The organism is Nitrosovibrio tenuis (genome assembly GCF_900109785.1).
Taxonomy (GTDB): Bacteria; Pseudomonadota; Gammaproteobacteria; order Burkholderiales; family Nitrosomonadaceae; genus Nitrosospira; species Nitrosospira tenuis_A.
In genome coordinates this window covers 1-50966 of the sequence record NZ_FOBH01000014.1, presented here as the reverse complement: position 1 = coordinate 50966, position 50966 = coordinate 1, and the positions used below count along the sequence as shown (strand labels likewise).

The following is a 50966-nucleotide window of genomic DNA, read 5'->3' as shown; positions in this document are numbered from 1 at the left end:
GGGATCTCTTCATCGCTTCAAACTCCTTCAATAGGGGAGCCAGATGCGACTTTACTCTAATTTAGAATTGCCCAGGTTTTTGGGGATGACGTCAGGTTTTCGCTTGCTGACCTGATCCATCTTTTCATAAAAAACCCCCGCCTGGTGGACCAGAAATGAAAAGCCGCTGGATTAGCGGATTCCGATAATTCGAACGGACCACAATTATTAAAATATCTGAGCTCTACTTTGTGTAACAAGCGAATGGTATAAAAAAAGAAGATTTATAACTAAATGAAAAAAGCCGATGACTACATATGTTCTTTACACCCGAACAGAAGCAGGGATAATCGAGCGCAACGACTACGCAGTATTTCATTACTACGGTCCTTTAGGCCCAGATGCGCATGAGCAACCCCTCGTGGGTTGGCCTGAATTGAAAGTGTTCTGGGCAAAGAAAATAGGTGCGAGCATTGGTATGGCACCCTATGAGGCTCAAACTTCACCTAAAATCGCACGGCGGACCCGACAAAGAAAAAACAAAAAACCCGCCTTGCAGCGGCCTCAAAGTGAGCATTTCTGACTCGAAAAAAGCCAGCAATTTACGGTGTTTGTTCTTGCCAGCACACCTGAAGTCCAAGTTTACAGATTTACAGGTTTAAGGTTTGCTTATGCCATCAGTCCCGAGCGGGTATCGAGATGCTCCACGTCGCGCAATTCGTCGCTGTTTTTTGTGGTACCGTTTTTGCGGGCGCCGCGCTCTACATCAATCTTGTTGAGCATCCTGCACGGATGGGCTGCGATATGAAGACCGCTGCTACGATTTGGGCTCCCAGCTACAAACGCGCGACTATGATGCAAGCTCCATTGGCTATTCTGAGTTTCGCCGGGGGGATGTCCGCCTGGTTGCTTGATGGAGGCCTCACGTGGCTTATTGGGCAATACTTATTGGTTTGGTCGTTGCCATTCACGTTCATCGTAATCATGCCCACGAACCATCAGCTTCTAGCTCCAGGACGTGACCTGGCGTCGAGTGAAACCCGAGCACTGCTGAAAAAGTGGGGGAAGCTCCACGCTGTGCGCACCATACTAAGTTTGTTGGCGTCTGGGATCTATATTGTTGAGCTACTCAGAGTCTAACCAGCGCATGAACTCGAACTAAACATAGTGCTTTGTATCTACCAGCTCAGCATATGAAAGCAGCCAGACGGGACGATTCTCCCCCCTCGGGCTCGGGATAGAATCGGCCTAGATCGCTTTATAGTCCAGGAACGAGGCTCAATCACTAGGTTAATTTTGTTTCGCCACGGCCGAGAAAGGTGCCGTTATATCCGACGCTTTTTCAAGGCGTGGCGAAAATATAACTTCACTTTCAGCATCCAAATTCATCTATTCGTTTTGGAGAACTGATCGATTGTACTGGCGCGATGACAACCAGAATAACGGCTAGAAGAGATTGAAGGTGGTTGGCTTATTAAAGTCCTGCCAAACAACTTTAGGAGTCACTAACGTCTTAGTGGGAATCATAAAGGTTACTGCATCGAAAATGCCCACCCCTGTACGAAAAATCGTGTTCCACATACCCTTGACGAGCCCGAATGTCATCCCATAAGCGGGACCCTGACTTTGACTATCCACTATCACGGTCTTAGGGAATTCCAGAACACCAGTAACGGCATTAGCGACCCCATCTGTCAATTTCTCGCCCGCTTTTTCGGCGTAGCCTTCAGCCATTGCCGCCTGCGGTGAAAAAAAGAATAGCGCGGAGAGTACCAGCAGTGCTTTGAACATGTTTTTCATTAATATCTCCAAAAAAGGATTAAACAAAAATTTGCGCCTGTGTTCAGATTGTCATTAGAAATGCTGGCTGCCGTAAACTTAATGTATTGCCGTTTTATTGACGGCAGCAAAGTATTTTAGCTCACCAGAATCAGGATCGTTGGTGCTTTTGTGGAGAATTGAGTCTCAACCCCTATAATATGAGGGAGATTGCGCTCCGCATGATTTGTGTTCAATGGAAGGTATGGCGCGGGGCGGGTTCCAGTATATTAGCTGCCAAGCCTATGCTCGCGCTCGGCGCCCGAGCAAGCAATAATAAGATTGGCTAGATCACATTCCCGACACAACGTCTACCGGCTTCTCCCGTGGCAGCAAGGACAGATATCTTCGATTACATGTGCGATTCCACAACCAATAAAACGTCGACAGAATGCTTCAACAATGCAATTTAGACTTAACCAAACCGTCCGTTGAAATGGGGTAAAACCCGACCTAGTATATTTAATAGGGATGGTCTGGACCTTGACCTATCCGACCGCCTTGCGGCGGCTGAGCACCTTTATAATTCCCTGCGTCTTTACGCGGCTTTTGCTTCGATTGCTCTTTTCCCGTTGTTCTAGCGTCATTTGTTGCATCGCGCTTATTCGCAGGTTTCTCGTCCGTTATTTGGGATTTTTGCGTGTTTTCACCCTTAAGATTTTGCGACTGAGCATAAACGCCACCTGTAAAACAACCCAAAAGCAGCATGTTGACAAAAACTATCGCTCTAACTTCCTTACTTCTTGAGGAAAGGTCTTTCATGGCGGCTCCGCTATATAACACAGCTAAAGCAAAAGTCTACGTGACATATGAAATAGAAACCGTACGCTATCGCACGTCCGGTTCCCGCACAATCATAGATGGTTCGACCTCTGCGACAGATCCTCAGCTATTGTGCCACCGACACCTCCCGCTATAGGCATACAACCCCACAAGGGTTCTTATCTTTTTGCTGGGGCAATGACCACATACATAGTCCTTCACGGTTATGACGAAATAAATCCTTACGTCCATGAAGAAACGCTCGATGGATGGCCTGAGTCTCGAGTGTATTGGGAGCAGCCGGAGGGCTTCAGCACCGGCTTAGCTCCTCTTAGATCTCTAATACAGCCGAGTGAACCGCAAAAAAAGCCCGCTTAGTGGCGGGCCCTACAGAGAATATCTCACAATAAACTTACGATTGTTTCACAAAGCGCAGGCTACAATTCTCGACCGATTCGTCAGTCATTTCAGTCATACAACCTTGCACGTACTTTTGGAGGTTCGTTGTCATGGGTCTACTTGTACCCTATATCCGTAATGCGGACGGATCAATCGTGCGCGTTAGCGATGGGATCTATGAATCTTCAACAAAAGACATGGCACCTTATCTTTTTGAAGAAAAGCTGCACGGCTGGCCCGAACCCAAGGTTTATTGGGCGAAGAAATCAGGGCCTTGCCTTGGCGTGGCACCTTCCACAAGCGATCTTAAAGTCATAAACACGGATACCGCTGCACCCGATCCTGAATAAAAAACCCCACCGGCTTATGGGTGGGTTAGAAAACCCGCCTTTCAGCGAGTTTTTGGTGCGTTTGCACTTGGCGTTCAAAGCAAGATACAGACGATGCATATGCTCATACAGTCGCCGGGAGGGTTTGTGACTGATGGCGTCGCGCCGTCACGAACCGGACATATTTTTATGAGATTCTGTTCGCGCCATCCCTAAGGTGCTATGGAGTGCCTATTCTCATGAGGCACAGCCCGGCAGACCCCCTTCTGCCGGGCTTTTTTATTTTTCACAAGCGGCGGTTTTTATGCTTTATTGCAATCAGGTCACTACCACGAGCCCTAATCCCACTGCAAGAACGAGAAAATATACAACCCAAAGTATAAGTGGGTTATCCATTTCTATACTTCTATATTGACTCTCCCTGTTTTATGGCCTGCCAGCAGCCACTGATTACTCAAGCCGGCCTCGAAACATCGGAGAGCGTTTCGACAACCGGGCCCAAGTCGGAGCTCTCTACAGCAAAATCCCCAAGCGATACGATTCCCACAAGCTTGTTCTCAGCATCAACAACTGCCAAACGGCGTATCTGATGGTCACTCATTACCTGGGCAGCCTCTTCTACAGAGGCATCCTCATGTACACTTACAACCTCGTCCGACATAGCCTCTTCAACCGGTGTGTCCGGACCTTTGCCTTCTGCAACCGCTCTGACGACGATGTCTCGATCGGTGATAATTCCGATCAGGTTGTCACCATCTACCACCGGCAAAACCCCGAAATCACCGTTTCGCATCTGTTGCGCTGCTTCTTCTATGGTCTCTTCCGGGCCAATGGTTTCTACATTGGTATGCATGACATCGCTGACTTTTTCCATGTCAAACTCCTAAAAGATTTTTTATCCTAAGATGAACGGCGGTGTCTCAGTTACTGATCAGTAACCACCTGATCCGGATGGCGTCCCTGAAGTGCTTGACCCTGGTACGGAACTAGAGCCCGTCCCAGATGACTGCCCTCCAGTCGAACCGGACCCTTGTGTTCTGGTTGAATCTCTTGGTGTGCCTTTCTTTCCAGACATGCCTTGGCCGGATGTCGGGCCACCTGGTTGTCCGGCGACGCCTCCTTGCCCAGTAGAGGATTGTCCCGACATGGATGACCCTTGGCCGGATCCTGACATTGATCCGCTCTGGCCAGACATTCCTCCACCAGCCTGACCGGCACCGCTACCAGCAGTTCCTCCACCGGCACTACCGCCCGCTGCGCCACCTGCACTGCTTTGCGCATGTCCCATGCCGGCTATTCCGAACATCATGCCGGCCAGTAGGATCGATCGCGATGTTTTCATTAAAAACGAAGTATTTTTCATGATGTGCCTCGTAGTAATCAGCGAAATTGCTGTCGGGAAATACTACGCTGGCCTTTGAATTGTTCAGTGCGATAAGTCTCATACGAGAGGCGGTTTTTTGAACACCATGCTCTCCCAATACCCACACTGAATCTCTGGTGTACGTCAGTACAATAGCGCGCTTACGCCTGTTTGTAACATCACAGTTGGCCGTGCTTAGCCGACGAGCCATCTCGGCAAGAACCTCTTCAGCCGCGATAAGCCGGTCAGATTCCTTGCTCATATCCAAACCGTACTGGCGCGCTTTCTTTTCAACGTCGGCGCGGCGCAGGGCTGCAATCTGCTTCAGAATGGGCTTGAGCTCTTCATGGCTGCAGCCAACCCGGTTACCGGCACGACCCGGCAAATGAAGATAAAGGAAGGTCGGGATCTTTACGTCACGGATGAAATGCTGGCGTTGATCTATGAGTGCGCGTCACCGGTGATTCAGGACGCAATTGATCTCGCCTACCTTACTGGACAGCGGCCGGCAGACGTGCTTAAGATGCGGTGGGATCAGGTGAAGGATGGCTCGCTATCGGTCGAGCAAGGGAAGACTAAGGCGCGGCTTCAAATCGATATAGTTGGGGAACTGGCCACAGTGATCGAGCGTATCAGGTCGCGAGGTGTTGTCGGCATGACTTTGCTTTGTGATACCAAAGGCCAACAGCTAAAGCACTCGAGATATTTCCGCAGCCAATTCAAGTTGGCGAGAGACCGGGGAGAGAAACATGCCGCAGAAATTGGGTGTCGCATTCACGAACTTCCAGTTCAGAGACCTTCGCGCCAAAAGTGCATCAGACATGGAGAGCACGTCGAGCGCCAGGAAGTTGTTGGGACATACCACCGAGTCGATGACTGCCGAATATGTGCGCACCCGCGTCGGAGAGAAAGTGTCTCCAGTTTTGTTGTCTGGTTATGCCAAACGGGAAAAACCGAAATTATGGCGAAAGAGGTTTAAAATATGGCGAAACACATTTACGTAAGTTATTGATTTTATGGAGGCGGGGGTCGGAATCGAACCGGCGTAGACGGCTTTGCAGTGCGTTGAATATATCCATGAATTCAATATATTCAATCACTTATAAGTGACAGAATTGGCCAAAAGAGGCTGTTTTGACACTTGATTGCTATATATCTGCTATGCACCATTTGCATGGGCAACTAGGGTAAATTTTACCTTAGTTCGAAACCGCCGAATTCGACGGAATTAACATATCTCAAAACCCCCTTGACTCCTTATTATGTGTGTGGATAATTAACACAGCGATAACGTAATGATAAGGGGCAAGAATAATGAGCATTAACCCGAGCACGGGAGAAGAACATACTCAAGAGGAATTGGACATAATAGCTGCAAAAGTGGCATATAGAAATGCCATAGATAGCGATGCTCCTGACGCGAAAGAAATAGAGCGACTAATGCAAATTCATACAGATATGGTGGCGTCCCACATTGGAAGTAAGTATAAATCAGAAGAGACAAAATGAAAAAAGAGGTCTTGCAAACAATCCATGCAGCATTGTATGCTGAGCTCAGGCTGGGTGATGCGCACTGGCTGCCCGCCGGGTCAAAGCGGGCTGATGGACGTAGTGTTTAATATTGCAATGGTGAGCCGGCAGCGCTGTCGAGCGGTTCCCGGCTCTAAAATAAGAGGATAAAATGATACGAGAAAAAACATCAGAGCTTTTGCAATGACGGAAAAACGAAAACACATCCCTAACCCCGAGGGCCGCCCGAAGCTAATGCAGGACGGTAAGCGCCGGAACATCTACATCGATGAAGCGAGCTGGCAGAAGGCTAAAGAGTTGGGCAACGGAAAGCCCAGCGAAGGGATACGGAAGGCACTTAACTCCGCATGTTGTGACCCGAACCCCCTACTAACCCCCGCATAAATCGCCTACCCTTTTCACGCCCGGTAAAGTAGAGTGACGCGAGCAGATCACTAGACCATGCTCCCCCACCAAGTCTTCCTCTTCATCTGCTGGTCGCCGATCTCCTAATGTTTGCCGCAGCAGCAATATTTTTATTCATTGCCTTTCTCGCATTCTTGGCGATAGCGCCGCACCAGCTCATACAGATATTCCTTACCCTCGTCTGATGCTTTCCGTCGTGTGGACGCTAGTAAAAGCCCTTCTGTTTTAATGTAACCAAACGCTGCACAGATGAGTGACCTCTTCATTCAGTGGATCCTTCCTCGGAGAATGCGACTCCAAATTCGCAGTGATTGCAGAGGTAGAAGTTCGTTTGATGGAGCGATGCCTCGACTTTTAGCTCAGTCACACGGTTGAAATCTACCCAACAGGTTGGGCAGTTATGTCCATCGAATTTCATTGCCCGTTCGTACGCGCTCTTTGCTTTCTCAGGGTTGTCAGGGTTATGTCTCCTAACTTGATGCGCGCACATTAGAGCGTGCTGCCTGAGCACCTTCGTAAATTGCGGCACACTGCTCTCCTTTTTTAAGTATCAAAAAGAAAAATCACCGCAGAGATTACAGTTAAACAGGACCGTAATCAAAATATCACAGTTATAGTTCCGAGCAAAGATACAATTGAGCGGAAGCTACCCGCAAACTTCAAACTCACGCCGGCCATGCTACCCATAGGCATAAGCTACCGCATGATGTCAGTTTACTTCCGTAGGGCTCTGGCAGAGATAGGTAGGGATGATCTGCGCTTCCATGATCTGAGACATGCCTATGGTTCATGGCTGGTACAGAATGGAGTGGATTTGTATTTGACAGGAAAGCTGCTTAGGCATAAATCGCTGGCAAGCACGAAGCGGTATGCGCACTTTGCCGACCAGCAAAAGCAGGATGCAATCAAAAAAGCATTTGGCTGATTGCTATATATTTGCTATACGATATAGCAGGAAAAACCGCTGAACCATGAAGAACCGCATGGATATTGGAGGCGGGGGTCGGAATCGAACCGGCGTAGACGGCTTTGCAGGCCGCTGCATGACCACTCTGCCACCCCGCCATTACTGCGCGACCAAACTGGTCACGTTGCACCGTTGTAGTGCGAGCGTAAAAAACTAAAAAGGGAAAACGGATTTCAGCATAAGGCGCGTGATGCGATCGACTGCCTGATGCGAACGGATCCATTTTCCCAGTAACTGGAGCGGGAAACGAGGCTCGAACTCGCGACCCCAACCTTGGCAAGGTTGTGCTCTACCACTGAGCTATTCCCGCAAAAAAACAATCTGGCATTATAAGGATGCCGCCGTCTTTGTCAAGAAAGGGCAGGCGAGCGCACAGGTTAAACTGGCTTTATCCGTGCTTCAATGCCTGAGGAATTGCCGCCTTCAAATAATACGCCATTGACCACAGCGTCAGTACGGCAGCTAAATAGATGAGCCACGTTCCCACTTCCTGCGGGTTAAAATGTTCACCGACCTTTTCATGATATAACAACAATGGAATAGCCGCCATTTGCGATGTAGTTTTCAATTTCCCAAGAAAAGAAACGGCCATATTTTTGCCTTTGCCGATCTGCGCCATCCATTCGCGCAGGGCCGAAATCGTAATCTCCCGTCCGATTATGATAAACGCAATAAGGGCATCGAGCCTGCTCAAGTAGACAAGCACGATTAATGCCGCCGCGACCATCAATTTATCCGCCACCGGGTCGAGAAAGGCGCCAAAAGCTGAAGTTTGATGGAGAACCCTCGCAAGATAACCGTCCAACCAATCGGTGATTGCCGCGACCGTGAATATAATTGTAGCGATCAGATTCTGGTCGGATTGAGCTAACCAGGTGGGCGGGAAATAGAAGATGCCCACAAATAGCGGGATGGCCAGTATGCGCATCCAGGTGAGTACGTTAGGCAGGTTAAAAGGCATGGAGGCTCACAAATATGCCGTTAGAAATGGTGATTCCAAAAAACCTGGAGCCGACGGATCCCCGTTTCGCGATTTGACCCCTTAAGCCTGGCTTTATCCTGCCTACTGCGATACTTTGTTGCTCTCAAACAAATATTCTCTTATATGCCATTTCTTATAATGTCAACATTTTGGTTCTCGCCCTGCCCCCTTGCCTGTCAGATGGCGATGAGTTTGCCGGGCAAGTCTTCGAAGTCATCCACAGTGCAAATCGAGGAATAAATCAGCAACGGTATTCAATGCAATTCCCGGTAAATCTTTTCCGCCATTGCGCGGCTGATACCGTCCACTTGCTGCAATTCTTCAATACTCGCCTTCTGTACGCCTTTCAGTCCCCCGAACCTCGCCAGGAGGCTCTGACGACGCTTGGCGCCGATACCCTCAATTTGCTCCAGACTTGAAGTGATTCGAGATTTGCCTAGTTTGGCGCGATGGCCATAAATCGCAAAACGGTGAGCTTCATCGCGAATTTGCTGGATGAGATGCAATCCAGGATGGTCCTTTGGCAATTGTAACGGGTTTTCCACCCCTGGGAAAATCAATTGTTCCAGACCGGGCTTGCGCTCCTCGCCTTTGGCCACCCCTAACAGGTTCGCATCATTCAACCCAAGCTCGACCAATACCTCCTGAGCAGCACTCACCTGACCTTTGCCGCCATCGATCAGAATCAGATCGGGGAGCCTGCTCTCGCCTTCAGCAATTTTGCGATAACGCCGCGAAAGAACATCACGCATGGCCGCGTAGTCATCTCCCGGCACGATACCGTTAATATTGTAGCGGCGGTATTCGCTGCTGCGCATTGAAAAGTTGTCATACACCACGCAGGATGCAATAGTTGCTTCGCCAAGCGTATGACTGATGTCGAAGCACTCGACGCGACTGAGCCCAGGGATATCCAGAGCCTGCTGTAATGCTTGCAGCCGCTCCTCCTGGCTTGCCTGCCTGCTCAGCATTTGTTCAAGTGCCAGCCGCGCGTTTTCTGTTGCCATATTCAGCCAGACCCGACGGTTGCCGATGGGGTTGGCGTTGATAATGATCTTCTGGCCGGATTGTTCGGCGAGCAAAGTCTGCAGTGCCTCGCGGCGGATTTTTTCACCCACAATGATAAGGCTGGGCACACTTCGGTTGAGGTAATGCTGGGCCAGAAAAGCCTCTACCGCCTCCGGCGGGTCGTACCCCCCCGCATTTTGCGGGAAAAAACTTTTATCCCCCAGGTGGCGCCCTCCCCTAACCATGGCCAGATTTACACAAATTCTCCCGCTACCGTTAGGCTCGGCCACACAGGCGATCACATCCGCATCCAGGGCGTTGCCGCTGTCCACGAACTGTTTTTCACGGATTTTACGCAGCGACTGTATCTGGTCGCGGAACAACGCGGCTCGCTCATAATCCTGGGCATCGGCGGCTTCCTTCATCTTTCTGGCGATTCTTTGCAATACTTCGGTCTGCTTGCCCTGCAGGAAAAGCTCGGCATCTTTGGCATCTTCCCGATAGGTCTGCTCACTGATCAGATCGACGCAGGGCCCGCTGCACCGGTGGATCTGATAGAGCAGACAAGGCCGGGTACGATTGCTGAATACAGTGTCTTCGCATGTGCGCAGCCTGAAAACTTTTTGCAGAAGCTGTATGCTCTCCCTCACCATCCCTGCATTGGGGAACGGACCAAAATAATGATGCTTCTTATCCAATGCGCCGCGGTAGAAGCCAAGCCGGGGAAACCGGTGACCGCTCAGGATTACGTATGGATAAGATTTATCGTCTCTAAACAGTATGTTGTATCGGGGAGTTAAAGACTTTATTAAGTTGTTTTCCAGCAGCAGCGCCTCGGCTTCAGAGCGGGTGACGGTTGTTTCAATCGCCGTAACCTGGGATACCATCAACTGGGTGCGCGGGCCCAGCCCGTTCTTTTGAAAATAAGAGGAAACCCGTTTTCGGAGATCAATGGCTTTACCGACATAGATCACCTGGGCCATGGCGTTCAACATGCGATAAACGCCGGGCTGGGATGGAAGACTGGAGCAAAAGGCTTTCGCGTCGAAACTAGACTCTGCCGGCAAGGCGCTTAATCCTCCTCTTTTAACCTAAATCCGGCAGTTGGACGGGGTGGAGTGTGCAGTTTTTGGGATGCAGGGCAAGGCGCAACGATGCGGAATGGCGCGACCGCGCAGGACGGAGCAGTGCCTTCCGCGGGAAGATGCGACCCCCCAGTGGGATGTGGGCGCCTAACCATAATCCATAAGCACGACCGCAGCATCCCCGCCGCTGCCCGATCTCCCCTTCGTGGGGCTCCTTGTGCAACGCTGTGGGGCTCCCATTCCAAGGAGTTGCAACGCAGCCATGGGTCACAAAAAATGTGCAATCCGCCCCGTAGCGAACTTACCATAAGGTAAAGATCAGGTATCGCAAGAGGTCTTTGTGAATCATAGCGCTAAACTGAAAAATGAGCGGTTAACTGCCGGATTAGATTTAATCTTCATCTCCCAGCAGGGTTCCGGCTATGGCCCAGCTTTCGTGCGGCAATTCATCGAAAGCAATGTATGTATAGGATTTCGGTTTGTGTGCGACGCGCTCGAGCGTATCGGTAATTTCCTGGGCAATCTGTTTCTTCTGCTCGCGGCTGAGAGTGCCGGCAATGCGAATATTTACATAAGGCATGGATTAATCTCCGGTTTATTATCAAGCAGTCATATCAGCACGAATTTTTTCAAATATCTGCTCGAACATGCTGGGCGTGAGACGTCGCGTCTGGGTATTGTAGCGGCTGCAATGATAGCTGTCATATAGCGTCAGGCTACAGTTATTCAAGGCCTTGGCCGTTGAATTACCGGGTAATGCATGAACCGCGCCATGACTGAAAGGATAGATGCCAGGCTTGAGCTGCAGTGCCATGAGGACCGCCTGATGAGCAATAGCACCCAGAGCAAGCAGCGCAGCGCCTCCTCCAGCCTTAAAATCAGCGATTTCCGCCGCGAGATAATGATTGCATTGACGTATCTCGCTTGAATCCGGTTTATTTTCCGGCGGCAGGCATTTCACGGCGTTGGTAATACGGCATTGCATGAGCTGCAAATTATCTTTTACTGAAGCAGAACCCTCATGATTGGCAAAACCAAATTTATATAGCGTTCGATATAACAATATACCTGCGAAATCACCTGTAAAAGGTCTACCGGTGCGATTTGCGCCATGCATGCCGGGTGCCAGACCGATGATGAGCAGCCTCGGCGCCTCGTCTCCAAAGGCGGGTACCGGGCGAGCGTAATAATCCGGATAGCGGGATTTTACCTCATCCAGAAATCCGGCCAACCGGCCGCACTTGCGGCAATCCACTGAAAATCTGGATTGCATAAGACTATCGTCGACTTTTTGTAGTAAGATGCGCGTTTTTTGATTCACTGGAAAAACAATGGCTAAAGTTCTCGCAACTGAAATTCGTGTCGGCAACCTGATCGAGTGGGACAAGCGGATCTGGCGCGTGCTGAAATCTTATCACGTCCATGTAGGGGGTCGAGGCGGAGCATTCATGCAAGTCGAGATGAAGGATATCGAAGCGGGAACCAAAACCAATCAGCGCATACGTACCGAAGACAAAGTGGAACGTGCCTTTGTTGAACCGCGCGAGATGACCTTCCTCTACCAGGACGGCGACAATTATATTTTCATGGATAAGGAAAATTATGAGCAGCTAAACCTGTCGCAGGAATTCCTTGAGGGTCAGTACGAATACCTGCTTCCCAACACGGATGTGCAAGTCAATTTTCACAATGACCGCGCCATTGGCGTCCAGCTCCCTGCCAGCGTGGTGCTGACCATCACCGACACTGAGCCCAACCTTAAGGGAGCGACGGCCACCAGCTCTTACAAGCCCGCCACAATGGAAACCGGCTTGGTCGTCATGGTTCCGCCATTCGTTTTGCAAGGCGAGAAAATAAAGATCAATACTGACAGCGGTGAATATATCGAGCGAGCATAGCTTAATTCACCCTTCCGGTCAGCTCTCCCCTCCCTGACCTAGTTCCATTCGACCCACGGCGACCAGCCGGGCTGAAAGGCACATTTCGCGACGCTGCCCGGAAAAGCCCCGGCGGCGAAGTCGTTCACGTATTTGAAGTTCAAGCCGTAGATTATACCTGTTTGTGTGGCATAAGTTCCCCGCCAATTAAAGTTCCTGCAGTCCTGATCACCGGCCAGCTGGCTACCGAAGGGGAGAAAAGCCACATCCGCACTGTCCTGGCTGAACGACGCACCTCTAGATGAGCGGCCGTTAATGCCAATCTCAATTACCATCGTCAATTTTGATTCAAGGGCCCGCTTTTGGTCTATGACACAACATGGACAGTGACGATGCTCACACCCATGAATACATTCCGGGTCAATATGATATTGATGAATCCGGAATAGCGCAGTCTGCCGGGCTGTTTCGCTTAGGTGCCTCCGTGTGATAACGCACTGAACAATTACCATCCCGCCGATAGGATTGAGTTACAGCAATTTTGCTGCATCCGACTAGGGAAATAGCCGTGAAAAACTCGATATTAAAATCAACCGTACTGGCTACCGCGCTCGTCTTTGTTGTCGCTGGCACAGCATATGCGCAGGGGTATTCCGCAGATCAGATTGAGTCGCCTGCGCCATACGGCGGCTCCGCGCCAGGTTCCGACGCCGCAGGCAAAAAATCCGACTATGGCACGAGCGGCTCCGGCGAGCGGGGCCAGTATGGCAGCACCCAGCGGCCGAGCGGTGACAAATATGGCGGCTCATATCAAGGCTCGGCCAGAGATGGGGATAATGACTTATATGATCACTCTCCAACAAATGGCACGGGTCCCAGGCTCAAAGGCAGATATTAAGGCAATCTGTAAGAATAACTCTGCATAGAGACGCTTGCTCGCAGTTGCTTCAACGCTTGCGGATGGGTGCTCAAAGGCGGCCAGGCAAAAGGCGCAAGGCACCAGGCAAAGAGCAGCTGCCTTTTGCTGCCAAGCCTGACGCAGGCCCGGAAAAGCAAGCCGACGCAGCCGCCATTGCTCTTCAATGAAATTTTTCATCATCCCGTTTTAACTGAAGAGCATCAGAAATAATTTTTGGTGTGTTACCGCACTGAAGAGTTAGGAAATGCCGAGTAACCTTTATGACACAGCAATATTGCTGGATGAAAAAAGGAATAGCCATGAAATTCTTCTCTACATCAAACGTACGATCACTGGCATCTGTGCTGGGTCTGGCCGGCACCATATTTTTTGGCGTGTCGGGCATTGCTCATGCCCAAGGTGGTGGTTATACCAAGGAGAACCCAGGCGACTATAGTGATAAGGAGGATACCATCAAAGGTCCTGCTGGTCAGGGTCCAGCCGGAAAGAACAAGAATGGTGCAAAAAATTCCGGGGAAAAAGACAAATACGGTATGCCCAAAGCATCGGAAAAAATGGATACCGGGTATGTAGATCAAAAGAAAAGGGTGGAACGGGCCAAGGACCCGGCCTCACCGAGCAGCGACCCTCATGTGCCTGAATTCGCCAGGGACAAAGAGGGACGACCAATGAAAGACCCGAAGGAGGAGCAAGGCGGACCTATCGGCCCCAATTAGACCTGCGATTGCGGCAAACAGCCGGGGAATCTCTGAATAATTTTCCCAGTAAAAATAATATAGAACTTATTCGGAGATTCCAATAGCCTGACAGGGTTATCCGTGCACAAGGAAAAATGAAGAAACTCATTTATATTTTTCTGTTCGGATCGGCCCTTCTTCTCAGCGCAACCTCCTTTGCACAAGGCGATATTCAAAACGATGAGTACGGTCGTGCCGTCAATATTACCGTGGGCAGTACCCAGGGAAGCGTGGATAACACGACCCTGCGTTTGGTTCGGGAGATTATCGGGGATGCCATCGCTGCCGGTACCGTAGATATATTCTATGTTTATTACCCCAGAGCAGGAGGCGCTACCTCAACCGAATTTGGCTTGTCCGCGTGCGCGGAAGCACGATTCAGCGCAGGATCAGAGAATTTCAAGCGTTTTGTCGCCCAGCTATCTTCCATCCGCCATAAAGCACAGACCTTCCTCGCCATAGAATGGGCGCAGCGTTGCAAGGATATCGAGCCCATCGAACCATTGGACTGTGGGGGTATTCTCGGGACGTTATGCCCTGGTTCACAATACTGTAGGGTCGGCGCCGGGCAATGCAAAATAGCCGACGCACAGGGATCGTGCAAAGCAGTGCCGGAAGTATGCAACGCCCAATACAATCCGGTTTGCGGTTGTGATGGCAAAACCTATGAAAACGCATGTGAGGCAGCGCGTGCCCGCGTTTCACTTGATCACTCTGGAAAATGCAAGCCGCCGGAAGAACTCGTGTGTGACGAAAGCAAACCGGAAAAATGTGTTAAACCGTGAAGTCTTGCGACAAGAGGGATAGGGCCACGAGGAAGGGACTTACCGCGGACTCATGATTCGGGCGACGTACTGATATCGCCAGCCTTCCTGGAGGACTGGCGAAGTCTCGTGGCGGCGATGCCCGCCACCACAATCAAAAACATTCCCGATAGCGCAATAGCGGTGACAGTATCGCCAAAAAACAGGACGCCATACAGGTAAGACCAGGCAATACCGAGATACTGAAGACTGCCATTGACGAGCATGCGGCCAATATTATAAGCACGAGTCAGCAAAAGCTGCGCCAGTGTCGCCAATACGCCCACCGCAAGCAGCATCCCCAGACCCTGGAAGGTATGCCAATGCCATTCATCGAGGAATGTCGTCACTAAAGCGCCCGCCGCAATGCTACCTACAGAAAAATAAAATACCACACGGTCCTCCGGTTCACCGGCCCGGCCAAGCGCAGCCACATGCAAATATGCCAAGGCGGTAAGCAGGCCCGACAGCAGGCCCATCAGTCCGCCCCATAACTGATCACGCTCCATGGTCGGCTGAAGAACGCAAATCACACCAGCGAAACCGAATAACACCGTGTATATCAGGCGAGCATCCACCCTCTCCACGTTACGCAAAGCCGAGCCGCCAATGAGGACGACAACCATCCAGATGGGAGACATGTAGTTCAACGTCACCGCGGTTGAAAGCGGCAGTTTTTCGATGGCATAAAACCATAGCCCCAACGCGCTTACGCCTGTCAGGCTCCTCCAGAAATGCATGACTGGCAGCCTGGTACGAAGTGTCTCACCCCGTATCCGGGTGAGCAATATCATAATCGCCGCTCCCACAATGCCGCGGTAAAACACGATTTCACCCGTGCTGTAGTCCGCCGAAGCGAACTTGACACACATGCTCATGGTTGCGAAAAGCAAAGTTGCCGCAATCATGAGTACTGGCGCGGATATCTTTATCTTCCTCTTACTGTTCGGAAACTTATTAATCGACAATTTCGATGACCTGCTTGAAGTGGGAGCAGCGATCCGGATCTTATCCTCAACAGCAAATTTCGGACCAATACTTGCTTTTCTATAGCTTAACTTCTGATAAAGACAGAATATTTTAATCTTTCTAATTTATTTTCCGCCTCAGTAATATCCCTATCCATCAATATGACCTGTCATGACAGGATATGCAGAGGTTATTTAATGACTAGCTCTCTTGTTAAAGCGTTTTCCCTGTCCTTAATTTCTGGTCGGTTGCCGGCTATCTGGATGCGCCGGTGGATAAGGTAAAGGGAACGGCAATCCCGTATTAACTGGTTACTGAAAGGCCACAATAGCAAAGCTCACTTTTGACTATCAGAACCGGCCCATATTCAACACCAACGCTTCAGGTGAAATCGTTAAACTTCCAGCAGAGGTCAATTCGTACTGCAATATCAGGCCGCTTTCTAAAAAAGTTTTCTCTATTGCCCGGGAGACGGTTTCAGCAATCAGGTCTTCTGTATAAAATTGCTGCATGAGTGTACCCTCCTCGGCATCTATTGATTTTTTCGCCTCCTCGGTTGATGTGGCCCGGTCTCTGATAGGCTCAACCTTGCTGGTCAATGGGGTCGGGGGAACGATTGTGGAAACGGAAGCCTACGATCATGATGATCCGGCTTCACATAGCTTCTCCGGTCCAACCCAGCGGAATAAAGTAATGTTCGGCCCTCCCGGCCGGGCATATATATATCGTTCGTATGGGATTCATTGGTGCCTGAATTTCGTCTGCCAGGCGGAAGGGCATGGCGCGGGCGTTTTGATTCGCGCACTCGAACCAGTCGCCGGGCTGGAGATCATACGAGTCAGACGCGGACTGAATGAGAAACGGCTCCTTTGTGCCGGTCCCGGACGAGTTTGTCAGGCACTCGGTATTACGGATACGCATAATGGACTGTTGATCGACCAGCCACCGTTTCAGCTGCTGGCTCCTGAGGAACAAATTCATGTTTTGACGGGTCCGCGCATCGGTATATCCAAGGCAACGGATACACCCTGGCGTTTCGGACTCTCCGGGTCCCCTTTTCTGAGCCGTCCGTTTCGCTGAACCTCTGGTGGCAAAATGCGCCGTTATCGCGGAACATGACTTTTTGCCGCTCTGTTCCGATGTTCCTGGACGGATTTGCGATCGTCCGTAGAGACGACGGCCAGACTCGACCGCGGCTACTCCTCTATTTAACCGCTTCCTCTATTTAAGCGCGTGGCAAGTTTCAGAACGAAAAATATTTCACATTGGAGAACAGATGAGCAGTGTAATTGCTAAACTCGGCTGGCTGGCATTTGCGATGCTTGGCGCCTTCGCCTTCGCGTTTATTGCGTTGAACCGTGGTGAATCCATTGGCGCCATCTGGATCGTTGTCGCCACTGTTTGCGTCTTTGCCATCGCCTATCGCTTCTACAGCCAGTTTATCGCTAGCCGGGTGTTGCGGCTGGACCCGACGCGCATGACCCCGGCCTACAAGTTCAACGACGGGCTGGACTACGTGCCCACCCATAAATACGTATTGTTCGGGCATCATTTTGCCGCGATTGCCGGAGCAGGTCCCCTCGTCGGCCCGATTCTTGCGGCGCAGATGGGTTATATGCCCGGCATGTTGTGGCTTTTGACCGGTGTCGTGTTCGCCGGCGCAGTGCAAGATTTTACTGTGCTCTTCATTTCCACGCGACGCGATGGGCGCTCACTAGGTGATCTGATCAAATCTGAACTGGGGCGCATCCCCGGCACGATCGCCTTGTTCGGCACCTTCTTTATCATGCTGGTGCTGCTGGCAGTGCTGGCGCTGATTGTAGTCAAGGCCCTGGCTGAATCCCCGTGGGGAACATTTACCGTCGCCGCCACGATCCCCATCGCCCTGCTCATGGGAGTATATGCCCGTTATGTCCGTCCTGGCGCCATTGGTGAAGTCTCGCTGATTGGTTTTATACTGCTGATGATGTCCATAGTCGGTGGACAGTATGTACAGGAAATCCCCTCGCTGGCCGCCCTGTTCACCTTGACGGGGGAACAGCTCACCTGGCTGCTCATTGCATATGGATTCGTCGCTTCCGTACTACCGATATGGTTGTTGCTGGCGCCGCGGGACTACCTGTCCACCTTCCTGAAGATCGGCACCATCGTTGGTTTGGCGATCGGCGTCATTTTTGTGTCGCCCCAGCTCAAGATGCCGGCATTCACACAGTTTGTGGATGGTTCCGGCCCGGTCTGGTCGGGGAGTCTGTTCCCCTTCCTGTTCATTACCATTGCCTGCGGGGCTGTATCCGGTTTCCATTCGCTCATATCGTCCGGCACCACCCCTAAAATGATCAGAAACGAGACCGATGCCCGTTTCATCGGCTACGGGGCCATGCTCATGGAATCGTTCGTCGCCATAATGGCTCTGGTGGCCGCTTCCACTCTTGAGCCCGGGGTGTACTTCGCCATGAACAGTCCGGCCGCAATAATCGGCACCACCGCGGAATCCGCCGCGCAAACCATATCTCAATGGGGCTTTTATATTACGCCGGAAATGATTACGCAGACGGCGAAAGATGTGGGCGAACACACGATCATCTCCCGTACCGGCGGCGCGCCGACGTTGGCAGTCGGCATGGCGCACATCCTGTCGGAGTTCGCGGGGGGCAAAGCCATGATGGCGTTCTGGTATCACTTCGCCATCCTGTTCGAGGCACTGTTCATCCTGACCGCGGTAGATGCGGGGACTCGCGCCGGACGCTTCATGCTGCAGGATCTGCTGGGAGCTTTCATTCCATCGATGAAGCGGACCGACTCGCTGGTTGCCAATCTGATCGCCACGGCACTGTGCGTGGCGGGCTGGGGCTATTTTTTGTATCAGGGCGTGGTGGATCCACTCGGCGGCATCAATACCTTGTGGCCGCTGTTCGGGATCTCCAATCAGATGCTGGCGGGCGTTGCCTTGATTCTCTGTACCAGCGTCCTGTTCAAAATGAAGCGCGACCGTTTTGCCTGGGTCACTATCATTCCGACGTCATGGGTGCTGGTTTGTACGCTGACTGCGGCCTGGCAGAAGATCTTCGATGCCAATCCACGTATCGGCTTTCTGGCACACGCGAATAAATATAAGGAAGCGGTTGCGAACGGGCAGGTTCTGGCTCCAGCAAAATCGATCGAGCAGATGCAGCAGGTGATTTTTAACGATTATGTAAATGCTTCGCTTGCCGCGCTGTTCATGCTGGTACTGATCAGCATGCTGGGTTTCGGTATCAGGACGGTCCTGCAGGCACGTGCCTTGGGCAGACCCAGCGCCAGGGAAGCGCCGTTTGAATTATTGCCCGCTGAAGCCATCATATCCAAGACATGAAATTAGAATAAAGGTGAATCATGCTAAACAGGATTATCCGAGCGGGACGCTATGTCAACCAAAGCCTGCGGCTGATGGTAGGTGTGCCCGAATACAGCGCCTACGTTACACATATGGCAAACGTTCATCCAGACCAGCCGGTCATGTCTTATGAAAAATTCTTCCGCGAGCGTCAGGAGGCACGCTACGGCGGGAATGGAAAGATCAGCCGGTGCTGCTAGGCAGCTTACAAGCCTAAGTATAAAAAATGTCACCCAGTTCAATTTCATTGGGATGATATCCACCTGCTGGAAGACACCCTGCTGGAGACCACCTATTAAAGGAGCGTAACAAAAGCCGCGAATAAACCCGGTTTACTTTTTTTGTCTGTACATCGACCCACCGAAAATCGAACGCATTCAACTTATATTCGAAATTCAGCGATTCCGCTGAAATGAAGATGAGTCTCTTCGATATACGGAGGTTTATATGAACAACTTAATTAAAAGCGGGCTTCCGGTTGTAGCATGCGCTATTGCTATTGGAAGCGGATTTAGCCAGTCTCTTTTTGCAGCCGATATTGTAAATCCGGTTACAGCTACAGCTACCATCGACTGGAGCAAGCTCCAGCTATCGGTTACCGGGATTAGCGGGGTAACGCCTACGGTAACTTTTTCCGGTCAGAATACGTCGCTAAGCTCGTATGCTGCGTCTCCCGGTTTATATGAGAATAATTCAAAGTCGGTCAATAATTGGACAGCCACCGCGGAAGCTAATGCGGATGCAGGAACTACATATGCCAACGCGTTGGCATCCCCGCTGAGCTTTTCGGGAACCGCAAATGCGATGGAAGATGGCACTACGTATTCTTCGGGCAGTCGAGACGAGAATTTCTCCTTCAGCGGCCCCGGTGTGCTGACCGTAACCGTTCCTTATACGATCAGCCTGACTGGGGCTACAACTGGCTGCTATTATTGCTACAGCTACGACCACGCTTCAGTCAATGGGACCGCCAGCTTTCAAAACTTTGCGAACAACGGGAGCTCGTACTCCAATTCCGGCGTTTCCTATACATTAGATAACAACTACGGGCGCACTTCCCCGCAAATGCAATCTGGAACTCTTGTATTTGGCGTTTTCGCGAACGGCGCTGGCAGTGGATCTCTCCACATCAACTTCGATCTCTCTGCAAACTCTCCAGTCAGCGCCGTGCCTGAACCGGAATCCTATGCAATGCTGCTGGCAGGCTTGGGCCTGATGGGCGCGATAGCCCGGCGCCCGCGTGGAGAACGACGTGGATGACTCCACGGATTGACGTAGCGCCCACACCTGGGGTACCGTGAGAAACTCTTCCGTTCAATGGCGATCAATGAGTTTTATGCCGTCACCTCTTGCTTCGCCTCAGGAGTTTCTCACGCGTTGCCGCATAATCCAGCCGAGAACGGTGAGCCCTGCGGCGAACATCACCCACGTTTCAGGTTCAGGAACCGGTGCGGCCTCCAGACGGCCAAAAAGACCTTCAGTTTCACCGTGCGGTCCTGCTGCGAAATACAGGGCATCCGCCCGGCCGAGGCTCGCGCCATTGCCGAATTGCAGGCCCCATAACCCGTCGATGGAAATGACGTTCCCCTGCTCATCGCGCAGGTAATCGATTGCCTTATGGGTGTCGGCATCGAATGCCACGATTGTGCCATCGCCAAAATTGCCTACAAGCAGCTTGCCGCTATAGACGCCGAAACCGTCAGGAGCGAAGGCAACTCCCCAAGGTGCGTTTAACAGGCCCCGATCATCCCAGGTATGCAGCAAGGCGCCGGATGCATCGAACTCTGCGAGCCGTCCGAAGCCTGCACCGCTGACTTCTTCACCGCCAAGGATCTGCCCCGGCCTTTCAGGGTCTTCCTGTGTTTTGGCATATGGCACAAACAGGTTCGTTCCGTCCGGACCTGTCAATGCCTGGATATTGAATGGGGCATAGCCGCCGGGCTGTGCGCTTGCCGAAGTGGAAAAAGGGTTTACGAATGCAGCCGGAGTGCTCGTTTCGGTGAAGTTGCCGTCGAAGCTCTGAATACCTGCGTTGGCTCCGAAATTTGCAACATGGATACGATCATTGCCCGGACCCAGGGCAATGCCGAAATAGTGTGCCCCCGCTGACGAACGATCAATGACGAGCTTGGCGAACGCCGGACGATCGAAGCTGCCATCAGCGTTTTTACGTTCAGTCCATGCCGAAATGGTGCCTGTATCGGTCGCGAAAATAAACTTGGCCGGTTCCGTGAGAGATCCCTGCGTTATCGGGAATCGTGCGCCCGGGTTGAATACCACGCCGGTTGGCGTTCCGATGGAAACCGCCTGGCCGGTCGCCGGACCAGGGACAGTTACCAGCCGAAGGTCGTCTGAAAACAGCGGGGTACCACCCACATCCCCGATGAACTGGTTCGTTGTTCCCGCAACGTTGCTCTCCACCCAGAAGTGGCCGCCAAAGCCGGCGGGGCGGATAGCAATGCCCCAGGCATTGATGAGGGTTGGATCGACAATGCTTGCACCGTAGGCGTCGGTGCTTGCAACCAGGTTCGTCTGCATGTACCCAGCCGCATGGACTTGCACCGAAGCTGCCAGAAGTGCCAGGAAGGCGCTGCCCGACAACCATGCTTTGCCTTTGTTTCCGATTTTATATGCATTTTTCATTTTTCCTCCTGTGGCATGAATGTTGTATAGATATGGGGCTCGACTTAACGAAAAAGCATGCAGCCCCTTCCGTTTAAAGGTAGCTATCAAATAGCTTTAGGGAGACCCTTTAAAAACTGCTGGATTCCTGGTTTGCAGAAATGACAATGCACTAAAAATCCAATATCACCATTCCGCGTATGGCGACCGGCGAGCCCGGCGTAATGTTGTTGTTATTGCTGGCGGAGAGAAAGTAGTGCTTGTTAAGCATGTTTTCGACGTTCACCTGCAGACGCAAGCGCTTGTCGAGTCTCGCGTACATTGCCGCATCCAGCCGCGTGTAGCCCGGCAAAACAACCGAATCATCCACCGCGGCGAACATTTTGCTGCGCGTGATCACGCCCAGCGCTAGCCCCACCATGGCGTAATGTCCAAACGGTTCCATAGCGAGAACGTGTGCCGGGGGACCTGCGCCAAAACGGAACCTGCTTCACCACCCTCTCCTTGTGAACGGGTGATTCTGCTGTCCTGATAGGCATATCCACCCATCACGCTCCAGGTCGAGGTTATTCTTCCGCTGATACCCAATTCGATGCCCTCGCTGCGCTGGGCGTTGGCAAGCAGTAGCCGTACCGGGTTAACCGGATCGGGAATAGCTACGTTGGTACGGTCCAGCCGGTATGCTGCTGCGGTAACAGCCAGGTTGGGCCGTATATCCCACTTTACGCCGGCTTCGAGATTAATGAATCTTTCCGGGGTAAGTGCCTGGTTGGTGATTTCAAGTGAGGACAGTTGATCGCCAGCACGCGGTACATAGGCCAGGCTATAGCTCCAATAAATGGAAACCGGCTCAATCGGCTTGAAAACCAGGCCGGCGCGCGGCGAGAGTAATCCGTTTGTTTTGCTGAGTTCTTCCCCAGTGCGATTATTATGCAATTTCAACTCGAAATCGTCATAGCGCAAACCGAGTATCGCCTGAAATTTGGACCATTTCAGTTGATTCTGTACGTAGAGCCCGATTATGTTTGCAGTAATACGGTTGCTTACGCCGGTGGGATCGAGCCTGAAGGAGACGGGGTCCGCCGTTCGCGGGTTGATTACCGGTACTGACACCGAACTGAAAAGGGCGTCATCCTCCGGGTCGTCCGGATGATCTGTGCCCGAGAAGACATCGTTGTTGAAATAACCGGTCTTGCGCAAGTTATTGGTAATTTGTTGGCCTACCTCGATTCCCGCCAACAGTCTGTGTTCCAGTGGCCCCGTATTCAGGGTGTACATCAGGTCAGACTGGTTGAAGACGTTGCTGCGCTTCATGGAACTGTTGTATGCACCGAGATCAACCATGGTTCCGTCAGGACTGACTGTACTGGGAAATATGTTCTGATAAAACTTGTCGTAAACGGCATAGCGTGTGCGATTGCGAAAGGTAACGCCATTGTCGAACCCATGCTCGATCAATGAGTACAAACTGAGAACCGTGGTACCCGTCGGACTGCGGCGAGGATCGCCAAAGAAAGTGGATGTACTGGTATCAATGGGGCGCCCCATGAAAGATGGAATACCGCGGTCGGCGACACGATCGTCGCGAAAATACTCTCCCCCCATAGTAATGTTGGTGCGGTCCGTCGGCTTGAGCGTAAGCGTAGGATTGATGCCGTGGCGGCTCAAGTGGACACCGTCACGGTAACTGCCGGAATTTTCATACATGGCATTGACGCGAAAAGCCGCCACATCGTTCAAGCCCTGGCCGACGTCCATTAACAGCCGTTTCGTCCCGAATGACCCTGCCTGGAACGAGAAGGAGCGTATGGGATCCCAACCAGCCACCTTGCTGACCCGGTTGATCACGCCGCCGGCGCCACCGCGGCCGAAGATCATGCCATTGGGACCTTTCAGGGTTTCCACACGCTCAATGTTATAAAGGTCGCGAAAATACTCGACATCATCACGGATGCCATCGACAAAAAAGTTCCCTGTTGATTGATTACCCCTGAAGATCGGTGCATCGGTGTTGCCTTCTCCTTGCGCCATCCCCACGCCAGGAACATAGCGCACCACATCGGCCATGCTCAGCATTCCCTGATCCTTGATCAGATCCTGCGTCACGACGGTGATGGCTTGCGGCACATCGCGTAAGAGCGTATTTGTCTTAGTGGCGGTCACGCTTTGGGCGACGGCGTAGTCACGTCCCTTGCTTGCCGACACCACAAGCGGCGGAAGTACCGGCACGCCGCTAGAGGATGCGGTACCGGAGGGGGCACTGGCTGTAGATTCCTGCGTTCTCTTTATGGCATACCCATTCGCCTGGGGCACTGCTTGCAAACCGCTGCCGATCGGTAATTGATTTAACCCGGCCTGAACAGTGAAATCTCCCTGTAGTCCTTGGGTCATCAGTCCTTTTATCTCGGCCGCATTGAACGAAAGCGTGATACCCGTTTGTTGCGCAAAACGGTTCAGTGTATCTTCCAGCGGGCTCGGGAGAATGTTGAATGACTGCACCGCGGTATCGGCGGCACTGGCTGACTCCGCACGGGCGTCATAGGCGGATGTCATGAAGATCGTTCCCAGGCAGATCAGGATGCCGTGGAACGCCGCAAGAGCACGCAATCGACAGCTTCTGCGCGACCAGGAAGCATGCAACCGGTGAGGATAAATGGAAAGAGGAGAAACCGCGTCCAGAACGCCCGTAGTAAGGCGAAGAGCGGCTATATCATTGCTCAGTGTTGTTTTATGCTGCGCCACAGCCAGCAAGCCCTGACAAGTCGGTTAAAAAAAAGTGGCTGGCTTGCCGGGGATGGGCTGGCTGGCTGAAAGGCCACTGAGAAGGAGAAACTCAGCGGCAACGGATAAATCTATGCCTGGCTACATGTTCGTTTCCTGTTTCTGGTTTTCATAATGTCAAACATTGGTCCCTCAACATTGGGGCGCTGCATTTGTAACATTTGTTCAGGTTTTGTGAGGCTCTTGTGATTTTTTTTGTGATTACGAATACGAATGATTCGCATTATATACTATTCCATAAAACAAGCAAGGCCTTCGGAATTCGATAGAAATGAGATATCGCATGATCGAACGCTGCCGCGACGCCTTCCCGATCCGCCTGATGTGCCGTTATCTGCATGTTTCGTCCAGCGGCTACTATGATTGGCGGGCTCGCCCCTTGAGTCATGGAGCTGAGGATAACCAGCGATTGCTCGAGCGCATCAAGAGGATTCATGATGGGAGTGACGGGGTGATGGGTAGTCCCCGAGTTTGGGAGGAGTTGCGTATGCAGGCGAGCCGTGTGGCCGCAATCGTGTAGCGAGGCTGATGCGTAAGCCGGGGCTAAAGGGAATTCCCCAGCGTAAACGCTGGCGCGGATGTCAGTTTACCAGTGGTGAGTACCAGTATTTCCTGAAGGGACACAACCTGATCTGCAGCATGAGTGCGGTGGGCAGCTGTGCCGACCATGCAGCAGCGGAAAGCTTCTTTGGAGTGCTCAAGCGCGAGCGGATATATCGCCGACAGTATCGAACTCGCGCTGAAGCAAGGAAAGATATCTTCGACTACATCGAGCGATTTCACAACCCAAGAAAACGTCGACAGATGGAAATGCGTCAGCAATGCAATTTAGACTTAACCAAACCGTTCGTGGAGCCGGGGTAAAACCCCTGGCAGCGACTGCCGGGGAAGGTGATCTCGCATAGTCTCTTCGAACCAGTTTGATTTGCAGTCCAAAGGATATACTGTCATGTTTGCCCTTTATGCTCTTCCAAGGTTGTACCCGCGGCCTTGTAATGGCAGAAGTACGACGCCGGTCATTTCGAGAGTCATGTATCCTGGTGCCCTGCTCAGTGCCCGTTGCCCGACACTACTAATCCCTGTTTCTCTTTCTGTGATGGTCGCGGAACATCCGAATTGCTCCCGATGTGAGCGATGATTTTATAGCCAGTTCGGGACGCAGCAGTAATTCGTCCGCCCCCAACCGCTCGGAGAACAAACAGACCATGAAAACTGCCTTCAACCCGCTGATCATCACCCTGGCCGTCGCCCTCGCCACCCCGGCGTTCGCTGCCGGCAATACGTTAATCGGCTGGGCCATGCTTCCTGCAGCCACCTTTTCCGACGGCCCGACCTCGGGTCAGTTCACTGCCGCGAACCCGTATGGGACCAATCTTCCTCCATACGTCGACCTGCAGCCAGTGCAAGGGTTTTCTGCTGTCCTGCCCGGACCTGAGAAGGATAACTTCCTGGTGATCACCGACAACGGGTTCGGCGCACAGACCAACTCGGCCGATGCTCTGCTGCGTATGTACGCCTTGAAGGCGGACTTCAAGACATCAATCGGCGGTACGGGCCTGGTTTCCGCGGCTAACTTCACGTTGGGCACCAAACTGCGCAAGTTTTCCAACCCCAGCCGGATCACGCTCAACGATGTAAATCACAAGCTTGGGATCACGATCCAGGCCGATCTGGATAATTACTACAACGACCCCGGCAAGCCAAGCGTCGACCCGAGCATCAAGTTCGGTCGCCTTCTGACCGGTGCTGACCTCGACATCGAATCGGTCCGCCGCGACAAGAACTGCAATCTCTGGTTCGGTGACGAGTTCGGACCTTACCTGATCAAGACTGACACGTCGGGTACCGTTCTGCGCAGCGAAATCTCTCTGCCAGGTGTTTATGCTCCTCAACACAAGGATGTCATCGCTGGCGCTGCCGTCGCCAACCTTGGCAGTTCAGGCGGCTTCGAGGGCATGGCGATCAACAGACGCGGTGACAAGCTATACACCCTGCTCGAGAAGACCGTTACCGGAGATGCGGCCAAGGTGCTGCGTATCGATGAGTTCGATATCGACGACGAGGCCTATACCGGTGTCAGCTATGTTTATCCGCTGGATTCCGATGGCAACGCTATCGGCGACATGACTGCCATCGACGACCATCGCTTCCTGGTCATCGAGCATAATGGCAGTACGGCGACCAGCGGCACGCCGGTCAAGAAAATATTCATCGCCGACATCAACAATGTCGCCAGCGGCGGCACGCTCAAGAAGACCGAATTGGTCGACCTGATGAATATCGCCGACCCGAACGATCTGAACGGTGATGGTAAGACTACATTCACCTTCCCTTATGTAACCATCGAGGACGTGTTGATCCTCGATGCCGAAACCCTGTTGGTGATTAACGACAACAACTTCCCCTACGGCGGTGGCCGCGAGCTGGCATCGGACAACACGGAACTGCTTAAGATCCGGGTCGCGAGCCCGATCTCCGGCCTCGGACATCATCGCCACGCCCAGGGAGAAGCCTCTGCCAACCGCTGTGAAGCTCGAGAAGAACATCACGATCGTCGTTGACTCTGTCAAAACCGTTGCCCGCGGGTTTCGAGCCCGCGAGCTGGACGCGAACTCAGCCCAAGCGGGATGATGCGTTAGTCATCCCGCCACCAAGCTGTGCGACGCGTCCTCCAAAACCCATATTTGAAGGCAAATTAGATGATTCCCATTTTAAAGCCGCTCGCCGCCCTAATAGGTTTAGCCTTGGCCGGCACAGCCACCGCAAATTGCACCGGCAATATCACCATCGGCGAAGACAGCTCGCAGATCTCCACCGCAGTGGCAAACAAAACGGTCGGCGCAACCTGCCTGAATAATCTGATCATCGACACTGAAGCAGAAGGCGCTAACTACCGCAACCATGGCGAATTTGTCGCCCGCCTTTCGAAACAGGTGACCGGGTGGGCCCGGCAAGGCATACTAAGGTCAAAAGAAGCCGCGGAATTGCGCGCAGCCGGTGCACGATCCGAGGTCGGTAAAACCCTGAAGGTGCGCGTGATAGCCTTCAACGACTTCCACGGCAACATCGACGGAGCCGACCTGAACTTTACCAGTCCCGTGGACGGCATTCCCCCCCGTACGCCGGCTGGTGGTGTCGATTACTTGGCCGGCCTGGTAAAGCAACTCAAGGCAAGCGCGCCAAACAACGTGGTGGTGTCCGCGGGCGACCTGATCGGTGCCAGTCCGCTCGATTCCGCTCTGTTCCATGATGAGCCTACGATCGAAACCATGAACCGCCTTGGTTTGGAGTTCAACGCCGTAGGCAACCACGAATTCGACGAAGGCCGCGAAGAACTGCTGCGCATGCAGAATGGCGGCTGCCATCCCACCGATGCCAATAGCTGCCAGGGCAACAGCGTCGGCACTCCCTACCCGTTTGAAGGTGCCAGGTTCGACTTCCTCGCTGCCAACGTGATGGACACCGCCAGCGGCAAAACCCTGTTTCCCGCGTATGGCGTGAAGAACTTCAAGGGTAACCGTGTGGCCTTCATCGGAATGACCCTGAAAGGCACGCCCAGCATCGTTACGCCTGCCGGTATCTCCGGGCTGGCATTCAAAGATGAAGCCGACACCGTTAACCAGTTGATTGGCAAGCTCAAACGTCACGGCATCAACGCCGTTGTCGTGCTGCTCCATGAAGGCGGACTGGCCCCGGGCAGCATCAACGGCTGCGCCGGCGTCTCGGGCCCCATCGTCGATATCGTCAAGCGCCTGGACGATGCAGTGGACTTGATCATTTCCGGCCATACCCACCAAGCGTACAACTGCACCCTGCCAAATAGCACAGGCCGCACCATCCCGGTCACCAGCGCCGGGGCATTTGGTCGCCTCCTCACCAGCATCGACCTCATCCTCGATACCCGCACCAAGGACATCGTCGCGGTTAGCGCCATGAACAAACTTGTGGACCGCGACAATGTTCTACATGCCGCCGATCCGATCAAGCCCGTGGACGAGATCAGCGTCATCGTCGCCAACTACCAAGCACTTGCCGAGCCGATCGCCAACCGCGTCATTGGTAGCATTACCGCCAATATCACCGCTGTCCGAAACGCAGCCGGCGAGTCCGCACTGGGCGACGTTATCGCTGATTCGCAACTTGCGGCCACCGCTCCCCCAGACAAAGGCGGCGCGGCAATCGCTTTCATGAATACCGGTGGCATCCGCGCCGATTTGACCTATGCCGGTAGCACTGCTGACGAAGGCGACGGCAATGTTACGTATGGTGAAGCATTTACCGTGCAGCCTTTCGGCAACAGCCTGACAATAAAAACGTTGACCGGCCAGCAACTCTATGACCTGCTCAATCAGCAGTGGGCTGCCGGCCAGTACGCCGATGGCGGGCGCACCCTGCAAATTTCCAACGGCTTCACCTACCAGCACACCTTCGTGCCGAAGGTGAGCCCTCTGGGTGCGAACTACGTCTGTGACGGATCGTTGAAGCTCAATGGCGTCGCCATCGACAAATCCGCAAGCTATCGTGTGACCATGAACTCCTTTCTGGCCAGCGGCGGCGACAACTACAGCGTGTTCAACCTCGGCACCAATCAGTTGGGCGGCGACGTCGATCTGGATGCCCTTGAAGCTTACCTTCATGCCAACCCTGGCGGTATCACCCCTGGGTCGCAGGACCGTATTCGGAACGTCGCTGCCTGTAACTAATCAATAGTATCGGCACGAACCTGATGAGGGGTATTGCCCCCCCTTTATTGTTCACAAAGAAAGGCGCCTGCAGTAATGGGGTGCAGGCGCAACTTGTCGTCTGGCTACGTTATTTGGGGCTCGCCTTGCGACCGCCTCATATAGGAAATCCGCTCCTCTTATAGGAAATCCGCCTCCCTGTTGGTCACCCGGGCTGTCTGTCCATGTTGGGATCGCTCGTCACGCGATTATTTTTAGTTCCTGATTTGCACGTCATCGAGAAACTCGGACACTGGCTCGACGCTTGCTCACCGGCTGGTTTCCCCGAAACGATGAAACGCCGATTTAAGCTCCGTTCCGGCAAGTACTCATTGCGTACCAAGCGCTGTCATTCCACTTGATCTATATTGGAGTCATAGCACATCATCCCTTGCGCCCGTCGTGACTAGCGGGGAGAAATGCGGATTGGGAAGGACGGTAACATCGAGGGCAATATTCTGCCCGACTTTGCGGCGGCGGCATAATCAAAAGGAGATCAGACATGGCATTGACACAACTCGCGAAATCCAGGTGGCAAGACTATTTCGACCACGTCTCGAAGGCGCTGCCCACGAAGCTGGTGGAAGTGGAAGTCGCCGGGCTGGGACTGGGCGACCAGGTTGAGGTCGACTGGTTGCCGCTACTGGGGCTGAGTTACGATCCAAAGGACGACGTTCTCACGGTGATGGTTGAGGGGATTGAGCACAACATCTGGCATCCGAAGCAAATCCACGTCGATCAGGACGTCGAGAGCCTCCACAGCATGGAGGTCGTGGACGCCGCGGGAGAACACCATATCCTGCTCTTGAAGGATCCGCTCAGGTTGCCCCCGCCGTCAGAAGGGAGTCGCTGAATATGCCGGTGAGCATGGTGACATGGCCTTTACCCTACGAAAAAACCATCGTGGCAACTCATGTTCACAGTAGGAAAAACTCTTGAGCCTCACACTTCAAAATAAATGTGCGCTGGTTACCGGTGGCAGTCGCGGTATTGGCGCCGCCATCGTGAAGCGTCTCGCGCGCGAAGGCGCCGCCGTCGCGCTGACCTATGTCAGCAATCCTGGCCGGGCCGATGAAACGGTGAAGGCGGCACAAGCGTTTGGAGTGCGGGCATTGGCGATCGAGGCCGACAGTGCGGATGCGAAGGCGGTAGTAGCTGCCGTGGAGCGAACGGTAGGGGAGTTGGGCGGCATCGATATTCTGGTAAATAGCGCTGGTATCGGCGTGATGGGATCTATTTATAGTTATCGCCTTGAAGATTTCGATCATATGCTGGCGGTGAACGTGCGCGCCGTGTTCGTCGCCACGCAGGCCGCCGTACAGCACATGAAGACAAGCGGACGCATCATCAATATTGGCAGCTGCAACGCCGATCGCATGCCATTTGCGGGCGGGGCTGTATACGCCATGAGCAAGGCCGCACTTGTGGGACTGGTCAAGGGACTGGCGCGCGACCTCGGCCCGCTCGGAATCACCATCAACAATGTTCAGCCGGGGCCGATCGACACCGATATGAATCCCGCGGATAGCGATTTCGCCGAGGTTCTGCGGACGCAGGTTATGGCTCTTCGGCGCTACGGTAGCGTCGACGAGGTCGCCGCGATGGTCGCGTATCTTGCTGGACCCGAAGCGGGCTTCGTAACCGGCGCGAGCCTGATGATTGATGGGGGATTCACCGCATAGCTTTCCGGAATCGAAACGTCAGTTCAGATTGCCAGGCAAAGTTCCGGCCGTCGAACCCATCTCTATTCAGGCTCGAATGAAAGCGGCGCATTGACTTCATTGCGTACAGGAATGGCTGGAGGGACAAGCCCCATGAAAACAGCAGAGTTGCTGACGCAGCGTCTGGAACTCGTCTACCGGTGGTACGAGGGCATGATCAGTCCGGATACCGGGCTGTTTGAGTACCTCTACCTCCCCCAGGACGACACCTTCATCCGCAAGAAATCCCCCATCCGGGAGATCGCCTCCGTGTGGGATGCGGCAATGCTCGGCGATTTCCTGAACAGGAATGAGCTTCGACCACTGGTCGAGAAGTCGTTGCGGCACTACGATGATTACCTCGTGGAACGCGACGGGTATGTGATCCTCGACCCCCACCGCCTGGAAGAGCCTTCATCCATCTCCCACAGCGCCTTCATGATCCTGGCCCTGCTGCACGCCCCGCCGCCCAAGGAGACTCGAAGGGCGCGGCAAATCGCCGCCCTCGCCGACGGGATACTCCGGCAGCAGAGGCCAAACGGCTCGTACAAGGTGTACTTCCACGATCTGCCCGACCAGGGAGAGGAGCTGTACGCCGGCGAGGCCATGCTCTCCCTTCTGGAAACCTATCGGCAGTTAAAGGACAGCCGGTACCTGCAAAGCGTGGAACGCGGCTTTTTCTATTATGATGCGCAGTACTTCCGGCGCGATCACGTAGCGGAGGATATGCTGGTCTTCTTCGCCAACTGGCAATCCCAGCTCTGCCGCCTCTTGTTCGAGTACACTCAAAGCGCCGGGATCAAGCAGGATGTTGCGGACTACCTCTGCCGCATGCACGACCAGATCATTGAGCGGGGCTTCTATGAGAACGTCGAGCGCCATCCAGCCCAGCAGGTGTCAGTGGAGGTGGCCTGCGCCCTAGAGGGCCTCAACGACGCCTATGCGTTCGACACCCATGCGTTCATACGCACCTCGGACGGCACCTCAAACGATGAGCGCACCAAGCGCTATCACCAGTGTATCTGCACCGGACTGGCATACCTGCTCAGGCTGCAATGCACCCATGATGAAACGGAAAGGGAACGAGGCGGTTTTGGCCTGACCCTCGGAGATAGGGCGCAGAGGATCGACATCACCGGCCATGCGGCCGGTGCCTTCATGAAGAGCGTAGAGAACGGGATCGAATGCGGGCTGCCAACCCCTTAAGCATGTACATTCACATCAACATTCGCATCAACATTCCTGGTGTTTCGCCCAGGATTTTACTTTGGCTGCCATGTACTGATCGAGCAACCCTTAGGCAACCTTGGCAACCCTGGCAACCTTGAGCTGTTACCCAGAAAATCCGCTTCCTCGCTATCGGCGGCGCCATCAGATTTCGGAGAGTGTCTCGGTGAGCTTATCCGTGGCCAGATTGCACGCACCTCTCATAATTGCGGGCAGCGCAAGGATTTAATTTGGAAGGAAAAAGAAGTGGTGGTGAAGAATTAGGCTCAGACCTCACTTCTTGGTTGTTTCTATCTAATGCTCCCGGCGGAGGAATGTCAGAACCCTGCTTTCCAGTTCCTCCTGCACGCATTCGGCCTGTTCCTGCAGGTACTGATGGAGAATCCCCGTTTGCCATGCAGTAAATACCAGGGGTTAATATAAGACTTGCGACAGACCGCCACGGTATTGCGTAATTCCTCGGCGACTTTTTTTATTGCCGATACGATACAGGCCTGGAGTCGACGTTTGCTGGACACTTCCGGCAATGGTGTTTCCAGCATAAGCTCAAACGCCCTGAGCGTGGCACCCCAAGTTCGAAAATCCTTTGCTGTAAAATCCGCGCCCATCGTTTCATGAAGGTAGCTATTTACCTGCTCAGATTTCACGGCATGACGCTTTCCATCACTATCCACATATTGGAATAGAGGGTGACCGCGTAGCTGCTGGCAGTCGTGAATGATTTTAACGATGCGCTTGTCATCTATCATGACTTCGTGTCCGATACCACTCTTGCCCTTGAACTTGAGCACTGCGCGCCGGTTGCTGAGGGAGGCGAGGTGACGCTTGCGTAGCGTAGTGAGTCCGAAGCTGCGATTATCGCGTGCATAGGTGCGGTTACCGATGCGTACGCGGGTCCTGTCCAGCAGGCTCACGATAGCAGCAAGGATCTTTTCCTGTGGAAGGCCGTGGCGCCTCAGATCATGCTGCAAACGTTGACGCAGACTGGGTAGCGCTTCACCGAAGTCCGCCATCCGGCAAAATTTGATGCGGTCGCGTACAATGCGCCAATCGGTGTGATAGCGGTACTGTTTGCGCATACGGGCATCGAAGCCCGTTGCCTGCAAGTGACCTTGGGCGTTGTGGCAAATCCACACATCATTATATGCCGGCGGAATTGCAAGTCTGGCAATGCGTTCCAGCTCGGCTTGGTCAGTAAGTACTTTTTCATCCGGGCCAATATACTGGAAAGCGCTGCCCTGGCGAATTCTCCTGATCCCCGGTTCATTATCCGAAACATACACCAATCCCGCCATAACAGCTTGTGCGGCCAAAGCCTCTACGCTAACCGCGCTCGATATCCTCTTGTCCCGCATGAGAGTCATCCATCAGGTCTATTCAGATTGGTTTGCCGAATATACCAGCAAGATGGGTCGCCGGGTCTGTGGATGTGATGATAAGTTTGGTGTGTCGAACTCCTGGTGGTCGGATGAGTGTTCATCGTAATTGGCGGTGCCGCGGGTTCACATATCGGATGGAGCGGGAAAGGTCATCGGGGGGAAAGGTGTGACCGCATTCGCCCCTGGCGATCATGTTGTCAGCACGTCCTTTCCCATCTAGCCGGACGGTGAACCCAAGGTGGATGACATGAGCAGTTGCCGGGCGACGGCATAGATGGCTACGCCCGCCTGCAGGAATGCCGGCTATCGCCTTCACTTGCGCGCCGAAGGGTTACAGTCACGCAGAAGCCGCTACGCTTACCTGCGCCGGTTTAACTGCATGGCGGGTACAGGAAATCGGACACCGAGGATTAACGTCATCGGCCATGCGGCAAATGCCTTCATGAAGAGCGTAGAGAACGGGTTCAAATGCCCATTGGCAATGCCTAAACATTAACATTCTTGGGTTTCGGCGCGAGATTTTATTCTTCGCTCATTCTAAGCATCCAATGCTACCATTTCCAACTTTGAACAGTTTTACAACCCTTCCGAAGAAGCTCCGACGGTAACTTTCCTTTACGTTTGTAAACGTGACAGTACAAAAAAACACAGCTAGGCTGGATGCCTCACCCATCCGGCTGGTGATTCATGGTGGCGCCGGTACAATCAAGCGCAGCAAGCTCAAAGGGGAACGCGAGCAGGCTGTTACACAGGTACTTTCAGAATCGCTGACCGCTGGCTATGCAGTGCTTGCAATGGGCGGCAGCAGCATTGATGCGGTGATTGCAGCCATCGTAGTAATGGAGGATTCACCGTTATTCAATGCTGGCAAGGGCGCTGTGTTCAGCAATGCTGGCCGTATCGAACTGGATGCATCCATCATGGATGGCTCCAGGCTCATGGCGGGTTCCGTTGCCGCGGTGACAACGATACGCAACCCCATCCGCGCCGCGTACGCCGTGATGATGCAAAGCCCGCATGTGATGCTGATGGGCCAAGGTGCTGAAGCCTTCGCCGCTGAGCAGGGTCTGGAGATCGTCGATCCGTCCTATTTTTATACCCAATACCGCTGGAATCAGTTGCAAAAGGCCATTGCTCAAGAACGCGTGTTACTCGATCATGACGTTGATCCCGATACATCCCAGCCCGAAATGGGTAAAAAGATGGATGAGAAGATGGACGAAAAGACGGACGAAAAGACGGATGAAAAGCACGGAACGGTGGGTGCCGTGGCGCTCGATCGTCACGGCACCCTTGCCGCCGGCACCTCAACTGGCGGGCTTACGAACAAGCGCTTCGGGCGTGTGGGCGATTCGCCCATCATTGGCGCCGGGACTTACGCGGACAACCGCTCGGTCGCGGTATCCGCCACCGGCACTGGAGAAATGTTCATCCGTACCTGTGCCGCGTTCAACACGGCGGCACAGGTACGGTTGCAGCACATTCCGACCACCGATGCGGCGGATAATACGCTGGCGGAAATCGCCGCGATCGGCGGTGGTGGCGGTTTAATCGTGCTGGATGCAAAAGGCAACTATGCAATGCGCTTCAACACCCGAGGCATGTTCCGCGGCACCATCGGCAGCGACGGCATTGCGCGGGTGAGCATTTTCGCATGAGCTATTACCCAAAATGGGTAAGCAAAGTTTAGCGCAGCAATTCCCTAAAAAAACGATCACCTCCATCCGTTCCTCTATTCGTCGGTCGCCCGCGCCCAACCCGCTCGCCATCGCAGCCACAAGCCCGGAAGTCCGCTGCGCTAGCTCCGAGTCGCCGAAAAGGCCTTCCGCCCGCCGCCAACCCCGCGCCTGATTGGCTCCGCAGCCAATTACTATCCGCATCCTGTCCGGCTTAATAGCGGCAACTCCAAGATATAAATATAATATTTGACAACCTGAGAGGCGTTCAGTACATTCAGTTTTGTTCCAGCGGAGAAGGCTATTTATTTTTCGTGGAACATTTTACTGCCGTCTTAGCTAAAAATTTGACGCTTTAAAACTGTCGTTGAGTTATTGGATCGTTGATCTTGATTTGAAGCGATAACAACCTCTTATGGAGCGAGATTATGGGACGATATAGTCGGATTGCAGTAGCAGCTTCTCTATTTTTACTTCCTGTTTCTGTTTTTGCCGCTGGTTATGGTGCAGCAGGGTGTGGACTGGGTTCCATGGTTATAGGATCAAAGCCCGGTGCAGAGCAGATCTTTGCTTCAACAACCAACGCAACATTGGGGTCTCAGACTTTGGGAATTACATTCGGGACTTCAAATTGTGGCGACCATGGATTGGTGAAGATAAGTAAGGAACGTGAAGTATTTGCGCAAGAGAATTACACCAGTTTGATTAAAGAAATGGCGCAAGGTAAAGGTGAAAATCTGTACACCCTGGCCAGCTTATATCAGTGCCCCGCAGGAAGCCATCAAGAATTTGGCGCAATGGTTCAGGAGAAATTTGACAGTTTAGTAGCGAACGATCAAACAACTTCAACTGAATTACTGAGTCAGCTTGAAAATCAATTAACTCGTCATCCCAAGCTTGCAAAATCTTGTAATATCAATTTATCCGCACTGAATTAAGAAGAAACGGTAAACGGATATAGGCGAAAGCCTGTATCCGTTTCAATCTTGTTATCACACCTATGGTTCCTTTGTGCAGCCTGTTTGTCTTGTAGCTGGGTTACTTTTCTGTTTTTGCTTATTTCCCGTAGTTGCTCATTCCCAACCTAATAAAGCCGCTGCTGATTATCTGGCTGAATTGCAACAGCAAGCCAAGCAAAAAAACCTGGGCCGTGAACGTGTCTGGCACCTCCTTTTAAAGTACGACAAGAAACCCTTCGGTGGCACGATCAGTGAAGCCGATGGAATGGAGTTTTTCAATTCCCCGCAAGGGAAAACTGATCCAGAAGCAGAGCTACTAGCGACCCTCACCAGCTTCTTTGTTCCACTATCCGAGATTAAAGAAGGCAAAGAGCATCCGCAGTGTAACTTTCCCGCCCGATTCAAATGGTTGAATCAGCAATTAGCATTCGACCTCCACCGTCTGGAAATCCAAGCCTGTGATCGACTCGACCGCTGGGTAAAAACATTAGATCCAGTCGGGGCAACATTAGTATTTGCATCTTATTTCATGAACAATCCTGCCTCCATGTTTGGGCATACTCTGCTACGCATTGATAGCCGGAGAGCGGGGAGTGGCAATAATTTAATGAACTACGGAGCAAACTATGCTGCGGTTCCAGATACAGACAATGCGTTTCTATATGCGTTGAAGGGTTTAATAGGCTCGTTCCAGGGCCGCTTCGCAATTTTTCCTTATTACACCAAGGTGCAGGAATACAACAATTGGGAAAGCCGGGATCTTTGGGAGTATGAGCTCAAATTTACCGAAGATCAGTTGAACACGATGGTTCTGCACTTATGGGAATTAGGCGGAACATATTTTGATTATTATTATTTTCAGGAAAATTGCTCATACCATGTGCTTTCCCTGTTGGAGGTTGCCAATCCGAATCTGCGATTAAAAGACTCATTTTTTTTCAGCGTGATCCCGACTGATACGGTAAAAATCGTAATGGCGCAGGAAGGGCTGGTAAAGGAGGCCGTGTACCGACCCGCAGTGCTCAGCCAGATGAATCATAAGCGACTTAAGATGGTTGATGATGAGAAGCGGTTACTACAAAGTATGGTTAAAGGGGAACTCTCACTGGAAAGCAATACCTTCAGAGGTCTTTCCACCCGATCACAAGCACTTGTGTTGAATGCTTATATGGACTATTCACAGTATCAAAGCATGCAGGAAACGAGCGATAAAGAAATAAAAATTCCGCGTTCTGTTTTGTTAGCGCGAAGCCGCCTGCAAGCTGACGATGATGGGCTAGGAGGCATCACGCGCTTTTCGAGCCGTCCGGAGCATGGTCACGGTACCGACCGCTTTCTTTTAGGGATAGGACATAATGCCCGTGAGCCTTTCCTGGAATTTGCTTATCGCCCGGCTTACCACGATCTAATGGCCAGAGATGTTGGATATGATAAAAACTCGGAAATCATTTTTATGGACTTCAAGCTCCGCTACTACTTGGAGTCCCAGCGAGTAAGGTTGGATCAGGCAAAGCTCCTCTCGATCACGTCGCTCAATCCCTACGATTCCTTATTCGCCAAATCTTCCTGGCGTGTAGACGTGGGGATCGACACGCTTAGAGATCGCAACTGTAACTATTGCAATTCCTTCAAAGCCACGTATGGGAGAGGTATTTCCTATCGGCCGGATTTTTTTTCACCCTTGCTGTTATATTCCTTTGTTGATCTAAAAGCAGAGTTTTCCGGTGACTTAAAACAATATTCTCGTGTGGGTGGCGATGCTGAAGTCGGCGCGTACTACGATATAACTGAAAATTTAAGAATCAAACTTGCCGGCAGTTACCAGGTTTTTGTCGTGGGTGAAAGTAAGCGTTTTTTCACTTCTCATTTTATAACCCGCTATGCCCTATCTCAGGATCTTGATATGCGACTGGAATTGAATCGCTACGATCATAACAACGAAGGAATTTTCTCAGTCAATTATTTCTTTTAGACTGCTGAGACCACCCCCCGGTTAAAAGTTAGCTACTACCGTCAACCGGAAAATGCGGGGTGCGCCTGGCAGAATGTTATTGTTATTGTTCGCGGAGGCAATGTAATCAACGTTGGCTATATTTTCGATATTCGCCTGCACGCGCAAGACCTTGTTGAGCCTGACGAACATTGCCGCATCCATCCGTGTAAAGCCCGGCAGGAGCACAGTATTGTCGAGCGCAGCGTACATGCTGCTGCGATGCACGACACCCAGGCCCAATCCCAAAAAGGGAGTAAGGTCATAGCGATTCCACATGGACACAGTATGCTTGGGGACTTGCGCCACGACCGCACCAGCATTCGCCCCGGTTATTGCGCGAGTAATTTCGGCATCCGTATACGCATATCCCCCCATGACGCTCCATTGCGGGGTGATGCGCCCCATCAAACCGATTTCGGCGCCTCTGACACGCTGGCCGTCGACCAGCATGGTTCGGGTGGGATCGTTGGGAACGGGCGCGATAACATTGCTGCGATCCAGTTGATACAGCGCCGCGGAAAGTGAGAGATCAGGTCGGATATCCCACTTGGCGCCGAGTTCCAGATTCATAAAGCTTTCCGGTTTAAGCGCGGCATTAGTTAGGGATAACGAACTAAGCTGATCGCCCGCGCGCGGCACGTAGGCCAAGCTGTAGTTTCCGTAAATCGAAACCGGTTCGATGGGTTTATAGATCAATCCTACACGTGGCGAGACCAATCCGTCATTGGTATGGAATCGTTGCCCGTTACGGTTGTTGACGAAATTCACGTCGAAGTTATCGTAGCGTAAGCCTAAAACGGCTTTGACCTGGGGAAGGAGCGTAATCTGATCCTGTGCGTATAGTCCCACTACTTCAACGACACCATGGTTATTGGCATCGGTTGCATTCTGCCGGAAGGTGACCGGAACCAGGGTAGTGGGATTAAAGAAAGGCACGTCCACGCTGGTGGCGGTATTGTTGAAAAAGCCGGTATCACGGAAATTGTCTGTAACCTGGCGGCCATATTCCACGCCCGTCATGAACTCATGCTTTATGCCCCACGTGTTCAAGGTGTACAAAAAGTCTGTCTGGTTGAAAATATTGTCCCGCTGGGTCGCATTGTTATAGGCTTGAATATTTACTGTTCCGGAAGCATCCTGGGCCGTGGCCATCCCGTTGGCAAATATGTTCTGGTAGAACTTATCGTAGTTGGCGTAGCGAGTGCGATTGCGGAAGGTAAGATTGTTGTCGAACGTATGCTGAATAAGCGAATTCAGCGCCCAGACGTCAACATGTGTCGGGCTATTTGGCGCATTGCCGAAAAATGTTGACCGGTCGATATCGGCGGGGCGGCCCGACCCCACGACACCTGCCCTGGTTCCAAAAGAAGGTATCCCCCGGTCCGCCGTGCGGTTGTCGGTAAAATACTCGCCGCTTAAAACAATCTTGGTCTGAGCGGTGGGCTTGATGGTTAGGGTAGGATTGACACCGCCTCGCTCCAGCTCCACACCGTTACGGAAGCTGTTGGAATGTTCATACATGGCATTGAGGCGAAAAGCGGCCACTTCGTTTATGGCCCGGCCGACGTCAACCGCTATTCGCTTATGGCTGAAAGACCCATACTGTGCCGAAACTTCATTTACGGGTGTCCAGCCGGCTTCCTTGGTCACCCGATTGATCACGCCGCCCGCGCCGCCCCGGCCGAAAATCATGCCGTTAGAGCCCTTCAGGACTTCAACCCGGTCTATATTATAGAGGTCGCGAAAATACTGGGCGTCATCGCGCAGCCCATCGACAAAGAAATCTCCCGTTGAATTGTTACCGCGGAAAATCACCGCATCGCGATTGCCCTCCCCCTGCGAAACGCCCACCCCGGGCACATAACGCACCACATCCCCCATATTCTGCATGGTCTGATCTTTGATCAGATCCTGCGTCACAACGGTTATGGATTGCGGTACGTCACGTAGGGGGGTATCGGTCCTGGTCGCACTGAAACTTTTCGTGGCCATATATCCATCTGTCGGGCCAGTTACGCTGCTCGCGGATACTTTTATTGGGGTCAGCATGGCGGGTGGATCGCCCGCCGTAACACTTGCGCTATCAGCCGCTACAACAGCGGATTTCTTCACGATGTATCCGTTAGCCTGCGGTATGGCTTCCAGCCCGCTTCCCGCCAATAACTTATTTAACCCGGCCTGAACAGTGAAATGGCCTTTTAATGCTTGCGCTATCTTTCCTTTGACCTCCTCAGCATCGAAGGAGAGATCAATGCCCGCCCGAGTCGCAAAAAGATTGAGTGCCTCTTCCAGATCCCTTGCAGAGATGTCGTACGCCTGAACAGCCTTCCCGGCAGAGAGATTTGACTCGGCAGCAACACTACGAGGGGGAGCAAAAGCAGTACTTAATCCCAAGCAGATCAGTGTTGCGTGCAATGCTGTATTGGATAAATTACGACGACGTTTGCGCTTGGCTTGAGTGGCTGCGTACGTGTTTCTATTGAGTTTCATAACCCATGTTCCTCTGACAAGACAGAATGAAAACTGGCTGGCTTGCCCAAGGGGGGCTGGCGGGCTAATGAACCGCTGATATAAGGAAACTCAGCGGCAAGGGATAAAATAAGCGATACAATTACAGGGTTTTCAGATGACCATATAGTTTTTTCTTATTTTTTAGATGGGCCGGTCATCCTCATTCTGGTAACAAGTAACAAACTGTTTGAGATGCCGAAACAGGTCAACGGGTATATAACTTTTTAGTGTAGTGAATGAGAACCATTCGCATTATATTTTAGCGGTTGCCGAAAAGCAATAATAAGCGAACGAAATAATAGCCAGCGTTCCACCTTATCCACATAAAAATAGCGGCAATATCCGTCAGCCGCTAGCTTATGGAAATTCAACCTCTACCTGTCACGCTTTGGCAAGCTTCCCTCTACTGGTTAAAGCTGGGTTTTATTAGTTTTGGCGGGCCTGCCGGCCAGATCGCCATCATGCATCGCGATCTGGTTGAGCAAAAGCGCTGGATTTCTGAAAAGCGCTTTCTTCATGCGCTCAATTTCTGCATGGTGTTGCCAGGCCCGGAAGCTCAGCAGTTGGCAACTTATATCGGCTGGCTCATGCACCGTACCTATGGCGGGCTTATTGCTGGCGGCCTATTCGTACTGCCGTCCTTTTTCATCCTGGTGGGGCTGACGTGGATATATTTGACATACGGCAATGTCCCGGCGGTAGCCGGGTTACTGTATGGCATAAAACCGGCAATTGTCGCCATCGTGCTGTTTGCCGCATATCGTATCGGGTCCAGGACACTAAAAAACAGGGCGCTCTGGGCGATTTCAGCAGCCGCCTTCCTCGCTGTGGCTGTCTTGCATATCCCCTTTCCGCTCATCATTCTGGCAGCCGGCCTGATCGGATATTCCGGCAGTCGCGTCGCGCCCCATTATTTTAGGACGGACGAGGCGCATGCAACTGCCGATGGACAGTCCGGAGGCGCTCTACTTGGAGATTTCACTCCCGTGCCCTCTCATGCCTTGTTTAGCTGGACAAGGTTATCGCAAGTGGCCGCTGCAGGGCTGCTTATGTGGCTCTCTGCGATGGGAATCCTATTCGGTCTTTACGGATGGGATGGCACTTTTACCCAAATGGGCTGGTTTTTTACAAAAGCCGCGCTACTGACGTTCGGCGGTGCTTATGCGGTCCTGCCCTATGTTTATCAGGGGGCGGTAGAGCATTATCTCTGGCTTACACCCGCGCAAATGATCGATGGCCTGGCGCTGGGCGAGACAACCCCCGGTCCATTGATCATGGTGGTCACTTTCGTGGGTTTTGTCGGAGGATGGGTAACACAGGTATTTGGGGTGGAGGCCAAGTTCATTTCAGCTTTGGCCGGGGCGGCCATCGTTACTTTTTTTACCTTCCTGCCAAGCTTCATCTTCATTTTTATGGGCGGACCATTCGTGGAAACCACGCATGGCAAACTTGCGTTCACTGTGCCATTAAAAGCGATAACCGCTGCCGTGGTGGGTGTCATCTTTAACCTCGCCCTGTTCTTTGCTTATCACGTATTCTGGCCGCGCGGTTTGAATGGAGATATTGATTCGTTCTCCATCGGGCTTGTGATGGCGTCGATTATTGTCATATTCCGATTCAACGTTGGCATGATTCCGGTCATTATCTCTTGCGGCATCCTTGGCATGACATGGCGGCTGCTCGCTTAATGTTATCGCTGTGGCTCATGCAGGATAAATGCTTGGGGATACTTCCAATGAGATTGTTGCGATTTCACGACAGAAATAAATTATTCTAATCAACTGCTTATATTTAGATGAGTAAATTACTGATGAGTTGAGAGCCACATCTGCTATGTGCATGACTCCACCTGTTCCTTAATAACTCCTTGTTATTGCAGAGAATATTTAGCTGTTCCAAGCTTGGCACGATAAATGCTTGTCATTGCAATGCTGCGCTCTCTTCTGGAAGTAATATTTATGGGAGATACAGCATGTCGCAATGGTTGATCTTGTTTTCCAACAGGAAAACAGCTTATTTTATAGGAGAAAAATAGGAAATGAATAGCTTGTCTAAGTTGATTATCACGGCCTTGGCCTTTGGGGGGTCCATCTCTACCGCATCCGCTGCAGGCGTCGTCACCGACATTACAGCAAGCGTGGGGAGATTGGGATTGGACGTTCACGGTGACACTACCGCTTCCAATGTACTGAATCTTTCCAAAACCTTAAATAGTCTGGACCCTGTCACGCCAGTTGTTACGGTTGGTCATACTGATGGGGGTTCCAACTACGCCGTAACTGAGAACAGCATCAACCTCCCCGGTCAGGAATGGACCAACCTTCACCTCCCTATTAAGGAACCAACAATCGGAGTTCAGGGAAACGTATCTGCCAGCCACAACCAGTCAACGCTGACAGATATCACGCTCGATTCTTCGATCGGTTCACGTAATATTGACTTTACCGGAGCATTGACGGCTAGCGCTGCACCCGCCGCAACCTTTAACCTGAGCCTGGACGATGCCGGCTTTCGTAATGCCAGCGCCGTTACCCTGAAACAAGTGCCGGCCATTCCCGAACCGGAAACTTACGCGATGCTGCTGGCAGGGCTTGGTTTAATGGGCTTTATCGTAAAACGCAGGAGCAAATCGACTGTTTAATTAGTTTGGTGCTTAGCGGTATCCCCTCCCACCTCAACTGGGAGGGAACTCTCCCATTTTTTCTAAATGCGCTGTGTTTTAAATGTTTTGACTTCTTGGCGTGCTTATTGATAGGCTCATAACCGAATCTGCAACGCAAGCCCATTCTCTGATTAGTCTATCGACTGATCAGCTTGGATACGTTATCATTATCATGTCATTGGGGAGTAGCCGCTCTTTGCACAAAGAGGCTTGCGTCAACATACTTGACCGTTCGGTCATGGCGTAAGCAGTCCCTTAGCTTGGCAAGACCTTTGACCACATCGCTTCCGCATTGGCCGGGGAAGTAATGTGGTCATCGTCTTCGACCGGCCTTGGAACTCTTAATGGAAGCTCTCTTTATCTCGACTGGGGTGATTGCGCTCGCTGAAATTGGGGACAAGACCCAACTCCTCGCGTTTATCCTTGCAGCAAGATTCAAGAAACCCATTCCGATCATCGCGGGCATCCTATGCGCCACGTTGGTGAACCACGGTCTCGCGGGTGCTTTGGGGGCATGGATTGTATCAGTTGTAAGCCCGGAAATTCTGCGGTGGGTGTTGGGGTTGTCATTCATCGGAATGGCAATCTGGACAATAATTCCCGACAAAATCGAGGAAGAGGAAACCCAGGTTGCCAAGAAGTTCGGGGTATTTGGGGCCACGCTAATCACGTTTTTCCTGGCTGAAATGGGTGACAAGACCCAGATCGCGACTGTTGCAATGGCTGCGCACTACGCCAGCCCCTTACTGGTGGTGATCGGAACGACCTTGGGCATGCTCCTGGCTGACGTACCGGCTGTATTCGTCGGTGACAGGCTGGCCTCAAAGATCCCCATGAAGCTGGTGCATACGATTGCTGCAGGAATCTTCGCAGTCATGGGCGCGCTCACCTTGTTCAAGATTGATGCTCTGTTTAAGTAGAACAATCTGTCACCGGGCCAAACAAATAACAATCGCCTGAGTGGAGCAACGCCAGCTACGACGTGGTTGTTAGGTGGGTCATCAACGAGGCTTTAGATCAAGTGAGTTTACATTTATCGCTATCAGTAGCGGGAATAAAGCCTTATCCATTTTCTGTTGAAACTTCTTGCATCATATTGAGTACCGGATATATCCGCGCGCCAATGCAGAGTTTCACTCTTAGCACTCAAACAATACCCGGAACAAGAACCATTTTGGCCCCTTAATACGTTAACAATAATAATTATGGAAGTAATAGACTTTCAGCGCACCTCAAATGAAGGGTATCGCTTTTAAGCGCACTTCTCCCGATAGGTCAGCAAAGTTTCCCCGACTTGTCACTTACCCTGCACTTACCACTCATATAACAGGCGAGGTTCGAATCGCCTGCAGGTTCGAATCGCCTGCAATGTACTACCGATGTACTACTATTAATAAATTAATAATTACTGTTCTGTTCATTAATTACAATGATTCTTGTTATCTTTAACCATAACTGGAAAACAAACCTTTTTTATTCGCACTCGTCACATTGATGCAACAATATCGTGTCAACGTTTCGGTTGTTCATTTTCAGCCACCATGAATCCGTCCCACAAGATTATTGAAGCCCTTCCAATCCGGTACGGCAAAAAAGATGCTTATGCCGAGCTGTTGCTTGAGCTGGTAACACTTCAGCAGGAGCTACTGACTCTTGAGATCGACTCTGCCGAAATAATAGAAAAAGTAGACGCACGCCATCGAGCCAGCGCGGCTAACTTGATTCACTATCTTGGCTTGCGACGGCACGACGTGCGCCCCTTGCAGGAAAAATTGGCAGCGGCCGGTCTATCGTCCATGGGACGCGCCGAATCTCATGTCCTGAGCAATCTGCGCGCGATTATCGTACTGTTGCAGCGCGCCCTCGGGCGACAGCCCCCGCAAATGGCCCCTTCCGTGATCGACTCTTCCATACCGGGCTCTGCTCTACTGGAAACCAATACCAATAATCTGCTCGGCAAATCAGTGTCACCCAGACACGTGCGTATCATGGTTACATTGCCGGGCAGTGCCGCAGATGACTATGCATTGGTCAAGGAAATGCTACTCCAAGGCATGGATTGCGCACGCATCAATTGTGCACATGACGATGAGGCCGTGTGGAGGCGCTTGATCAAGCAAATCAAGCGCGCGCGACGCGAAACGGGACGCCGCTGCCGTATCCTTATGGATCTGGCTGGCCCGAAGTTGCGTACCGGTCAGATCGCGCCCGGACCGGCCGTTCTCAAGTGGCAGCCACAGCGCGACGTTTATGGAAAGGTGACAGCACCCGCCCGTATCTGGATATATCCAGAGGATGATCCCACGCCCTGCCCCGAGCCCACGCATGCACAGCTGCCCGTCAAAGGAAACTGGCTGAAACAAGTCACCGGGCAGGACAGGATCGAATTCAGCGATGCCCGAGGAGCATTGCGCAGTCTGCGGCTGGTGGAACAAGCCGGGACTGGTTACTGGGCTGAGTCTACGCAAACCAGTTATATCAAACCCGGCCTGAAGCTCTACCTGTTGCGGAATGCGCGCGGCACAGGCTATGCCGGCGAGGTAGGCGCGCTCCCTGCGACAACGGCAACGATCAGGCTGCACCGTGGGGACACCTTGATTTTGACCCGCAAGGCTGTCTCCGGCCATCCCGCCCGGTTCGATAAAGAAGGCCATCTGTTGCAACCCGCCAGTATTGCCTGCTCATTACCCGAAATTTTCGCTGCCGTTCGCCCCGGCGAACGCATCCTGTTTGACGATGGCCGCATAGGTGGCCTGATTCGTGATATCCACGCCGATAAAATTCTGGTTGAAATCACCCAGGCGCGGGACGGCGGAGAAAAATTACTGGCGGACAAGGGTATCAATCTGCCAGACAGCCAGCTTGATCTGGAAGGATTGACGGCCTCAGATATAAAGAATCTCGAATTCATCGTCCGCCATGCGGACATGGTTGGGCTTTCCTTTGTGCGGAAACCCGCTGATATAGAGCTGTTGCAGTATCACCTGGAGGGGCTTGAGGCAGCCAGGCTCGGCATTGTGATCAAGGTGGAAACACGAGTTGCTTTTGAGGGATTGCCGGAACTGATACTTGCGCTGCTCCGCTCCCCGGTGGTCGGGGTCATGATCGCCCGCGGCGATTTAGCCGTAGAGTGCGGTTATGAGAGACTGGCGGAATTGCAGGAAGAAATTCTGTGGCTGACTGAGGCCGCGCATCTTCCGGTCATTTGGGCTACTCAGGTACTGGAAGGATTGACCAAGACCGGCAGACCGAGCCGGGCCGAGGTCAGCGATGCGGCAATGAGCGAGCGAGCAGAATGCGTCATGCTCAACAAGGGACCCCACATCATCCAGGCTATCCAGATGCTCGATAGTATTCTGCAACGCATGCAGGGACATCAGCAGAAAAAGCGTGCACTGTTGCGCCGTCTGCACTGGTAACGAAAATGGCGATAAAACATACCGCAAGGCGAGATTCGACACCGTGGATAGGCAGAATTTATGCTGGGTTTCTTCCTCGTCTTCACCGTTCTGGCAAGAACCAGCCAGGAACGGTGGTCGACTCTCCCGTTCTAAAATCACTTGCATTCAAGTTTAACGGAGGATTTTTTCGCCCCCCCAATGGAGGATCTGCCGGCCCGCTTGAGAACCGTGAAATCCTATCGTCTCCACCAGCGGAACATTTCCCGTCCAATGCAGGAGGGTAAAGGATAAAGATCGATCCGATAGGTATTGACACGGCGAGGCTGCGCTTGCCGGCAGCGGCTCCACGGGATGCATTGTGCGGAAGACCTTGCTCACCAGGAACGCCTCGCCGATGAACGTTTCAGACTGGCCCTCGCCATATATCTCCGGGCATAGTTCAGCCAGCGGCGCAAATACTATTCACGCCACTCGCCGTGCCTGTCCACTCTGTTGACTGAATAACGCAATCATCTCGCGGTTGAACGCGGGAATATCATCGGGCGAACGGCTTGATACCAGATTACCATCCACCACGGTCTCCTGATCCACCCATTCAGCACCCGCATTTTTGAGATCGGTCTTGAGTGAAGGCCAGGAGGCGATCCGCCGACCCCGCGCTACCCCGGCCTCAATGATAGTCCAGGGACCATGGCAAATGACCGCTACCGGCTTGCCTGCATCAAAGAAACCCTTCACCCATTCCACGCACTTGGGCTGCATCCGCAGCTTATCGGGATTCATCACACCGCCCGGCAGCAACAGCGCGTCGAAGTCCTGCATATTCGCCTGGTCGAGCACGTTATCGACCGGAAATTCGCTGCCCCAGTCCGTAAAGTCCCAGCTGCGGACCGTATCGCTCTTGGGCGACACGATATGGGTCTCGGCGCCAGCATTGTCCAGAGCCTTGCGCGGCTCAACCAGTTCAATCTGCTCGAAGCCATCCGTAACCAGGATGGCAACCTTCAGTCGTTTTAGGGTTTCATCAGCCATATTCATTCTCCTTTCGATAGTTTCGGGTATATGGAAAAATGCTTACGCATGAGCAAGCTGCTTTTATGCGGCTTTCTTCAAGCTGCCATATGGGTTGATAACAAATGTCTGCGGCGAGCCTCATCGAAAAGCCGGTATGCCTTAGACGCTCGGTGTTATTAAATCCTCGGTATTATTAGACATCGGTGCGTAACCGCACCAACCGAGTACGATCGAGCCTTAAACTAATGTAAATTACGCAGAGGCTAGCCACCGCCTTGATTCGCTAAGCTAATGTTGTCGAGACCATTGATCATCACATAGGGAACAAGCGTTAAAGGAACAAGTGGCTGGACGGACTGGCCCGCCGGCGGATGTGGCGCTCAATCAGGTCTTGAGTCACGAATACGGACGGAGGCGGAGGGGATAAAGCCGGGCGATAAAGGATCGGCGGCACCATCAAGAGGAATTACAGATCAACCGGATACTGCGGCAGCCCCGGAACGAAGCCGCCTAGCACAGCGCCGCGCCCGCCCGCAATGTCGGCTATGGTAACCATAGCCGCTATGACACCACCCTATGAGTATCGCGACGGGCAAAAGTGATCTGGTGTAGCGGTATGAGCTCGGGCAGGCATTAGCGCCACCTGTCATCCACGCACGGTTTCGCCTCCTCGCCCCGTTCTTGGGCAAGCGTTGGATAGTCGGTGTAGCCTTTGACACCGCCGCCGTAATAAGTAGAGGCATCATCGGCATTGAGATGCGCGCGCCGGCGAAACCGTTCCGGCAGGTCCGGGTTAGCGAGGAATTTGCGCCCGAAGGCGATCAGATCCGCCTTGCCCTGCTTAAGCCACGCCTCCGCAGTGTCCTGGTCGAATCCACCGGCTGCGATGAGCGGTCCGTGGTATTTTTCACGAATCAACTGGAGCATGCGCGATGTCGCGAGGTCGGGTTCGATCCCTTTCCCGATCGCCGCCGCGGCCGGGTTCACGATATGCAGGTAGGCAAGCCCGTACTCATTGAGCTTTTCGGCAAGGTAGCCGAAGGTTATCTCCGGCTCGTCGTCGCCGATGTCATTAAAAATGCCTAGCGGCGACAACCGCACTCCGATGCGATTTGGACCCCAGACTTCGCACACCGCCTCGGTCACTTCCGTCAGCAACCGCGCCCGGTTCTCAATCGGGCCGCCGTACTGGTCTGTGCGCCGGTTGGTCCGCGAGCAGATAAATTGATCGGGCAGATACCCGTTGGCCGCGTGCACCTCGACGCCGTCGAAGCCGGCTTCCAGCGCGTTTCTTGCTCCGCGTGCGTATTGCTGGACAACGTAGTGCATCTCCTCGGTCTGCAGGGCGCGTGGTGTCACGAATGGCACCAGTGCGCCCTCGCCTTTCTCGTTCTCGATGAACGCTTCGCCCGCGGGCCTGATGGCCGAAGGTGCGACCGGGATCATGCCGTCCGGCTGCAGCGACGGATGGGATATTCGCCCGACATGCCAGAGCTGCATGAAGATCAGGCCGCCGGCGCCATGCACCGCGCCGGTGACCAGTCGCCAGCCCTCGACCTGATCGTGGCTGTGAATACCCGGGGTCCAGGCATACCCTTGACCTTGTTGCGATACTTGCGTCGCCTCGCTGATGATCAGTGCGGCCGAGGCCCGCTGTGCATAGTAGCTTGCGTTGAGAGCGGTTGGGACATTGCCCGGCTGGCGGGCTCGAGAACGCGTGAGCGGCGCCATGACGATGCGATGCGGCAGGTTGTAGCGCCCCAGCCCGACAGGCTGAAACAGCCGTTCCGTCCCCGTCCGCCGCACCTCGGCAATAGGGATATTCGCGCTGGATATGGACATAACCTTCTCCGCCTAATGTAGGTCGATCAGCCGGGAAACCGGATCATTTCGCTTCCCGCCACTTCGCTTTCAAGCAGATCGCTTCGCTTTCAAGCAAATCATTTCTCGTTTTGTACATGCTGGCCCACCATCAATTCCGCTGTCCTGAGTTCACTGTCTTTACCTACTCGCCTATGGCGCGCCGGAAGCCTGATTCAGGTGATTTCAAAAGATAGTATCCGTCTGGACGTAAAGTCCACTCGTGGAAATCGGATTAGGCCCCATAAATCATATCCTTTTAAAAAGAAATGAAAAGCTCATCGATATAGCACCACTTCCAGTTTTCGCCGGGCTCAAACGATCTGATAATTGGATGAGACGTAGTGTGATAATGCTTGGTGGCATGCTTGTTCTTCGATGAGTCACAGCAGCCGACATGCCCGCAAATGAGGCACAGGCGCAAATGAACCCAGCTATCGCCCGTTTTCAGACAATCCTCACAACCCACCGCGCTCGGTGTCACTTGCCGGATCTGATTCAGATGGGTACACGTCTTTTCCATATTTGATCTCCAAACGCTGAAGACGCGCTAGTTTCATGATGGGTTGCGCTTCGCTCCATCATCCTACCGAAAATCGTGCTGGGCGCTGTTGGGCGCTCTAGGTAGGAAATGTAAGCATTATTTATTAGACCCTCGTCATATTAGACCATCAGTGCGTAACCGCACCAACTGAGCAAGTTCTAGTTTTTAAACTGCCGTAATTGGGTGGAGGTAGCCACCGCTTTGATTCGACAAGATAATGTTGTCGAGACCGGTTATATTGACGGGAGGCGCGCGGCCAGCGCAGCTGGCGACGCTGTGAATATGATGCGCAATCAGGCGTGGTAATAAGCCTGTCATTTCTCTTTCTTATACTTGCTCTCGATGGAACATCGCTGCGAATTGACTCTGACTTAACCGGAGTATGTTCAGCCAACTGATCGCTAATGCCCATTTCTAATATGGATATGAAAATTAAATAAATACGGAAACGACTTTAACGTCTAATCTGATTAATAGACAGAAACTTTTTTGGGTTTGAAATATCGTCGAGTATGCGTTTCTTCTCCTCGCTTTCTGCCGAGCATCTCCAGCGTTACTTCCGGATCATTCAGGAAGGGATAGCGGTGCGGCGTCATTTTGATCTGTTGAGA

47 protein-coding genes, 2 tRNA genes, 1 pseudogene and 1 riboswitch are annotated in these 50966 nt (G+C 52.6%); of the genes and pseudogenes, 27 read left to right on the top strand and 23 right to left on the bottom strand.

The genetic code is table 11. The features are described 5' to 3' along the window. Positions 1-286 precede the first annotated feature (286 nt). Positions 287-562 (top strand): hypothetical protein, encoded by a 276-nt coding sequence (locus BMX00_RS12945; protein ID WP_090829438.1) that lies wholly within the window; start codon positions 287-289, stop codon positions 560-562. Positions 563-648: 86 nt separating this feature from the next. Here BMX00_RS12945 and BMX00_RS14925 read toward each other — a convergent pair whose 3' ends face one another. Next, complete coding sequence (locus BMX00_RS14925; RefSeq protein WP_245728068.1) at positions 649-921, bottom strand: hypothetical protein; 273 nt, start codon at positions 919-921, stop codon at positions 649-651. Between BMX00_RS14925 and BMX00_RS15160 the strand changes: the two genes are divergently transcribed. Further along, complete coding sequence (locus BMX00_RS15160) at positions 832-1119, top strand: anthrone oxygenase family protein (protein ID WP_425433907.1); 288 nt, start codon at positions 832-834, stop codon at positions 1117-1119. The genes BMX00_RS14925 and BMX00_RS15160 overlap by 90 nt on opposite strands. 306 nt (positions 1120-1425) lie before the next feature. Here the strand turns inward: BMX00_RS15160 and BMX00_RS12935 are convergent, their stop codons facing one another. Together BMX00_RS12935 and BMX00_RS12930 are read right to left on the bottom strand one after the other, a co-directional pair. After that, the gene (locus BMX00_RS12935; RefSeq protein WP_090829436.1) at positions 1426-1779 is read right to left on the bottom strand and encodes an exosortase system-associated protein, TIGR04073 family; all 354 of its coding nucleotides are present in this window, start codon (positions 1777-1779) and stop codon (positions 1426-1428) included. 480 nt (positions 1780-2259) lie between these two features. Next, on the bottom strand, positions 2260-2559 hold the full coding sequence (locus BMX00_RS12930) for a hypothetical protein (protein WP_090829435.1): 300 nt from the start codon (positions 2557-2559) through the stop codon (positions 2260-2262). Between the two features lie 509 nt (positions 2560-3068). Between BMX00_RS12930 and BMX00_RS12925 the strand changes: the two genes are divergently transcribed. Then, positions 3069-3308, top strand: coding sequence for a hypothetical protein (locus BMX00_RS12925; RefSeq protein WP_090829434.1), 240 nt, complete (start codon positions 3069-3071; stop codon positions 3306-3308). 433 nt (positions 3309-3741) lie between these two features. Here BMX00_RS12925 and BMX00_RS12920 read toward each other — a convergent pair whose 3' ends face one another. The 3 genes from BMX00_RS12920 to BMX00_RS12910 are packed head-to-tail and all read right to left on the bottom strand — an operon-like array spanning position 3742 to position 4912. Further along, on the bottom strand, positions 3742-4161 hold the full coding sequence (locus BMX00_RS12920) for a CBS domain-containing protein (protein ID WP_090829433.1): 420 nt from the start codon (positions 4159-4161) through the stop codon (positions 3742-3744). A gap of 50 nt (positions 4162-4211) precedes the next feature. Beyond that, entirely contained in the window at positions 4212-4568 is a 357-nt protein-coding gene (locus BMX00_RS12915) for a hypothetical protein (protein WP_090829432.1), read from the bottom strand. After that, complete coding sequence (locus BMX00_RS12910) at positions 4532-4912, bottom strand: hypothetical protein (protein WP_143053110.1); 381 nt, start codon at positions 4910-4912, stop codon at positions 4532-4534. The genes BMX00_RS12915 and BMX00_RS12910 overlap by 37 nt, the downstream gene beginning before the upstream one ends. Positions 4913-4996: 84 nt before the next feature. On the opposite strand from BMX00_RS12910, the gene BMX00_RS12905 reads away from it, so the two are divergent. From BMX00_RS12905 to BMX00_RS12890, 3 genes are all read left to right on the top strand, one after another. Then, positions 4997-5629, top strand: coding sequence for a tyrosine-type recombinase/integrase (locus BMX00_RS12905; RefSeq protein WP_177171865.1), 633 nt, complete (start codon positions 4997-4999; stop codon positions 5627-5629). 335 nt (positions 5630-5964) lie between these two features. Beyond that, complete coding sequence (locus BMX00_RS12900) at positions 5965-6159, top strand: hypothetical protein (RefSeq protein ID WP_090829430.1); 195 nt, start codon at positions 5965-5967, stop codon at positions 6157-6159. 1129 nt (positions 6160-7288) lie between these two features. Next, the gene (locus BMX00_RS12890; protein WP_177171864.1) at positions 7289-7510 is read left to right on the top strand and encodes a tyrosine-type recombinase/integrase; all 222 of its coding nucleotides are present in this window, start codon (positions 7289-7291) and stop codon (positions 7508-7510) included. Positions 7511-7576: 66 nt separating this feature from the next. On the opposite strand, the gene BMX00_RS12885 is transcribed toward BMX00_RS12890, so the two are convergent. The 6 genes from BMX00_RS12885 to BMX00_RS12860 all read right to left on the bottom strand — a co-directional run bounded on the left by BMX00_RS12885 (position 7577) and on the right by BMX00_RS12860 (position 11900). Beyond that, a tRNA-Cys gene (locus BMX00_RS12885) sits at positions 7577-7650 on the bottom strand. Positions 7651-7787: 137 nt separating this feature from the next. Then, a tRNA-Gly gene (locus BMX00_RS12880) sits at positions 7788-7862 on the bottom strand. Positions 7863-7940: 78 nt separating this feature from the next. Continuing rightward, positions 7941-8513: a CDP-diacylglycerol--glycerol-3-phosphate 3-phosphatidyltransferase gene (gene pgsA, locus BMX00_RS12875; protein ID WP_090829427.1), complete on the bottom strand. Its 573-nt coding sequence runs from the start codon at positions 8511-8513 to the stop codon at positions 7941-7943. Positions 8514-8788: 275 nt separating this feature from the next. Continuing rightward, positions 8789-10609 (bottom strand): excinuclease ABC subunit UvrC, encoded by a 1821-nt coding sequence (gene uvrC / locus BMX00_RS12870; RefSeq protein WP_090829426.1) that lies wholly within the window; start codon positions 10607-10609, stop codon positions 8789-8791. Positions 10610-11018: 409 nt separating this feature from the next. Then, positions 11019-11207, bottom strand: a complete 189-nt coding sequence (locus BMX00_RS12865; RefSeq protein ID WP_090829425.1) for a tautomerase family protein — start codon at positions 11205-11207, stop codon at positions 11019-11021. Between the two features lie 21 nt (positions 11208-11228). Beyond that, entirely contained in the window at positions 11229-11900 is a 672-nt protein-coding gene (locus BMX00_RS12860; protein ID WP_090829442.1) for a uracil-DNA glycosylase, read from the bottom strand. Positions 11901-11958: 58 nt separating this feature from the next. Between BMX00_RS12860 and efp the strand changes: the two genes are divergently transcribed. Then, a complete protein-coding gene (gene efp / locus BMX00_RS12855; RefSeq protein WP_090829424.1) occupies positions 11959-12525 on the top strand; it encodes an elongation factor P in 567 nt (188 codons plus the stop codon). Between the two features lie 38 nt (positions 12526-12563). Here efp and BMX00_RS12850 read toward each other — a convergent pair whose 3' ends face one another. Beyond that, positions 12564-12845, bottom strand: a complete 282-nt coding sequence (locus BMX00_RS12850; RefSeq protein WP_143053109.1) for a hypothetical protein — start codon at positions 12843-12845, stop codon at positions 12564-12566. A 227-nt stretch (positions 12846-13072) separates the two neighbouring features. Between BMX00_RS12850 and BMX00_RS12845 the strand changes: the two genes are divergently transcribed. The 3 genes from BMX00_RS12845 to BMX00_RS14770 all read left to right on the top strand — a co-directional run bounded on the left by BMX00_RS12845 (position 13073) and on the right by BMX00_RS14770 (position 14945). Next, on the top strand, positions 13073-13402 hold the full coding sequence (locus tag BMX00_RS12845; protein ID WP_090829422.1) for a hypothetical protein: 330 nt from the start codon (positions 13073-13075) through the stop codon (positions 13400-13402). A 320-nt stretch (positions 13403-13722) separates the two neighbouring features. Next, complete coding sequence (locus BMX00_RS12840) at positions 13723-14139, top strand: hypothetical protein (protein ID WP_245728067.1); 417 nt, start codon at positions 13723-13725, stop codon at positions 14137-14139. A 116-nt stretch (positions 14140-14255) separates the two neighbouring features. Continuing rightward, entirely contained in the window at positions 14256-14945 is a 690-nt protein-coding gene (locus tag BMX00_RS14770; RefSeq protein WP_218141557.1) for a Kazal-type serine protease inhibitor domain-containing protein, read from the top strand. 50 nt (positions 14946-14995) lie between these two features. Here BMX00_RS14770 and BMX00_RS12830 read toward each other — a convergent pair whose 3' ends face one another. Together BMX00_RS12830 and BMX00_RS14610 are read right to left on the bottom strand one after the other, a co-directional pair. Next, positions 14996-15871, bottom strand: a complete 876-nt coding sequence (locus tag BMX00_RS12830) for a DMT family transporter (protein ID WP_090829421.1) — start codon at positions 15869-15871, stop codon at positions 14996-14998. Between the two features lie 411 nt (positions 15872-16282). Continuing rightward, the gene (locus BMX00_RS14610; RefSeq protein WP_177171863.1) at positions 16283-16444 is read right to left on the bottom strand and encodes a hypothetical protein; all 162 of its coding nucleotides are present in this window, start codon (positions 16442-16444) and stop codon (positions 16283-16285) included. Between BMX00_RS14610 and BMX00_RS12825 the strand changes: the two genes are divergently transcribed. The 4 genes from BMX00_RS12825 to BMX00_RS14920 all read left to right on the top strand — a co-directional run bounded on the left by BMX00_RS12825 (position 16443) and on the right by BMX00_RS14920 (position 20565). After that, positions 16443-17012 carry a DNA-3-methyladenine glycosylase gene (locus BMX00_RS12825; RefSeq protein WP_090829420.1) on the top strand — a complete coding sequence of 190 codons (570 nt, stop codon included), beginning with the start codon at positions 16443-16445 and terminating at the stop codon, positions 17010-17012. The two genes, BMX00_RS14610 and BMX00_RS12825, sit on opposite strands and share 2 nt — an antisense overlap. Before the next feature lie 196 nt (positions 17013-17208). Then, on the top strand, positions 17209-19284 hold the full coding sequence (locus BMX00_RS12820; RefSeq protein WP_090829419.1) for a carbon starvation CstA family protein: 2076 nt from the start codon (positions 17209-17211) through the stop codon (positions 19282-19284). A gap of 20 nt (positions 19285-19304) precedes the next feature. Next, entirely contained in the window at positions 19305-19505 is a 201-nt protein-coding gene (locus tag BMX00_RS12815) for a YbdD/YjiX family protein (protein ID WP_090829418.1), read from the top strand. 247 nt (positions 19506-19752) lie between these two features. After that, on the top strand, positions 19753-20565 hold the full coding sequence (locus tag BMX00_RS14920; protein ID WP_090829417.1) for a PEP-CTERM sorting domain-containing protein: 813 nt from the start codon (positions 19753-19755) through the stop codon (positions 20563-20565). A gap of 99 nt (positions 20566-20664) precedes the next feature. Here BMX00_RS14920 and BMX00_RS12805 read toward each other — a convergent pair whose 3' ends face one another. From BMX00_RS12805 to BMX00_RS12795, 3 genes are all read right to left on the bottom strand, one after another. Further along, complete coding sequence (locus BMX00_RS12805; protein WP_090829416.1) at positions 20665-21948, bottom strand: TIGR03118 family protein; 1284 nt, start codon at positions 21946-21948, stop codon at positions 20665-20667. Between the two features lie 151 nt (positions 21949-22099). Beyond that, positions 22100-22348 carry a TonB-dependent receptor gene (locus tag BMX00_RS14915; protein WP_090829415.1) on the bottom strand — a complete coding sequence of 83 codons (249 nt, stop codon included), beginning with the start codon at positions 22346-22348 and terminating at the stop codon, positions 22100-22102. After that, complete coding sequence (locus BMX00_RS12795; protein ID WP_143053108.1) at positions 22336-24534, bottom strand: TonB-dependent siderophore receptor; 2199 nt, start codon at positions 24532-24534, stop codon at positions 22336-22338. The genes BMX00_RS14915 and BMX00_RS12795 overlap by 13 nt, the downstream gene beginning before the upstream one ends. A gap of 427 nt (positions 24535-24961) precedes the next feature. Here BMX00_RS12795 and BMX00_RS12790 point away from each other — a divergent pair. The 6 genes and pseudogenes from BMX00_RS12790 to BMX00_RS12765 form a co-directional block, all read left to right on the top strand. Then, positions 24962-25572: pseudogene (locus BMX00_RS12790) on the top strand (IS3 family transposase); the annotation flags it as partial. A 341-nt stretch (positions 25573-25913) separates the two neighbouring features. Continuing rightward, complete coding sequence (locus tag BMX00_RS12785) at positions 25914-27269, top strand: esterase-like activity of phytase family protein (RefSeq protein ID WP_090829413.1); 1356 nt, start codon at positions 25914-25916, stop codon at positions 27267-27269. Positions 27270-27407: 138 nt separating this feature from the next. Continuing rightward, on the top strand, positions 27408-29411 hold the full coding sequence (locus BMX00_RS12780; RefSeq protein WP_090829412.1) for a bifunctional metallophosphatase/5'-nucleotidase: 2004 nt from the start codon (positions 27408-27410) through the stop codon (positions 29409-29411). A 520-nt stretch (positions 29412-29931) separates the two neighbouring features. Beyond that, the gene (locus tag BMX00_RS12775) at positions 29932-30282 is read left to right on the top strand and encodes a DUF5335 domain-containing protein (protein ID WP_090829411.1); all 351 of its coding nucleotides are present in this window, start codon (positions 29932-29934) and stop codon (positions 30280-30282) included. Between the two features lie 82 nt (positions 30283-30364). Continuing rightward, entirely contained in the window at positions 30365-31111 is a 747-nt protein-coding gene (locus BMX00_RS12770) for a 3-oxoacyl-ACP reductase family protein (RefSeq protein ID WP_090829410.1), read from the top strand. A gap of 132 nt (positions 31112-31243) precedes the next feature. After that, positions 31244-32335 (top strand): hypothetical protein, encoded by a 1092-nt coding sequence (locus tag BMX00_RS12765; protein ID WP_090829409.1) that lies wholly within the window; start codon positions 31244-31246, stop codon positions 32333-32335. Between the two features lie 338 nt (positions 32336-32673). Here the strand turns inward: BMX00_RS12765 and BMX00_RS12755 are convergent, their stop codons facing one another. Continuing rightward, positions 32674-33720 carry a DNA topoisomerase IB gene (locus BMX00_RS12755; RefSeq protein WP_090829407.1) on the bottom strand — a complete coding sequence of 349 codons (1047 nt, stop codon included), beginning with the start codon at positions 33718-33720 and terminating at the stop codon, positions 32674-32676. 644 nt (positions 33721-34364) lie between these two features. Here BMX00_RS12755 and BMX00_RS12745 point away from each other — a divergent pair. The 3 genes from BMX00_RS12745 (at position 34365) to BMX00_RS12735 (ending at position 38342) form a co-directional block, all read left to right on the top strand. Further along, positions 34365-35393 (top strand): isoaspartyl peptidase/L-asparaginase family protein, encoded by a 1029-nt coding sequence (locus BMX00_RS12745; protein ID WP_245728066.1) that lies wholly within the window; start codon positions 34365-34367, stop codon positions 35391-35393. Between the two features lie 446 nt (positions 35394-35839). Then, positions 35840-36349 carry a DUF3015 domain-containing protein gene (locus BMX00_RS12740; RefSeq protein ID WP_090829406.1) on the top strand — a complete coding sequence of 170 codons (510 nt, stop codon included), beginning with the start codon at positions 35840-35842 and terminating at the stop codon, positions 36347-36349. A gap of 73 nt (positions 36350-36422) precedes the next feature. Continuing rightward, positions 36423-38342, top strand: coding sequence for an Lnb N-terminal periplasmic domain-containing protein (locus BMX00_RS12735; RefSeq protein ID WP_245728065.1), 1920 nt, complete (start codon positions 36423-36425; stop codon positions 38340-38342). Between the two features lie 21 nt (positions 38343-38363). On the opposite strand, the gene BMX00_RS12730 is transcribed toward BMX00_RS12735, so the two are convergent. Then, the gene (locus BMX00_RS12730; protein ID WP_245728064.1) at positions 38364-40853 is read right to left on the bottom strand and encodes a TonB-dependent siderophore receptor; all 2490 of its coding nucleotides are present in this window, start codon (positions 40851-40853) and stop codon (positions 38364-38366) included. 380 nt (positions 40854-41233) lie between these two features. Between BMX00_RS12730 and chrA the strand changes: the two genes are divergently transcribed. The 4 genes from chrA (at position 41234) to BMX00_RS12710 (ending at position 46955) form a co-directional block, all read left to right on the top strand. Next, positions 41234-42562 (top strand): chromate efflux transporter, encoded by a 1329-nt coding sequence (gene chrA, locus BMX00_RS12725; RefSeq protein WP_090829404.1) that lies wholly within the window; start codon positions 41234-41236, stop codon positions 42560-42562. Between the two features lie 350 nt (positions 42563-42912). After that, complete coding sequence (locus BMX00_RS12720) at positions 42913-43515, top strand: PEP-CTERM sorting domain-containing protein (RefSeq protein ID WP_090829403.1); 603 nt, start codon at positions 42913-42915, stop codon at positions 43513-43515. A gap of 189 nt (positions 43516-43704) precedes the next feature. Next, positions 43705-43877: riboswitch (yybP-ykoY riboswitch) on the top strand. A gap of 3 nt (positions 43878-43880) precedes the next feature. Then, a complete protein-coding gene (locus BMX00_RS12715) occupies positions 43881-44456 on the top strand; it encodes a TMEM165/GDT1 family protein (protein ID WP_090829402.1) in 576 nt (191 codons plus the stop codon). Between the two features lie 621 nt (positions 44457-45077). Then, entirely contained in the window at positions 45078-46955 is a 1878-nt protein-coding gene (locus BMX00_RS12710) for a pyruvate kinase (protein ID WP_090829401.1), read from the top strand. 444 nt (positions 46956-47399) lie between these two features. On the opposite strand, the gene BMX00_RS12705 is transcribed toward BMX00_RS12710, so the two are convergent. The 3 genes from BMX00_RS12705 to BMX00_RS12695 form a co-directional block, all read right to left on the bottom strand. Then, a complete protein-coding gene (locus BMX00_RS12705) occupies positions 47400-47969 on the bottom strand; it encodes a type 1 glutamine amidotransferase domain-containing protein (RefSeq protein WP_090829400.1) in 570 nt (189 codons plus the stop codon). A 615-nt stretch (positions 47970-48584) separates the two neighbouring features. Further along, complete coding sequence (locus BMX00_RS12700; RefSeq protein WP_090829399.1) at positions 48585-49793, bottom strand: alkene reductase; 1209 nt, start codon at positions 49791-49793, stop codon at positions 48585-48587. 277 nt (positions 49794-50070) lie between these two features. Further along, positions 50071-50334 (bottom strand): ubiquitin carboxyl-terminal hydrolase 14, encoded by a 264-nt coding sequence (locus BMX00_RS12695; RefSeq protein WP_090829398.1) that lies wholly within the window; start codon positions 50332-50334, stop codon positions 50071-50073. Positions 50335-50966: the final 632 nt, after the last annotated feature.

What these genes read in the sequence shown, in the direction of transcription:
- BMX00_RS12740 (WP_090829406.1), top strand. Translation starts at nt 35,840, where the DNA reads ATGGGACGATATAGTCGGATTGCAGTAGCAGCTTCTCTATTTTTACTT.
- chrA (WP_090829404.1), top strand. Translation starts at nt 41,234, where the DNA reads ATGGAAATTCAACCTCTACCTGTCACGCTTTGGCAAGCTTCCCTCTAC.
- BMX00_RS12910 (WP_143053110.1), bottom strand. Translation starts at nt 4,912, where the DNA reads ATGAGCAAGGAATCTGACCGGCTTATCGCGGCTGAAGAGGTTCTTGCC.
- BMX00_RS12815 (WP_090829418.1), top strand. Translation starts at nt 19,305, where the DNA reads ATGCTAAACAGGATTATCCGAGCGGGACGCTATGTCAACCAAAGCCTG.
- BMX00_RS12720 (WP_090829403.1), top strand. Translation starts at nt 42,913, where the DNA reads ATGAATAGCTTGTCTAAGTTGATTATCACGGCCTTGGCCTTTGGGGGG.
- BMX00_RS12890 (WP_177171864.1), top strand. Translation starts at nt 7,289, where the DNA reads ATGATGTCAGTTTACTTCCGTAGGGCTCTGGCAGAGATAGGTAGGGAT.
- BMX00_RS12925 (WP_090829434.1), top strand. Translation starts at nt 3,069, where the DNA reads ATGGGTCTACTTGTACCCTATATCCGTAATGCGGACGGATCAATCGTG.
- BMX00_RS12715 (WP_090829402.1), top strand. Translation starts at nt 43,881, where the DNA reads ATGGAAGCTCTCTTTATCTCGACTGGGGTGATTGCGCTCGCTGAAATT.
- BMX00_RS12840 (WP_245728067.1), top strand. Translation starts at nt 13,723, where the DNA reads ATGAAATTCTTCTCTACATCAAACGTACGATCACTGGCATCTGTGCTG.
- BMX00_RS14920 (WP_090829417.1), top strand. Translation starts at nt 19,753, where the DNA reads ATGAACAACTTAATTAAAAGCGGGCTTCCGGTTGTAGCATGCGCTATT.
- BMX00_RS12705 (WP_090829400.1), bottom strand. Translation starts at nt 47,969, where the DNA reads ATGGCTGATGAAACCCTAAAACGACTGAAGGTTGCCATCCTGGTTACG.
- BMX00_RS12820 (WP_090829419.1), top strand. Translation starts at nt 17,209, where the DNA reads ATGAGCAGTGTAATTGCTAAACTCGGCTGGCTGGCATTTGCGATGCTT.
- BMX00_RS12780 (WP_090829412.1), top strand. Translation starts at nt 27,408, where the DNA reads ATGATTCCCATTTTAAAGCCGCTCGCCGCCCTAATAGGTTTAGCCTTG.
- BMX00_RS12865 (WP_090829425.1), bottom strand. Translation starts at nt 11,207, where the DNA reads ATGCCTTATGTAAATATTCGCATTGCCGGCACTCTCAGCCGCGAGCAG.
- BMX00_RS12695 (WP_090829398.1), bottom strand. Translation starts at nt 50,334, where the DNA reads ATGGAAAAGACGTGTACCCATCTGAATCAGATCCGGCAAGTGACACCG.
- efp (WP_090829424.1), top strand. Translation starts at nt 11,959, where the DNA reads ATGGCTAAAGTTCTCGCAACTGAAATTCGTGTCGGCAACCTGATCGAG.
- BMX00_RS12860 (WP_090829442.1), bottom strand. Translation starts at nt 11,900, where the DNA reads ATGCAATCCAGATTTTCAGTGGATTGCCGCAAGTGCGGCCGGTTGGCC.
- BMX00_RS12700 (WP_090829399.1), bottom strand. Translation starts at nt 49,793, where the DNA reads ATGTCCATATCCAGCGCGAATATCCCTATTGCCGAGGTGCGGCGGACG.
- BMX00_RS12730 (WP_245728064.1), bottom strand. Translation starts at nt 40,853, where the DNA reads ATGAAACTCAATAGAAACACGTACGCAGCCACTCAAGCCAAGCGCAAA.
- BMX00_RS12765 (WP_090829409.1), top strand. Translation starts at nt 31,244, where the DNA reads ATGAAAACAGCAGAGTTGCTGACGCAGCGTCTGGAACTCGTCTACCGG.
- pgsA (WP_090829427.1), bottom strand. Translation starts at nt 8,513, where the DNA reads ATGCCTTTTAACCTGCCTAACGTACTCACCTGGATGCGCATACTGGCC.
- BMX00_RS12915 (WP_090829432.1), bottom strand. Translation starts at nt 4,568, where the DNA reads ATGCGCAAAGCAGTGCAGGTGGCGCAGCGGGCGGTAGTGCCGGTGGAG.
- BMX00_RS12825 (WP_090829420.1), top strand. Translation starts at nt 16,443, where the DNA reads ATGAGTGTACCCTCCTCGGCATCTATTGATTTTTTCGCCTCCTCGGTT.
- BMX00_RS12935 (WP_090829436.1), bottom strand. Translation starts at nt 1,779, where the DNA reads ATGAAAAACATGTTCAAAGCACTGCTGGTACTCTCCGCGCTATTCTTT.
- BMX00_RS12930 (WP_090829435.1), bottom strand. Translation starts at nt 2,559, where the DNA reads ATGAAAGACCTTTCCTCAAGAAGTAAGGAAGTTAGAGCGATAGTTTTT.
- BMX00_RS12905 (WP_177171865.1), top strand. Translation starts at nt 4,997, where the DNA reads ATGGCTGCAGCCAACCCGGTTACCGGCACGACCCGGCAAATGAAGATA.
- BMX00_RS12945 (WP_090829438.1), top strand. Translation starts at nt 287, where the DNA reads ATGACTACATATGTTCTTTACACCCGAACAGAAGCAGGGATAATCGAG.
- BMX00_RS12755 (WP_090829407.1), bottom strand. Translation starts at nt 33,720, where the DNA reads ATGACTCTCATGCGGGACAAGAGGATATCGAGCGCGGTTAGCGTAGAG.
- BMX00_RS14915 (WP_090829415.1), bottom strand. Translation starts at nt 22,348, where the DNA reads ATGGTGGGGCTAGCGCTGGGCGTGATCACGCGCAGCAAAATGTTCGCC.
- BMX00_RS12920 (WP_090829433.1), bottom strand. Translation starts at nt 4,161, where the DNA reads ATGGAAAAAGTCAGCGATGTCATGCATACCAATGTAGAAACCATTGGC.
- BMX00_RS14610 (WP_177171863.1), bottom strand. Translation starts at nt 16,444, where the DNA reads ATGCAGCAATTTTATACAGAAGACCTGATTGCTGAAACCGTCTCCCGG.
- BMX00_RS12710 (WP_090829401.1), top strand. Translation starts at nt 45,078, where the DNA reads ATGAATCCGTCCCACAAGATTATTGAAGCCCTTCCAATCCGGTACGGC.
- BMX00_RS12785 (WP_090829413.1), top strand. Translation starts at nt 25,914, where the DNA reads ATGAAAACTGCCTTCAACCCGCTGATCATCACCCTGGCCGTCGCCCTC.
- BMX00_RS12775 (WP_090829411.1), top strand. Translation starts at nt 29,932, where the DNA reads ATGGCATTGACACAACTCGCGAAATCCAGGTGGCAAGACTATTTCGAC.
- BMX00_RS12830 (WP_090829421.1), bottom strand. Translation starts at nt 15,871, where the DNA reads ATGATTGCGGCAACTTTGCTTTTCGCAACCATGAGCATGTGTGTCAAG.
- BMX00_RS12805 (WP_090829416.1), bottom strand. Translation starts at nt 21,948, where the DNA reads ATGAAAAATGCATATAAAATCGGAAACAAAGGCAAAGCATGGTTGTCG.
- BMX00_RS15160 (WP_425433907.1), top strand. Translation starts at nt 832, where the DNA reads ATGATGCAAGCTCCATTGGCTATTCTGAGTTTCGCCGGGGGGATGTCC.
- BMX00_RS14770 (WP_218141557.1), top strand. Translation starts at nt 14,256, where the DNA reads ATGAAGAAACTCATTTATATTTTTCTGTTCGGATCGGCCCTTCTTCTC.
- BMX00_RS12900 (WP_090829430.1), top strand. Translation starts at nt 5,965, where the DNA reads ATGAGCATTAACCCGAGCACGGGAGAAGAACATACTCAAGAGGAATTG.